At 58.5% G+C, this 57671-nt stretch carries 52 protein-coding genes (2 of these 52 cut by a window edge); 36 read left to right on the top strand and 16 right to left on the bottom strand.

From position 1 onward, the window contains the following. The 5 genes from CFT68_RS20750 to CFT68_RS20735 all read left to right on the top strand — a co-directional run. Positions 1-220, top strand: partial view of a reverse transcriptase domain-containing protein gene (locus tag CFT68_RS20750; protein WP_088845606.1) — the 3' portion only. 914 nt of this gene lie to the left of the window's left edge; the window shows 220 of its 1134 coding nt (coding positions 915-1134); the start codon falls outside the window, past its left edge; its stop codon occupies positions 218-220. Beyond that, a complete protein-coding gene (locus tag CFT68_RS21645) occupies positions 204-878 on the top strand; it encodes a hypothetical protein (RefSeq protein WP_141106655.1) in 675 nt (224 codons plus the stop codon). The genes CFT68_RS20750 and CFT68_RS21645 overlap by 17 nt, the downstream gene beginning before the upstream one ends. Positions 879-890: 12 nt before the next feature. Further along, the gene (locus CFT68_RS20740; RefSeq protein ID WP_088845604.1) at positions 891-3008 is read left to right on the top strand and encodes an ATP-dependent DNA helicase; all 2118 of its coding nucleotides are present in this window, start codon (positions 891-893) and stop codon (positions 3006-3008) included. 609 nt (positions 3009-3617) lie between these two features. Next, complete coding sequence (locus CFT68_RS21640; RefSeq protein WP_141106654.1) at positions 3618-4067, top strand: hypothetical protein; 450 nt, start codon at positions 3618-3620, stop codon at positions 4065-4067. Positions 4068-4309: 242 nt separating this feature from the next. Continuing rightward, positions 4310-5023, top strand: coding sequence for a hypothetical protein (locus CFT68_RS20735; RefSeq protein ID WP_088845603.1), 714 nt, complete (start codon positions 4310-4312; stop codon positions 5021-5023). A gap of 538 nt (positions 5024-5561) precedes the next feature. On the opposite strand, the gene CFT68_RS20730 is transcribed toward CFT68_RS20735, so the two are convergent. Next, positions 5562-6542: a tyrosine-type recombinase/integrase gene (locus tag CFT68_RS20730; protein ID WP_088845602.1), complete on the bottom strand. Its 981-nt coding sequence runs from the start codon at positions 6540-6542 to the stop codon at positions 5562-5564. A 160-nt stretch (positions 6543-6702) separates the two neighbouring features. Beyond that, positions 6703-7671, bottom strand: coding sequence for a tyrosine-type recombinase/integrase (locus CFT68_RS20725; protein ID WP_088845601.1), 969 nt, complete (start codon positions 7669-7671; stop codon positions 6703-6705). A 250-nt stretch (positions 7672-7921) separates the two neighbouring features. Here CFT68_RS20725 and CFT68_RS20720 point away from each other — a divergent pair, with 250 nt between their 5' ends. After that, a complete protein-coding gene (locus CFT68_RS20720; protein WP_088845600.1) occupies positions 7922-8290 on the top strand; it encodes a hypothetical protein in 369 nt (122 codons plus the stop codon). 211 nt (positions 8291-8501) lie between these two features. Here CFT68_RS20720 and CFT68_RS20715 read toward each other — a convergent pair whose 3' ends face one another. Together CFT68_RS20715 and CFT68_RS21875 are read right to left on the bottom strand one after the other, a co-directional pair. Then, on the bottom strand, positions 8502-9638 hold the full coding sequence (locus CFT68_RS20715) for a Fic family protein (RefSeq protein ID WP_212590453.1): 1137 nt from the start codon (positions 9636-9638) through the stop codon (positions 8502-8504). A 209-nt stretch (positions 9639-9847) separates the two neighbouring features. After that, a complete protein-coding gene (locus CFT68_RS21875; protein ID WP_170934882.1) occupies positions 9848-10117 on the bottom strand; it encodes a hypothetical protein in 270 nt (89 codons plus the stop codon). Here CFT68_RS21875 and CFT68_RS22460 point away from each other — a divergent pair. The 5 genes from CFT68_RS22460 to CFT68_RS20690 all read left to right on the top strand — a co-directional run bounded on the left by CFT68_RS22460 (position 10055) and on the right by CFT68_RS20690 (position 17182). Beyond that, positions 10055-10192 carry a hypothetical protein gene (locus CFT68_RS22460; RefSeq protein ID WP_394340124.1) on the top strand — a complete coding sequence of 46 codons (138 nt, stop codon included), beginning with the start codon at positions 10055-10057 and terminating at the stop codon, positions 10190-10192. The two genes, CFT68_RS21875 and CFT68_RS22460, sit on opposite strands and share 63 nt — an antisense overlap. A gap of 126 nt (positions 10193-10318) precedes the next feature. Next, positions 10319-13510, top strand: a complete 3192-nt coding sequence (locus CFT68_RS20705) for a SusC/RagA family TonB-linked outer membrane protein (RefSeq protein WP_245815467.1) — start codon at positions 10319-10321, stop codon at positions 13508-13510. A 16-nt stretch (positions 13511-13526) separates the two neighbouring features. Continuing rightward, complete coding sequence (locus CFT68_RS20700; RefSeq protein WP_088845597.1) at positions 13527-14975, top strand: SusD/RagB family nutrient-binding outer membrane lipoprotein; 1449 nt, start codon at positions 13527-13529, stop codon at positions 14973-14975. A gap of 10 nt (positions 14976-14985) precedes the next feature. Next, positions 14986-16341, top strand: a complete 1356-nt coding sequence (locus tag CFT68_RS20695; RefSeq protein WP_088845596.1) for a sodium:solute symporter family transporter — start codon at positions 14986-14988, stop codon at positions 16339-16341. Further along, on the top strand, positions 16334-17182 hold the full coding sequence (locus CFT68_RS20690; protein WP_088845595.1) for a metallophosphoesterase family protein: 849 nt from the start codon (positions 16334-16336) through the stop codon (positions 17180-17182). Before CFT68_RS20695 ends, CFT68_RS20690 begins: the two co-directional genes overlap by 8 nt. A 611-nt stretch (positions 17183-17793) precedes the next feature. Here CFT68_RS20690 and CFT68_RS20680 read toward each other — a convergent pair. Together CFT68_RS20680 and CFT68_RS20675 are read right to left on the bottom strand one after the other, a co-directional pair. Further along, positions 17794-18426 (bottom strand): DUF6134 family protein, encoded by a 633-nt coding sequence (locus tag CFT68_RS20680; protein ID WP_245815466.1) that lies wholly within the window; start codon positions 18424-18426, stop codon positions 17794-17796. After that, positions 18416-19222 (bottom strand): DUF547 domain-containing protein, encoded by an 807-nt coding sequence (locus CFT68_RS20675; RefSeq protein ID WP_245815465.1) that lies wholly within the window; start codon positions 19220-19222, stop codon positions 18416-18418. The genes CFT68_RS20680 and CFT68_RS20675 overlap by 11 nt, the downstream gene beginning before the upstream one ends. A gap of 90 nt (positions 19223-19312) precedes the next feature. Between CFT68_RS20675 and CFT68_RS20670 the strand changes: the two genes are divergently transcribed. The 9 genes from CFT68_RS20670 (at position 19313) to CFT68_RS20630 (ending at position 26895) form a co-directional block, all read left to right on the top strand. Then, positions 19313-20404 (top strand): BamA/TamA family outer membrane protein, encoded by a 1092-nt coding sequence (locus CFT68_RS20670; protein WP_088845592.1) that lies wholly within the window; start codon positions 19313-19315, stop codon positions 20402-20404. 52 nt (positions 20405-20456) lie between these two features. Beyond that, positions 20457-21149, top strand: a complete 693-nt coding sequence (locus tag CFT68_RS20665) for a TIGR04283 family arsenosugar biosynthesis glycosyltransferase (RefSeq protein ID WP_088845591.1) — start codon at positions 20457-20459, stop codon at positions 21147-21149. Beyond that, positions 21149-22150, top strand: a complete 1002-nt coding sequence (locus tag CFT68_RS20660; protein ID WP_088845590.1) for an NAD-dependent epimerase/dehydratase family protein — start codon at positions 21149-21151, stop codon at positions 22148-22150. The genes CFT68_RS20665 and CFT68_RS20660 overlap by 1 nt, the downstream gene beginning before the upstream one ends. Further along, positions 22143-23045, top strand: a complete 903-nt coding sequence (locus CFT68_RS20655; protein WP_088845589.1) for an SDR family oxidoreductase — start codon at positions 22143-22145, stop codon at positions 23043-23045. Before CFT68_RS20660 ends, CFT68_RS20655 begins: the two co-directional genes overlap by 8 nt. 131 nt (positions 23046-23176) lie before the next feature. Next, positions 23177-24223: an arsenosugar biosynthesis radical SAM (seleno)protein ArsS gene (arsS, locus tag CFT68_RS20650; protein ID WP_088845588.1), complete on the top strand. Its 1047-nt coding sequence runs from the start codon at positions 23177-23179 to the stop codon at positions 24221-24223. Between the two features lie 398 nt (positions 24224-24621). Continuing rightward, the gene (locus CFT68_RS20645) at positions 24622-25044 is read left to right on the top strand and encodes a hypothetical protein (RefSeq protein ID WP_088845587.1); all 423 of its coding nucleotides are present in this window, start codon (positions 24622-24624) and stop codon (positions 25042-25044) included. Between the two features lie 526 nt (positions 25045-25570). Then, positions 25571-25885, top strand: coding sequence for a VOC family protein (locus CFT68_RS20640; RefSeq protein WP_245815464.1), 315 nt, complete (start codon positions 25571-25573; stop codon positions 25883-25885). A 276-nt stretch (positions 25886-26161) separates the two neighbouring features. Further along, positions 26162-26500: a hypothetical protein gene (locus tag CFT68_RS20635; protein WP_088845586.1), complete on the top strand. Its 339-nt coding sequence runs from the start codon at positions 26162-26164 to the stop codon at positions 26498-26500. Positions 26501-26667: 167 nt separating this feature from the next. Further along, complete coding sequence (locus tag CFT68_RS20630; RefSeq protein WP_088845585.1) at positions 26668-26895, top strand: Kazal-type serine protease inhibitor domain-containing protein; 228 nt, start codon at positions 26668-26670, stop codon at positions 26893-26895. Here the strand turns inward: CFT68_RS20630 and CFT68_RS20625 are convergent, their stop codons facing one another. The 4 genes from CFT68_RS20625 to CFT68_RS20610 form a co-directional block, all read right to left on the bottom strand. Next, positions 26896-27411 carry a hypothetical protein gene (locus CFT68_RS20625; RefSeq protein ID WP_141106652.1) on the bottom strand — a complete coding sequence of 172 codons (516 nt, stop codon included), beginning with the start codon at positions 27409-27411 and terminating at the stop codon, positions 26896-26898. Between the two features lie 286 nt (positions 27412-27697). Beyond that, positions 27698-30055 (bottom strand): ABC transporter permease, encoded by a 2358-nt coding sequence (locus tag CFT68_RS20620; protein WP_088845583.1) that lies wholly within the window; start codon positions 30053-30055, stop codon positions 27698-27700. A 22-nt stretch (positions 30056-30077) separates the two neighbouring features. Continuing rightward, entirely contained in the window at positions 30078-30761 is a 684-nt protein-coding gene (locus CFT68_RS20615; protein ID WP_088845709.1) for an ABC transporter ATP-binding protein, read from the bottom strand. A gap of 39 nt (positions 30762-30800) precedes the next feature. After that, entirely contained in the window at positions 30801-32060 is a 1260-nt protein-coding gene (locus CFT68_RS20610; RefSeq protein ID WP_088845582.1) for an efflux RND transporter periplasmic adaptor subunit, read from the bottom strand. Positions 32061-32364: 304 nt separating this feature from the next. Here CFT68_RS20610 and CFT68_RS20605 point away from each other — a divergent pair, with 304 nt between their 5' ends. Further along, positions 32365-33750, top strand: coding sequence for a sigma-54-dependent transcriptional regulator (locus tag CFT68_RS20605; protein WP_088845581.1), 1386 nt, complete (start codon positions 32365-32367; stop codon positions 33748-33750). Next, complete coding sequence (locus CFT68_RS20600; RefSeq protein WP_088845580.1) at positions 33740-35095, top strand: sensor histidine kinase; 1356 nt, start codon at positions 33740-33742, stop codon at positions 35093-35095. Before CFT68_RS20605 ends, CFT68_RS20600 begins: the two co-directional genes overlap by 11 nt. A gap of 683 nt (positions 35096-35778) precedes the next feature. Here CFT68_RS20600 and CFT68_RS20595 read toward each other — a convergent pair. From CFT68_RS20595 to CFT68_RS20575, 5 genes are all read right to left on the bottom strand, one after another. Continuing rightward, positions 35779-36531, bottom strand: a complete 753-nt coding sequence (locus CFT68_RS20595) for a hypothetical protein (RefSeq protein ID WP_088845579.1) — start codon at positions 36529-36531, stop codon at positions 35779-35781. An 11-nt stretch (positions 36532-36542) separates the two neighbouring features. After that, positions 36543-37577 (bottom strand): hypothetical protein, encoded by a 1035-nt coding sequence (locus tag CFT68_RS20590; RefSeq protein ID WP_088845578.1) that lies wholly within the window; start codon positions 37575-37577, stop codon positions 36543-36545. 81 nt (positions 37578-37658) lie between these two features. Beyond that, positions 37659-39212: a helix-hairpin-helix domain-containing protein gene (locus tag CFT68_RS20585; RefSeq protein WP_212590452.1), complete on the bottom strand. Its 1554-nt coding sequence runs from the start codon at positions 39210-39212 to the stop codon at positions 37659-37661. A 66-nt stretch (positions 39213-39278) separates the two neighbouring features. Then, positions 39279-40664 (bottom strand): PP2C family serine/threonine-protein phosphatase, encoded by a 1386-nt coding sequence (locus CFT68_RS20580; protein ID WP_212590451.1) that lies wholly within the window; start codon positions 40662-40664, stop codon positions 39279-39281. Between the two features lie 219 nt (positions 40665-40883). Next, positions 40884-41522: a vWA domain-containing protein gene (locus tag CFT68_RS20575; RefSeq protein WP_088845707.1), complete on the bottom strand. Its 639-nt coding sequence runs from the start codon at positions 41520-41522 to the stop codon at positions 40884-40886. 233 nt (positions 41523-41755) lie between these two features. On the opposite strand from CFT68_RS20575, the gene CFT68_RS21870 reads away from it, so the two are divergent. Further along, positions 41756-41902, top strand: coding sequence for a hypothetical protein (locus CFT68_RS21870; protein WP_170934881.1), 147 nt, complete (start codon positions 41756-41758; stop codon positions 41900-41902). Continuing rightward, positions 41889-42050, top strand: coding sequence for a hypothetical protein (locus tag CFT68_RS21865; protein ID WP_170934880.1), 162 nt, complete (start codon positions 41889-41891; stop codon positions 42048-42050). Before CFT68_RS21870 ends, CFT68_RS21865 begins: the two co-directional genes overlap by 14 nt. A gap of 12 nt (positions 42051-42062) precedes the next feature. On the opposite strand, the gene CFT68_RS20565 is transcribed toward CFT68_RS21865, so the two are convergent. Then, entirely contained in the window at positions 42063-42359 is a 297-nt protein-coding gene (locus tag CFT68_RS20565) for a hypothetical protein (protein ID WP_141106651.1), read from the bottom strand. Between the two features lie 120 nt (positions 42360-42479). On the opposite strand from CFT68_RS20565, the gene CFT68_RS20560 reads away from it, so the two are divergent. From CFT68_RS20560 to CFT68_RS20495, 12 genes are all read left to right on the top strand, one after another. Further along, entirely contained in the window at positions 42480-42974 is a 495-nt protein-coding gene (locus tag CFT68_RS20560; protein ID WP_245815463.1) for a LexA family protein, read from the top strand. A gap of 2 nt (positions 42975-42976) precedes the next feature. Further along, positions 42977-44275 (top strand): Y-family DNA polymerase, encoded by a 1299-nt coding sequence (locus CFT68_RS20555; RefSeq protein WP_088845573.1) that lies wholly within the window; start codon positions 42977-42979, stop codon positions 44273-44275. Between the two features lie 1656 nt (positions 44276-45931). Next, positions 45932-46210 carry a DUF1294 domain-containing protein gene (locus tag CFT68_RS20540; protein ID WP_088845570.1) on the top strand — a complete coding sequence of 93 codons (279 nt, stop codon included), beginning with the start codon at positions 45932-45934 and terminating at the stop codon, positions 46208-46210. Positions 46211-46443: 233 nt separating this feature from the next. Next, on the top strand, positions 46444-48417 hold the full coding sequence (locus tag CFT68_RS20535) for a KUP/HAK/KT family potassium transporter (RefSeq protein ID WP_088845569.1): 1974 nt from the start codon (positions 46444-46446) through the stop codon (positions 48415-48417). A 47-nt stretch (positions 48418-48464) separates the two neighbouring features. Then, positions 48465-49826, top strand: a complete 1362-nt coding sequence (locus tag CFT68_RS20530; protein ID WP_088845568.1) for a sigma-54-dependent transcriptional regulator — start codon at positions 48465-48467, stop codon at positions 49824-49826. Positions 49827-50292: 466 nt separating this feature from the next. Then, positions 50293-50373, top strand: a complete 81-nt coding sequence (locus CFT68_RS22455) for a potassium-transporting ATPase subunit F (protein ID WP_088845567.1) — start codon at positions 50293-50295, stop codon at positions 50371-50373. Positions 50374-50397: 24 nt separating this feature from the next. After that, the gene (kdpA, locus tag CFT68_RS20520; protein ID WP_088845566.1) at positions 50398-52098 is read left to right on the top strand and encodes a potassium-transporting ATPase subunit KdpA; all 1701 of its coding nucleotides are present in this window, start codon (positions 50398-50400) and stop codon (positions 52096-52098) included. A 34-nt stretch (positions 52099-52132) separates the two neighbouring features. After that, positions 52133-54175, top strand: coding sequence for a potassium-transporting ATPase subunit KdpB (gene kdpB, locus CFT68_RS20515; RefSeq protein ID WP_088845565.1), 2043 nt, complete (start codon positions 52133-52135; stop codon positions 54173-54175). A gap of 29 nt (positions 54176-54204) precedes the next feature. After that, a complete protein-coding gene (kdpC, locus tag CFT68_RS20510) occupies positions 54205-54771 on the top strand; it encodes a potassium-transporting ATPase subunit KdpC (RefSeq protein WP_088845564.1) in 567 nt (188 codons plus the stop codon). A 72-nt stretch (positions 54772-54843) separates the two neighbouring features. Continuing rightward, a complete protein-coding gene (locus tag CFT68_RS20505; protein ID WP_088845563.1) occupies positions 54844-56025 on the top strand; it encodes a porin in 1182 nt (393 codons plus the stop codon). Between the two features lie 51 nt (positions 56026-56076). Continuing rightward, complete coding sequence (locus CFT68_RS20500; RefSeq protein WP_088845562.1) at positions 56077-57249, top strand: histidine kinase; 1173 nt, start codon at positions 56077-56079, stop codon at positions 57247-57249. A gap of 32 nt (positions 57250-57281) precedes the next feature. Then, positions 57282-57671: the 5' portion of a HAMP domain-containing sensor histidine kinase gene (locus CFT68_RS20495; RefSeq protein WP_088845561.1), read on the top strand. It continues 1389 nt past the right edge of the window; 390 of the gene's 1779 nt are visible here — the first part of the coding sequence; the start codon lies at positions 57282-57284; its stop codon lies beyond the right edge, outside the window.

The following is a 57671-nucleotide window of genomic DNA, read 5'->3' as shown; positions in this document are numbered from 1 at the left end:
GGGCTACGAAGCCGCCACATCTACTTTGCAGCAGCATTATGCCACTAGCAAGGCCCACGCTCGCCACCGGGGCAATGTGCCAAAGTTGGAGCGGGTTCTGGCGGGAAAAATTGCTTATTGGGGAATGGTGCGGGGATGGGAGGATGTAAATTATATTTCGAGCTTACTAAAGCTTAGAAAGTTGACTGACAAACAAAAACGTCATGAACGATATACTTGACAAATTTCGTGCTCGTCTAACGGGAGCCATTGCAGAGTTAACCTCCGTTCAATTAAGTTATGACTCCTTAATTCAGGGGGTTGTAGGCGTGCAAACAGATTACTTTTTCATTGATAATAAAGCTAAACGAACTGAATTAGAGGAGTTGTCTCGTCAAATGAATTTGCATCTTAATGGGGTATTTATTAATACACCCCGTGAAAGATTTGACATTATTTGTCGTCTTGCTCATAAGCAAATGGAAGGAACTTTAAAATTCTTTCTATTTAAACGGTTCAACGGCATTAAAGACTCAGAAAAAGCTCTTCAGGATTTTAAAGCAGCTTATAATCAGAAAATAGACGCGTATAACCAGCGGAATCCTCCAAAAGAGTGGAGTAAAATAAATCCTACTAATTGGAAAAACGTAACGTTTTTTCAATCCTATACTTTTTTAGGGATGTTAATTAATAATGAACAATGGTTAAAGGGTATAAAAATACTTAATGAATATCGGAACACTTTATCTCATTTCGGTTACTTTGAGGAAGTTGCTAAAGCAAGTTCGAGAGACAGTAATTTCAAAAGATTTGCTTCCGAAATGCCTGTTTTATTTGTCGTTGACTTATTGGAGGAGACCCTAATGCTTGCAGAATTACAGCTTTTAAAAAAGAGCTAATTAATTGTTTTCATGATTCTTACTGACGACCAGCGTAATGCTCTAGCTAATTTTAAAAGCTTTTTAGAACACCCGCAGGAACCGTTGTTTCTGTTACGGGGGTACGCAGGCACAGGTAAAACAACCTTACTCAAAAAGCTGCTGTCAGAATTAACGCAACCGGCCGTGCTACTTGCTCCAACCGGCCGGGCAGCGCGAGTGATGACGCAGCAAAGTGGCCAGGAGGCCAGCACCATCCACCGGGGTATTTACAACTTTGAGAGGCTGAAGCGTCTGCAAGCCGAGAATTCAGCGGACGATGCGAAAAAGTCATTCAAATACTTTTTCGACCTGGACGCAAATAATGCCCCCGTGGGCACGGTATTCGTTGTTGATGAAGCATCGATGGTGGGTGATGCCTTTAGCGAATCCGAATTTTTTCGCTTGGGTAGCGGGAAGCTGCTGAGCGACTTACTGCGCTATGTGCAACCCACGCCGGCTAATCGCTACAAGATATTGTTCGTAGGAGACCGGGCACAGCTGCCGCCCGTGGGAGATAAAGACTCGTGGGCGCTCGACAAGCACAGCCTGAGCACCCGCCTCGGTGGTGCAGCCGTCGGTGAATTCGAGTTGACCGAAGTAATACGCCAGCAGGCCCATAGCGGTATTCTGGCCAATGCTACTGCCGTACGTGAGTGCCTGCATCGACAAAACTTTGCCAGCCTACGTCTTAAGCGTGCCTCCGACGTGCGCGACGTAGCCCCGGGCCAGGCACTGTCTACCTACCTAGCGGCAGGCGGCGGGCCCAAGTCACTGCCCGACGAGGCCATCATCATTACCTATTCCAACAATCTGGCCCGCGGCTACAATCAGCTTGTGCGAGAGCATTTCTATCCGGGCCAGGAAACCGTAAGCGTGGGTGACCGCCTTATCATTACGCAGAACAATTACCTTGACCAAGCTAACTCCTTGTACAACGGCGAATTTGCGGAGGTCCTGGAAGTTCAAAATTTCTTTTCGCGCACCATCCGCATTTTCGTGAATGCCGAGGCTGTGCGAGTTCAGCTCGTATGGCGGTCAGTACGCCTCCGTATAATCCGGCCCGATGGTTCGACCCACGAGACCAATCGCCTCCTGCTCGATGACTTTCTGATGAGCCGTGACAACAGCCTGCGTTCGGAGCAAACCAAAGCCCTGTACGTAGACGCCATTCAGCGGTGGCGCGACAAAACCGGCCATGACGAGCACCATGCTGAATTTGGCGATTTTCTAAAGCAGGATATTTATTTTCACGCCATCCGAGCCAAGTATGGTTATGCCATTACCTGTCATAAGTCCCAAGGTGGTACCTGGCGCACCACTATGGTTGACTTCCAGGGGTTTTCAGGTCAGCGTCACGCTCATTATTTTCGGTGGGTTTACACTGCCATTACCCGGGCCAGTCAGCAGTTGTACTTGCTCAATGAAGGCGGTTTTGCTGCTTGGGATGGGATGAAGCTATTATTTGGACCAGGCAACACGCCTCCGTCCAGCCCGGTGCCACTTCCTCCTGCCGTTGTAGCGGCCCACACCGACAGTTACGATGAGCTGGAAGAGTTGGAACAACGGCTAAAACAACACACCCGCCCGCTTCCAATGCGGCGACTGCTGCGGCGTGTGGCAGGGCAGCTCAGCGACCATGCCACCGTAGTAGAGCAAGTACAGGGCTACCCTTATATGGAACGCTACACCATAAAGCGCGGAGACGAAACGGGACAGGTCGTGGTGGATTACGGCAAAGACGAATTATTCAAACAAGCCCGACTGCAAGGCCCCACCACTGCCCTGGCCCAGGAAGCCGTGACTTACCTGAATGCGCCACCACTCATAACTCTGGCTTTGCCTCCGATTGAGCTGGCTGCTGACACGCCACCCAGTCTTCAAAGCTTCATTGAGATGCTTAGCGAGCAATGCACAGCGGCCGAAATCATGGTCTTATCGATTGACATCAAGCCTTATGCCTATCACTACCATTTACAGGACAATAGTGGGCGGGCCGTACTGCTGATTAGCTTCAACATTCAGGGCCATGTGACCACCGTTCAACTGGCTCGACACAGCTCAGCAATACTGGTCGAAAAACTCCACCTCCTGCTCACGAATTTGGAATAATCTTTACGCTGTAGGCCGCTTCTGTGCTCTGTCAAGTTGGTGAATTAGAAGCTACTTACCGTTAGGACAAAGGCATCTTGGACGAGCAGCCGGCTTATTCACATGACCAGGCCGAAATGCACCTCGCGATGTTCTCTTGCATGCTAACATACGTGACCCAGCCTGATGCCCCTTACAAGGCACCGCCATTTTCAGTTCGACTAGAAAAAGTTAAACATAGATGGGTACTACAGTAAGCAGTGGCCATGGAGTTCAATAAGTAGATTATTGGACCCAATTAGGTGCTAAGGTGACCGGGGCAATGCGGCCCAGAGTCGGCTATATGCTAAGCCTCGCAAAGCATGCGGTTCCTATTGCTGCCCACTTGTGCAAATGGATACGCACTATCCCTTCTTTAAAAATTCGATCGCTTGCAGTCTACGGTTTCAGCTCAACGTCCTAACTGGCACGGTGGTGCCTTCGAACCCGGCGGGCGCCTAGTGGCCCTAGCTGTCGAACAAACCGCATACGGCTGCCAGTGGCTGATTGATGGAAAGCCAAAAGAGGAGAATGAATAGGCGGTGTTGAGTAAGTTAGTGTATAAATAAATCTACAATTAGACCCCAAACCATGCATTCCAACTTTGTAATGGCTGTCTACAGCACAGGTGAAGCTGTTAAACTAACGCTTGCCGAACGGCTGCCAGGAGCTGAGGTAATCGCATTTATCCATTGTGTTTATGATGCCCCCACACCTAGTGGAAAAAACCATTACTACTCTTATTCCTTATTTGATAAAAATTTCGAGCAAATTAATTCAAACTGCTTGGAATGGAATGGTTTTAAATGCCTTATAGCTAAGAAAGATAGTTGGTTGCCCCCTTTTCCAAGTTGGGGGAGTAATTATGAAATGAGGGTAAAAGTGACCATAGAAAAATCTGATGGCGACATTGAGATAATAAATTTAGTGCATACTAAATATTATGGAGATGCCTTTGTCAAGTTGTTTAAAATATTAAAAGCGGCAGATGAAAAGGGCAATTTAGCGGATGCAGTTAGGATCTTCAAAAAAGAAATCTGATTCACTAATGGCTCTCTCCTTCGACCGCCCGGCATATACTGAGATGTGCAGTCCCAGGACCGGATAACGGGTGTGTCTCTGTCATACTGTGATACTGTGTGCTTATTAAAGAGGGCCACGAATACTGCGTGCGAATGGTAATATGCATAAATTGAAGCGATGAGGCCAAGCATCGCCGTGACAATCCCAGAGCCCCTGCACCCTCTCTTTCCAGCTGGAGGGGTAGCGAAGCCGTAAATATTATGATGACCCTAGAAAAGCTTGTTAGAGATTTTCTCTACGAACCACATAAATTTTTCAAATACAAAGATCTTAACGGAAATGCTATATATAAAGAATTTGCATTTGATAATTATGAACATTATTTATTAGAGTATCTTGGATTTTTTAAAAGGATAAACACTTTAAAAGACGTTGTATCGTATGCCTGTTGTGGGGTTTTTGAAGTCACACGTGATAATCAAGTCTTTTTAATTAGGCACAATCATCAAGAGTATTTTATAGGGAACAATGGCAGTCATAGGGGCCTGCCTCTTGAGGATGGAAAAAGCGTTGTCAGAGTTGTACATACACGCTTAAGTGAAATTAAGGCTGTAGATAATTTTGAAAAATTATACAATATAATTAAAGAATGTAGTGAAACAAAATTGCAATTTGGTCAGCTGTCAATATATGATGCGGCAGTACGTATAGGGGCCTTCTTGGGTATAAAACCTGATTTTGTTTATATCCATACTGGAGTTAAAGCGGGTGTTACTGTGTTAGAAGAGTTGGGCTACACCAACGAGCAATTATCGAATAGATACTTTGCGCCTCTCAAAGAATTTCCTGTTGAAATGCATGAAATGACAGAAATTAGCGCAGAAAACTTTAGTTGCAAATCCAAAGACAAATTTAAAATGTTGCCGCGTAAGGGATGGATAGATAAACTGAATGAGTATCCCGCTGATTTATAGTTTAAACCAGCCAGCATAAGTATCTCTAGCATCAATGGCTACCGTAACACCTGCCGTTAACGTTTGCCTAATGGCACGTGGGTAGTCCAGTTAAAACGGACAGTAGGTTAAGGCAGGTTGATTTTGAAGTCGTGCTCAAATTGATTGGGCGACCGATTGTCGAGGACGGAATGGCGGCGGTCAAGGTAATAAGCGACTTCAAGTCGAGCAAGGGTTGCTACTGGGTAAGAATTCGGTTTTGAGCGTACTCCAGCCGGCCTCGGCCTGCGCTTTGTCGTAGGGGTGCCGGGTCGGCTGCAGCTGGGCACGGCCTGTTCTAGCGTCTAGCGTTGCCAGCGACCTAACTGAGCAGGCAAAATAACTTAGGCTACAGGCTACATCGGTTTGGCGCGCGCCGGCGGCTACCTGACGGACGCACTCAGCCTAAAAAAAGGGCGTATATATCTTGCGGGTGGTGAGTGGCCCCCCAGAATTCATTTTTTTAGTCATAGGCAATGTAAGGCTGTCCGTTTTAACTTGCTACTGTCAACCCTATCCTTTATAGCCCTAAATACTGAGCCGCATTAAACCGCTTGACATCATCTAGACGGGCATAGCGCTCAATCATGGCATCGGTCTTTTGCTTCGTCTGATTCTTAATGGCCTTATTAGACTGGCCCGCTTCCACGGCCACGGTCACAAAGGAAGCCCGCAGGGAGTGAGCCGAATACAACGGTCCCAGATGCCGTTGCACCAGATCATTCACACTTTGATCCGATAGTGGGGCGGTACCAGGCTGAGCTGCTCTGGACTTACTTCCCCGGTGCATACGCGTAAACAGCGGTCCAGTGGTGCGTCCCAGGCAAGCCGTCCATTCCTGCACGGCCCGTACAGGGCAGAAATCGGCGTTGGGTGCGTAAAACACGGCCTTGTCCTCTTCCTGTCCATACTGGTTTGTCTTGCTGCGGCGCAAATGGATCACGAGCGCATGGTGCGTGAGTTCTAAGTCCTCGACTTGAAGAGCCACCAGCTCTGATCGGCGAAAGGCGCCCGCAAACCCGAGCAGCAAGAGGGCCCGGTCCCGTAAGCCCGTCGGCGTCGTGATATCCATGGCCCGCACGGCCTGCTTGAGCTCCGCTACGGTAAAGGCGGGCGCTTGCTGTTGCCGTTTTCCCAGAATCCGGGCAATGCCATCCAGCACGATCTGCAGGGCCTCATGACCTGTGGGCGAAGGCTGACCCGCCAGCTGATGCAGCTTGGCGATGGCGGCCACGTGCCGGCGAATGGTCGCGAGTTTCATCCCACGGTCGGCCATCTGCGACACGTACCCCGCGACGGTCGTCACCTCGGCCGGCAGGTAGGTCACCTGGTGATGCTGACAATAATCCTCAAAGCTGCGCAGGTCGGCGGCGTACCCGCGCTTCGTATTCTGTGCTCCCTGCAGTCCTGCCTCGACATAGCGACTGACCGAAAAGGGAAGTTCGACCAGTGCATGGTTGCGGGTCGGAACCAGGACGGGTAACGAAGACTCATTTTCCATAAACTGCCGCTATTTCGGGAAAGTACTAGAATCTAGTAAAAGTAATAAGCATAGAATGTTAGTACCGATAATGCTCAATTGTCGGTACTAAGTTTACATCAAAAAACCGGCTTTTTGGCCGGATTTCCAACCTCGCTTTTTGCCGGTCGGATTTGCCCGGCTAGAGCCCGAGCTCCTTGGCCGAGTTGTGCTGGCGCACATTGTCGAGTCGGGTGTAGCGCCGGATCATCGCACTCGTCTTGTGCTTGGTCTGGTTCATCACCTTGGAGTCGTCGGCACCGTTGAGCTTGGACACCGTGACGAAGGAAGCCCGCAGCGAGTGCGCCGTGTACTGTGGACCCAGGTACTGTTGCACGATCAGGTTGGTGTACTTGGTCGTCATGCGCCGGGTCGTCACCTGGTTGTTACGCCGCATCGATACAAACACCGGACCTTCCGTGCGACCCAGCATCCGCAGCCAAGCCTGCAGCGACCGGATCGGACACAGCGCCGAATCCGGCGAATAGAAAATGGCTTTCTCCTCGGCTTGCCCCAGCTGGTTGGTTTTGCTGTGGGGCAGCGTTACCACCAGGCCGTCCTCGTCAAAGGCCAGGTCTTCGATGTTGAGCGCTTCGAGCTCTGAGCGGCGGAACGCGCCGGTGAAGCCGAGCAGCAGCAAGGCCCGGTTGCGCAAACCCGCGGGCACCGTGACATCGATGCTCTTGATGGTGCGCTTGAACGAATCGAGGGAAAACGCGGGCGCCTGCTTTTGGCGGGTCTTGATTTCGCGGGCAATGCCGCGCAACAGCACCTTGAGTTTCTTGTCGGCCGTGGGCGACTCCACGCCCGCCAGCTCGTGGGCCTTGGCAATGGCGGCGCCGTGCCGCTCGATGGTCGCGTACTTCTTGCCCGCGTCCGCGAGCTCGGTTAAGAATCCGACCAGTGCTTCTACCGAAGCCGGCAGCGCGGCGAGCTGGTGCAATGCACACCAAGTAGTGAAGCGCTTCCAGTCGCCGGCGTAGGCGCGCACCGTGTTGGGCGCCCCGCGCAGGCCGGACTCGACGTAGCGGTGGGTGGATTCCACCAGGTGGGCGGGCACCTGGGCGGCGGCCGGAGACTGAACGACGGGGAGCAGATTCTCAGTAGCCATATATATAAGGAGTAGCGCGCCGAAAAACGGAGTGAAATACGAATTTACGCTAAGGACCGATAAGAGAACCTTATCGGTCCTTATGTTTTTAACTTAAGCTGATAAGTGCACTCCTCAAGTGAGGATGGTAGTAGCACCTATGTTAAGAAAACCCTCAGTTCTTTTATATAGGCCAAGCCCCTTTGTAAAGAAAAATCAAGTTCCTTTACAAAGCTAGCTTGCCTCTGCTCCTGGCTAGTTCTCACTTTACATGCGAACCAACTGGCAACCCTCCGCGCTTCCGCCTACAATAGAACTGGAAACACGAGTGGTACTTAAAAAGCTACCTGCTGCCCACCTTGCTTTAGCAGAGCTGAAGGGCTTAGTCGCCGCGCACAGCGCCGTTTCGTTGCTGGAGCAGCTGGTGACCGAGCAGCTATACGTCTGGCCCGACGCGGAAAGCGACCAATGGGGTTGCGCCATTGAGCCCTTATACCCGCGCCTGGCGCAGGCGGCCAAGGCCGACGCACACCTTTATGAGTTGCTGGCCCTCGTCGACGCGTTGCGGTTGGGCCGCCCGCGCGAGCGGAAGCTGGCCGGAGATTTATTTAAAGTATTTATGTTGCCGGCCCATGTCTAACCCTGCCAACCTGGCCGTGCTGCAGGCTGTGGCCTGGGTGCTTGGCCCCCTGCGGGAACGGATCGTCTTCGTCGGGGGCAGCACCTCCTGACTATACAGCACGGCGGCCTTGCCCAACGCCTCCCAGCGGAACCTCCGATGAAGCAGCTGCTTACTTCTATAAGTAGGAGTTAGCGCTGGCTTTGCGCTTGCTCAAACGTCTCGCCCTTCCTTAATGGGCGTTGAACGAGCTATCATTTAATCCCCGAGCATCCGGCCACAGCAGGCAGTAGTTGGTACTGCGGCCGCCAGCGCTGTCCCGCTCCAGAATTCCTTTCGCTACCAGGTCGGCGATATCCCGGCCCGCCGTATCCTGGGAGCACTTGGCCATGCGCGCCCATTTCGAGGAAGTCAGCTTGCCTTCGAAGCCGTCGAGCAGGCGGATCAACAGCCGCCGCTGGCGCTCATTCAAGGTGGTCTGCTGATGTAATTCCCAGAAATGCGCCTTTGACAGCACCTGCGCCAGGGTGTGCCCGGCCGCCGTCAGCGCCCGCCCCATGCAGCCCAAAAACCAGGTCAGCCAGGGTGTCAGGTCCAGCGTACCACGCTGGCTGGTTTCCAGCAAGTCGTAGTACTGCTGTCGCTCGGCCTGAATCTGGGCGGACATGCTGTAGCAGCGCTGCCCGGTACCATCGGCCCGGGTCAGCTGCAGGTCGGCAATGGCGCGGGCAATACGCCCGTTGCCGTCGTCAAAGGGGTGAATTGTCACAAACCAGAAGTGCGCCAGGCCGGCCTTGAGCACCGGGTCCAGTTCAGGAGAGCCGTTGAACCAGTCCATAAACTGCTGCATCTGCTCTTGCAGCACCTCAGCTGGGGGAGCCTCATAATGGACCCGCTCCCGGCCCATCGGCCCGGAAACCACCTGCATCGGTCCCGTGCGCCAGGAGCCTACCTGCAGTGGGTTCAGGCCGCTGTAGCCTGTAGGAAATAAGGAATGGTGCCAGCCGTACAGGCGCTGGGCCGTCAGAGGCTGGCCCGCCTGTTGGGTGGCATCCAGCATCATGGCGACAACCCCTTCGACCCGGCGGTTAGTGGCCGGCAGTCCACCGCGTTCCAGTCCCAGCCGATGAGCCAGGGAGGAGCGAACCGACGCGGGCGGCAGCATCTCGCCTTCGATCTCACTGGATTTGAGCACATCCAGGGTGAGCGTACGCAAGGTTGCTTCACTGCGCAGTTCCACGCCCAGCGCTTCCAGCCGCCCCAGCAGGTGCCCCTGTTGGTAACGTACCTGCCCCAGGAGCTGCTCCAAGGCCGCGGGCTGCCAGTTAAAAGCAGGCCACGCGGGCTGTTGGTGGATATAAGCCGTCATTCTCCGCATCATGTGCGGTAAATATGCGGGATATTCTCCGCATTCACTTTAGCGCGTGTGGCCGAGTATTCTATTTAAGGTCAAAACCAGAGCTCATTCGTGCCGCGCACCACGGATTCGGACCCAGCCCCGCGCCGCTCCCAACCGCTTGCCCGGCCAGCCCGCTCCCACGGCCCCGATTCGGGGCTGGGTGGGCTTTCGTCACGTACTTACCCCGGCAAGGAGGCTGGCTCTACCTGGCCGTGTGGCTGGACCACTGCTCGCGTAAAATCGGGGGCTGGGGCGTGCGCGAGACCAGGCCGGAAGACCTGGTCAGCGAAGCCTTGCGCCGGGCGCTTGTGGTGCGAGGCCCCCCCGCCGAATCGTTGTAAAGCCGCTTCAAAGCCGAATTGCTCAATGGCGGCCGCTTCCCTGGCCTGGACGAGGCCATACTTGAAAACAGCCACCACATCGCCTACTACAACTCGGTACGCCAGCATTCCGCCCTCGGCTACCCCGCCCCCAACTATTTCGAAACCCAACTTAAAAACACGTCCCCATTGTGTCCGGCGTAGTTAGAATACCTTATCCCTTTTGCACCCACTCTAGTACATCCACTTCCCTCTCACATACCGTAGATTGCCAAAATTTCTTCCCTCGAATACTTCCCATAAATGCGACAACCATTACTACTTGTTGCCTTGCTTTCCTTATTATCCGTAACGGCAGTTGCCCAGAAACTCACCGGGCAGGTGGTAGACGCGGCCTTGTCACAACCGATACCGGGGGCCACCGTGCAGGTAAAACGCACGCAGGCGGGTACGCTCACGAATGCGACGGGAACGTTCACGCTGACCAATCTCCAGCCAGCCGACATACTTGTTTTTACCTACCTGGGCTATAAATCGCAGGAAATCCAGTACACGGGGCAAACCAACCTGACGGTTGAGCTGGTGGCGGGCGTTTCCCTCAATGAGGTAGTCGTAACGGCCCTGGGACTGGAGCGCAACGCCCAGAGCCTGGGCTACGCGGTGCAGAAAATCGATGGCCGACAGGTCAGCGAGGTAAAAGCTTCCAACTTCCTCGACAATCTGGCGGGTAAGGCAGCGGGCGTTATGGTCACGGGCGGCTCCACCGGGGTGGGAGCGTCGTCGCGCATTGTCATCCGGGGCGAATCGTCTTTCACCAACAATAATCCCCTCTTTGTGGTCGACGGCATTGTAATCAACAACGCCACGGTAGTCAACCGCGTCAACGACGATGCCAACGGGTTTCAGGAAATCGATTTCGGCAACGGGGCTGGGGAAATCAACCCCGACGACGTGGCGTCGGTGTCGGTCCTTAAAGGACCCAGCGCGGCGGCCCTCTACGGAACCCGGGCCTCCAATGGGGTCATCTTGATTACGACCAAAGACGGTTCGTCGGCGGGCAAAGGCATTGGCGTGAGCTTCAATAGCACCTTCTACGCCGAGCAGCCGTTCCAGCTGCCCAGGTTTCAGAACAGCTACGGGCAGGGCAACAGCGGCGCGTTCAAGTACAGCGACGGCCTGGGCGGGGGTGTCAACGACAACATCTCGTACAGCTACGGCCCCCGGCTGGACGCGGGCGTGTTGACCCAGCAGTACGACAGCCCCGTGACCCTGCCCGACGGCCGGGTGGTGCGCGGCGCCGATACGCGGCTCTACAGCGGACTCCCCATCACCCCGACGCCGTTTGTGTCACACCCCAACAACCTGCGCGATTTTTACCAGACCGGGCACACGTTCATCAACAACCTGGCGGTTGCGGGCGACTACGACAAGGGCAGCTACCGGCTTTCCTACACGGACCTCAACAGCCAGTCGATTATTCCGGGGGTGGACCTGAAGCGCAAAACCCTGGCCGCCCGGCTGCAGTTTGACCCAGTCAAATGGCTGAAAGTCAGCTCGTCGCTCAACTACATCAACAGCGGCAGCGACAACCGTCCCGCGACCAAGTACGGTTCGGAAAACACCAACTACGCCCTGAGTGCCTGGCTGGGCCGCCAAACCGACATCAACCCCATGAAGCAGTACTGGCAGCCGGGGCTGGAAGGGATTCAGCATTATTCCTACAACTACACCTACTTCGACAACCCGTATTTTACGCTCTACGAAAACCGGAATTCGTTTAACCGCGACCGGCTCATCGGCAATGTGGCCCTCACGGCCGAGCTGGCTAACAGCCTGACGCTGCTGGTGCGCAGTAGCATGGACTACTCCAATGAGAACCGCCAGTTTCGGCGGGCCTTTAGCAGCAACCGCTTCAAGAGCGGCGCTTACGCCGAGAACGGCGTTTTTTTCCGGGAAATCAACACCGACTTCCTGCTGAACTACACCCGCAGCCTGGGGCCGCTCTCGCTCGACGTATCGGCGGGAGGCAACCGGATGGACCAACAGACCTCGTTCGACCAATACCAGGCCCTGACGCTGGCCCAGCCGGGCGTGTTCAAGCTCAACAACGCTGCCTCGCCGGTGGAGGTATACCAGCAGAGTGGCCGTAAGCGCATCAACAGCCTGTATGCCCTGGCCAAGCTGGGTTTTAAAGACGTTTTGTTTGTCGACATTACCGGGCGCAACGACTGGTCAAGCGCCCTGGCAACGCCCACGTCTACGGCCAATACGGCTTTCTTCTACCCGTCGGTATCGGCCAGCTGGGTGCTGTCGAACCAGTTCCAGCTGCCCGCGGCCGTGTCGTTTGCCAAAGTACGGGCCAGCGCCGCCAACGTCGGCAACGACACCAGCCCCTATCAGACGGCGGGGGTATACAACGCCCGGAACCCGGTTTTTTCGCAGCCGGCGTTCAGCGACCAGAGCACCATTGCCAATACCAACCTGAAACCAGAGTCGATTACCTCCCTGGAAGTAGGGGCGGATGTCCGCTTCTTCAACGACCGGCTGGGTTTCGACCTGACCTACTACAAAGCCCGCACCCGCAACCAGATTCTGTCGCTGCCCATTGCCATCCCGACCGGCTACAGCGAGCGGGTCATCAACGGCGGGGAGGTGCAGTCGCGGGGCATCGAGGCCGTGGTGAACGCCACGCCCGTGCAGACAAACCGCTTCCGGTGGAACGCGAGCCTGAATTTCAGCCGGAACCGGACCAACGTGGTATCGCTGCCCGCAGAAGCTGGCACCCTGACCCTGGGCTACAACCGCATCTACGACAACGTGAACCAGACGGTCTGGTACCAGGTGCGGCAGGGCGACCGGATGGGCGATATGTGGGGAACGGGCTACCTGCGCACCGCGCAGGGCGAGTTCATTGTGGGCAGCAACGGGCAGTACATTGCCGACAACACCCTCAAGAAGCTGGGTAACTACAACCCCGACTTCATGGTGGGGCTGTCGAACCAGTTCAGCGTCGGCAGTTTTAATCTCGGCTTTCTACTCGACTGGCGGCAGGGCGGGATTCTGGTGTCGCGCACGCTGGCCCTGGCCGGCGTGGCGGGTCAGCTGATTGAAACGGCCGACCGGCCCGATGCAGGCATCGTGGCCAAAGGCGTGGTGAACACCGGTACGGCCGACAACCCGAACTACCAGCCCAATACCCTCGCTATTCCGGCCGAAACCTACTACCGGATGTACTACGACCGCAACAATGAGGAGAACAGCACCTACAATGCCTCCTATGTAAAGCTTCGGGAACTGACCATCGGTTACTCGGTGCCCCAAACGGCCTGGCTGACTAAGAAGCTGCGTACGCAGCAGCTGACCATTGCCCTGATAGGACGGAACCTGCTGGCCCTCTCGCACATCCCGCACTTCGACCCCGAGCAGACCTCGTTTCAGCAAAATCAACTGCAGACGGGCGTCGAGGACATGACTTACCCCACCACCCGCAACGTGGGCTTAAAGCTAAGCGCTAATTTCTAAGCCCTTCAACCAGCTAATGAAACGGAAATTAACTAGCATCCTGCTGCTGAGCGCACTGGTTGGCTTTCTGCCCGGCTGTACGGATAGATTCGAGGAAATCAACACGAACCCCAACGCGCCGGTTGATGTGCAACCCTCACTCCTGCTGCGCAAAATTGTCTTTGACTACGGCGAGCAGATGTCCTACGAATCCTTCGTGGCGGGCAACCTGCTGGGGCAGTACTTCACGGCCATCGACTTCAACCTGTTCGACCGGCACAGCCTGAGCGAGCCGCAGTACGGCGGTAACCCCTGGCCGATTATGTACAGCAATCTGCGGGACAACGAGATTCTGCTGCAAAAGGCGCGCTCGAATGCGGCTTTCGGGGTGTACGAAGGACCGGCCCTGATACTGAAAGCCTACATCGCCGCCATGCTGACGGACCTGTACGGCGACGTTCCCTACAGCCAGGCGCTACAGGGCAAAGCGGGAGTAATTACGCCGGCCTACGACAGCCAGGAATCCATCTATACGGCACCGGGCGGCATCCTCGACAACCTGGACAAGGGTATCGCCTCCATCAACAATTACAAAGGGCCTACGGCGCTCGAGGGTGACGTGCTCTACGGGGGCAACCGCAGTAAATGGATACTGTTTGCCAATTCGCTGAAAATTAAATGTCTGATGCGCATATCAGGCAAGGTGAACGTGCAAGCGGCCCTGCAAAAAATCGTGACCGAAGGCAATTACATCAAGGCCAATGCGGACAATGCCGCCTTCCGATTCTCGCTGGCCCAGCCCAACAATTTCCGCATGGCAACCGCCCGGATCGGGGATTTCAACCTGTTCATCATGTCCAAAACCAGCGAGGAGCTGCTGACGGGACTTAGCGACCCCCGGATAGCGACGTATTTTCGACCAACGGCGGCCAAGCCAGGTACCTACAAAGGCCTGTTGAACGGACCCGATGCCTCCAAGCTCTCCATCTCGCTGGCCGATTACTCGCTTACGGGGACCATCTTCCGGGAAAACTCGGACCGTTTATCGGCCAACTTCATAACCGCGGGCGAAACCAGTTTCTGGCTGGCCGAAGCCGCCCAGCGGGGGCTGGTGTCGGCATCGGCCAAGACCTTGTATGAGCAGGGCATTACCCAGTCGTTTGACTACTGGGGAACGGCGCTGCCCGGCAGCTACCTGACCAGCACCAAGGTGGCCTACGGCCAGAACGCCCAGAACCCCCTCGAGCAGATACTGACGCAGAAATGGCTGGGGAACATCAACAACGCCTACGAAGGCTGGACCGAGTACCGCCGGACGGGGTTTCCCCGCCTGAAAACGGTTTCGGCCAGCCTCAACAACGGGCTGATTCCCAAACGCATGCCCTACCCCGCCACGGAAAGTGCGCTTAACGCGGTGCAGTACCAGATAGCGGCCGACAACACTCAAAATAACAGTATCAACGCTCCCGTATGGTGGGCTCGCTGAATACCCCCGTATGAGTACAACCCTGTTGCAGTGGGCGTTGGTGCTGGTCTCCAGCGTCACGCTGTTTTTCGTGTCCCCGCTGTCGCGGACCGCGCCCGAATTTTTCCGGGGAGCCCGTAAAGAGCGTGCCCCCAATACTGTTTTCCTAACGAGCAGCCTGGTCATTTCCTGGCTGTTTGCCAAGTCGATTACCAACGCCGCCAACCTGGGCCAAAGCTTCGGGCTGGTGGGCGGGGTGGCCTACGCGGGGTATTACCTGTCGTTTCTGGTGGCCGGTTTCGTTATCGTCTCCATGCGCAACAAAGGGGGCTACCGCAGCATCCACCATTTTCTGGAATCGAAATATGGCGCGGGGGCGGTGGTCGTTTTTACCTTCCTGATTATCATTCGGCTGTACAACGAAATATGGTCCAACACCATCGTCATCGGCTCTTATTTTGGCCTGCAGGGCACGAGCAGTTACTACGTCGCCATTGTGGTGTTCACCCTGCTGACGCTGGCCTACACGCTCAAGGGCGGCATGAGCAGCTCGATTATGACCGACGTGATTCAGCTGTCGCTCTTTGTGGTGCTGCTCACGGTTATTCTCGGCTTTATCCTGCCGCAGTACGGGGGCAGCCTGATGCCCTTTCTGAGCAGTGGGGAATGGTCTTTGGGGCAGGGCGTCGATTTGCTGCTGGTGGCGGTGGTGCAGTGTTTCAGCTACCCCTTTCACGACCCGGTGCTCACCGACCGGGGATTTATCTCCGATACGCGCACCACGCTGAAGTCCTACCTCTGGGCGGGGGCTATCGGCTCGGGCTGCATCATTTTTTTCAGCTTCGTGGGCATCTTCGCCAACCTCAACGCCCTGACCGGTGAAGCCCCCGTGGCCGTGGCGCGGTACTTTGGGGTGCCCATGCTGTTGCTGATGAACCTGATCATGGTGACCTCCGCCTCCTCGACCCTCGATTCAGCCATGGCCTCGTTCTCCAAACTAATCAGTATTGACCTGAGCAAAGCGCCCGTGCCCAGCGTGTCGAGAGGGCGGTGGGCCATGGTGGTTCTCACGGTACTGGGCACGATACCGGTTTTTTTCAACCCCGCCATTCTGTCGGCTACCACAATCAGCGGCACGCTGGTGCTGGGGCTGGCCCCCGTGTTTTTGTTCTGGAATGTGCCCGTACCGCGCCTGGCCTTTCACCTGTCGGTGGTGGGTGGTCTGGTGCTGGGCGGTTTGCTAACGCTGTTTCCCCTGCCCGATGCCCTGCACTTGGGCGACGGCAAATACGGGGCGCTGCTCAGCACCAACCTGATTACGTCGGCCTTCTGTTTCGGGGTCTTCGGCCTCTGTACTCTTCTCCCCAAAAAGCCTCATCATGGATAGCCCACTCCCCCACGACCTCGGCACACGAAGCGGCCGGCTGCTCGTTTTCGGGGGACCCTACTCGAACCTCCAGGCCCTGGAAACGCTCAAAGGCATTGCCGACCAGCTGCAGATTCCAGCCGGCAACATCGTCTGCACCGGCGACATCGTGGGCTACTGCGCCCAACCCGAAGCCGCGGTGCAGTTTGTGAAAGACTGGGGGGTGCACGCCATTCAGGGCAATGTGGAACAGAATATCATCCGGGGCGAAGACGACTGCGGCTGCAACTTCGCCGAGGGCAGCCGGTGCGACCTGTTGTCCCGCGCCTGGTTTCCCTACGCGGTACGGAGCCTATCGGCCGGCTCGGTCGCCTGGCTGGGTACCCTGCCGCTCCAATTGTCTTTCCAGTATGCGGGCAAGGCGGTAGCCGTGCTGCACGGGGCGTCCACCGGCATCGCCGATTTCGTGTTCTCTTCAACCCCCTGGCCGGTGAAGGAAATCAGCTTTGCCGCTACCGGGGCCGAGGTGATACTGTCCGGCCACGCCGGCCTACCCTTTGCCGATGCGCGGGCCGGGCAATACTGGCTTAACGCGGGCGTGATTGGAATGCCTGCCAACGATGGTACCCCGCGGGTCTGGTATCTGCTGCTTGATGACACTAATGGCCGGTTTAGCTACACCTTTCACGCCTTTACCTATGACAATGGTAGGGCGCATCAGTTAATGCAAGCCAATGGGCTCCCCGATTCCTATGCGCACACGCTTCTAACGGGCATCTGGGATAACTGCGAAATTTTGCCAGCGGCCGAGAAGGCTTTACAGGGTCGGGCCATTACGCTGCAATATGAAGAAAACGAGTAGAACACGCTCCCTTTGCTATCCTCTTTTCGGACAAAGCTGAAATGGTTTTAATTCGTGCTAATCCGTACCGCTAATGCTTCCGCACTTAAATGAGTGGTAAGTATCAACCCTCACTATTGATTGAACACTCTGGATGCTCGCTGGCCCGCTTGTAGCAATGGGGAGATAAGTTGAACTGTGTTAAAAGTCAAGGGCGGCGGGCAAGTATTGAGCTAAATTCTGCTTGATCGGTAACCCCGGACTGGACGATGGCATGGAAGCTGAGCGGCAGGTGTAGATCACTTCCCGTGGTCGGAGGGCTGGGCACCAGGTGTGGTGCCCCCGACCCGAGTAGTTTCGCAGTGCTCCCCAAAGACAGCAGCATTAGCAAGCTGATGTGCACGACCATGTTCTGCTTAAATGGGCGAACCAATTGCGCGAGAGCAATGACGTTGCCCAAGAGAAGCCAGATCCCCACCACGACAAGCAGGTTGTAGCCCATGAGGGGCTACGTGAGTAACGCCCGGTGGTCGTCCTGTGGAAACCAAGAAAATAGGTTCACGACCCGCGCCAGCAATAAAACGGCGCCCAACAGGTAGCCCCATTGCTGCGCCCGGCTTGTTGGTGCCGGATCAGGGTAGCCGACGGACGATGAAGTTCTTGAGGGGATTCTTCTTGATGATGGTGGTCAGTTGGCCCGCGACATACCGATACTCATCCTCTCGTCCATCCCGGTGAGCATAAAACCCGTTGCGACCGCCGGAGACCAGGCCGAAGTAATCGCCGAAGTATTCGGAGTAAGCAGCCGTCCGACCCACGGGCTCGGCGAAAAACAGGTCGGTCATGGTCCAGGTAATCGGCTTGGTCTCGGTGCCGTGGTACTGATGCTTGTACTGCTTGGCGAGGATGTCGTAATGTCCCCCTTTCCACTCGGTGCGCGAGGCGAAGTCCCCTTGGTTGGTGTGGGCTTCTACCGTGGAGAGCAAGAGCTGCCCGTTGCGGACGTGATTGACCACCTTGTAGTAAACCTTAAGGTGATACACCAGGAAATTCACCTGTACGTCGCTTACGAGGGTGTAGAGCACATCGGTTCCGGCCTGCGGCTGGCGAGTGGCGGTCATCGTGCCCACCTGCAGGCCAGCTACTTCAATGGCATACCGATGAATTTCGGCGGCCGGCTTGGCCGATGTCTGCCCCTGCGCTAGCAAGGGTGCCAGCCCTACGCTGCCGAGCACCACCAGCCGTTGCAGGCGCTTACTGCTCATTCAGCTGCCAGTTGTAGTCCAGAAACGTGATCCTAGCGGTGCTGGCCATCTTCGTGGGGGAATACCGGTTGACCCACTGCGTGACGGACTGGCCGTGGTTGTTCCAGTCGCCCTTGTACCAGTCAAAGTACTTGGAGAGCTGGGCCGCATCCTTGCCCACTTTATTATTGCTGGCATCGCGGAGAAAATCCCGCCCCTGGTCATCGAGCTGCTGGTCGAGCTTGGCGGCGGTGTAGGCCTCGTTGCGCAGGCGGGGACACGAGAGGGAGGCACACACCAAGGCAAAGTGGATGCGCGGGTCCTCGTACTTCTTGCGGAGGGTTCCGTGCTCGATAGCATCGAGGCTCATCTTCTTCCCGCCAATGGTGAAAAACGCCGCTGCCCATGGCGTGGTCACAAACGGAATTTTGATTTTGGAGCCGATATCCTTGATGCTTTGCACTGGGTAGTGGTTTAGAATCAGCCGGATGGTGTAGGCATTGTAGGCGTTGATCCAGTACGCCATCTGCTCTGGCTTACTCCACGAGTCCGCGGGCGCATTTTTGCTTAGCGCCGCCAGGTACTGGTTGAACTCCTTTTCGTCGGCTTTAAAGCCTTTGTAGTTTACCAGCCCCTGGGCGTTGACGTGCTTTTTGAGCAGCCGGTCAAAGCCGCTATGATCAACTGGGGGGGCGGCTACCCGTTCGCTTGAGGAAGTACTTGAAGCAGCGACGGAAATGGGATAGCCAGCCAAAAGAGGGCTGGAGAGCAGCAGGATCAGCAGGGAGTGGCGCATGGCGAACGGATGAGTAGCCATATACGGCTACGAAGCGCAACAAAGATTGCTGACCCCTAAATCTATTCGTTGTGGCATTCTCGTAGAGTAGGCATATACCCTTTTGACCTCATGCTCCTGACCTCTGTCCTGCTGGGTTTAATGACCGTATTTCCCGCAGATAGTGTACCCAGGCGCCTTACCCTGTTGCCGTTGCCCTTGGTGTATTACACCCCGGAAACGCGCCTGGCCTACGGGGCTGCTCTCACTGCCACCCTGCGATTCCGACGGGACGCCGGCGACAGCACGGCCCGCCCTTCGCAGCTGACCGTGGGTGCGGCGTATACCCAGAACCGGCAGCTGCTCCTGTACGTGCCATTTCAGGTGTTTTACGACCACAACCGCTACTATACGTACGGCGAGGTCGGGTACTACCGCTACACCTACTACTTTTTTGGGGTGGGTGAGCAGGCCGTACCCCGGGAATTGTACGCGGTGCGCTTTCCTCGTGTGCGACTAAATGCGTTTCGGCGTATTCTGCCCACGCTGCCTTCCGGCAAGCTCTACGCCGGGCTTCGCTACCAGTTTGAGGATTACCACCTTACCCAGGTCGCCGCCGAGGGGCAACTCGCTACCGGAATCGTTACCGGCAGCCGGGGGAGTCGGTTGTCCGGCGGGGGCGGCGGCGTGTTCTTCGACTCCCGCGACCAGGTGTTTTTCCCGACCAAGGGAGTGGTCGCTGATGTCGGGTTCTGGCTGCGAAACCGGGCCACTGGAGCTGGCAGCAATGGCCAGACCACCCACTTCGACCGGTACGTAGCCGATGTTTCCTCTTACCATCGCTTGACCAGGCACGCAGTGCTGGCGATGAACTACTTCACCAGCTTCACGAGCGGAGAAGCACCTTTCAATGCCCTCTCCCTGCTTGGGGGCACCCGGCGAATGCGCGGCTACTACGAAGGGCGCTACCGGGACCAGAACGCGGCCCTGCTGCAATCGGAGCTGCGGGTGCCCCTCTACAAGCGTCTAGGTGCCGTCGCCTTTGGCTCCTTGGGCGTGCTGGGAAGCGAGGGGCAGCTGTTGCGTCTGGGTGCCCCGAAAGCGGCCTACGGAGCCGGGCTACGCTTCACCGTCAATCGCCGCGACCATCTGAACCTGCGGGTAGATTACGGGCTCGGCAATCGTTCCAGTGGCTTGTACCTCACCATCGGAGAGGCTTTTTAAAACTACGTATGACCAAAATAGGCATCTTGCGGTCTTCTCCTCTTCCCCGGCTATGACGCTTAGTGTTATCATTCCCACCTACAACGAGGCGGCCAACATCGGTCGCTTAGTCGCTCAACTGCGTCAATACGCCCAGCCAGAGACCATTGAAGTGCTGGTCGTGGATGCGGGCAGCGCGGATGATACCGCGCAGGTGGCCCGCCAAGCGGGAGCTACGGTCCTGCAGGCTCCTAAGCCTGGCCGCGCCGCGCAGATGAACTACGGGGCGCAACATGCCACGGGGGAGCTGCTTTACTTCGTGCACGCGGACGTTGGCATTCACCCGGACTACGTGGCCACGCTTCGCAGCGCCGTGCAGGACGGTTATGACGCCGGGTGCTACCGCTTCCGGTTTGATTCTGCTCACCCCATGCTCCGGCTGAACAGCTACGGCACCCGCTTTAAGGGCATTATGAGCCGCGGTGGGGACCAGACGCTGTTTATCACCCGGCACCTGTTCCAGGAACTGGGGGGATTCGATGAGTACTACTGCATCATGGAGGACTTTGACATCATCCGTCGGATTCGCAGGCAGACCCGTTTCCTGATTGTGCCCCAGGATGTGGTGGTCTCCGCTCGCAAGTATGAAACCAACAGCTGGCTGCGGGTGCAGCTGGCGAACCTGACGGCCTTCTCCCTGTTTTTTCTGAAGGTGCCGCCGCCGCGTATTGCCCGCACCTACAAGGCCCTACTCAACTACCGCTGATGGGACCAGTGTTAGTGACCGGTGCCGGCGGCTTCTTAGGGCGTCACCTCGTGCAGGAACTCCTGGGGCGAGGCTACCCCGTGCGGGCGCTCGTGCGGCCGGGTAGTAACAGTAAGCTCTGCCAGCTGCCCCCGCTGACTTCGTTGGGGGTGGAGGTTCGGGAGGGTGACTTGTGCCAGCCGGCTTCGGTGCAGGACTTGGCCCAAGGCTGCTCGGCTATCATTCACGCGGCGGCTCGGGCCGAGGTAAATCCGGCCCGTAATCCGGCCGTGTGGGAAGCCAATGTGGGCGGCACGGAAACCATCCTGGACCTGGCGCGGCAGGCCGCGGTCGAGCGCTTGGTCTTTGTTGGCACAGCCAACGTGTTTGGCTATGGGAGCCGTTTGCAGCCCGGCGACGAAACCCGTGCCTACGCTGGGATGCAGTATGGGCTCGACTACATGGATAGCAAGCGGGCCGCCACGGATCGGGTGCTGGAGGCAGTAGCCGACTGGCAGCTGCCGGCCGTGCTCGTGCACCCCACCTTTATGCTGGGGCCGGGGGACGCCAAGCCGACTTCCAACGCCCTGCTGCTGGAACTCTACCGGGGCAAGCTGCCGGGCTATCCGCCCGGGGGGAAGAATTACGTGCACGTGCGCGACGTCGCGGTGGCCACGGTCAATGCCCTGACGCAGGGCCGCATCGGAGAGTCCTACATCCTGGGTAATCAGAACCTGAGCTACCGGGAGGCCTTTGCGCTGATGGCGCGCGTGATGGGGGTGCGTCCTCCCACGCGACCCATCCCGGCGCTCCTGGCCCGGCTCTACGGGGCGGCGTGCGATGTCAAGGCGCTGGCCACGGGTCGGCCTGCTCAGGTGAACTCCGCCATGGTCGCCGTCGCCAACGACGGGCACTACTTCTCGGTACAGAAAGCGCGGGCCGAGTTGTCCCTTCCTCAGACCGATCTGGAGGAAGCCATCCGGGAGGCCTTCCACTGGTTTAAAGCACATCAGTATGTTTGATACAAAACTGGCTCCGGCAGTAGCTGGGTCTCAGCAAGACGCTCTGGCGGCTCGCCATCGGTCACCCGTCCCGCTCCCGGGCACGGGCTTCTTTGCCGGAAAGGTCGCCCTGGTCACCGGCTCGGAGTCCGGCATTGGCCGGGAAACCGCCCGCGCCCTTTGCCAGCAGGGAGCTGCGGTCGTGCTCAACGGACGGCAGGCGGACCGCCTGGAGCTCACGCGTCAGGCGTTGGCGGAAGCGGGCTACGTCGTGGCCAGCTGCGTGGCCGACGTAACGGATTATGCCGCCTGTGAGATGCTGGTGGCCACCGCCGTTCAGACGTTTGGCCGGTTGGACATTCTCGTCACCAATGCCAGCATTTCCCAGCGGGCGTACTTTGCGGATATGCAGCCCGAAGTATTTCGGCAGGTGCTCGACAGCAATGTGTACGGCACGGTGTACCCCCTCAAAGCCGCCCTGCCCCACCTGCTCAAGAGTCGGGGGAGCGTCACGTTCATTTCCTCCATCTCGGCCCTGAACGGGATGCCCAGTGGCTCGGCATACTGTGCGGGCAAGGCGGCAGTAGCCAACCTGGCGCATACCCTCCGGCTGGAACTTTCCGACACGGGCCTGCATGTGGGGGTAGTACACATTGGGTTCACCCAAAATGATCCCGACAAGCGGGTGCTCAGCGCGAGCGGCGCGCCCGTTCCCATTGCGCATCGTCCCCCGCGCTGGCAGAAAACCCAGGCCCAGGTAGCCGCCCGGATTGTGGAGCATATCCGCCGGCGGCGGCAACGTACGGTGCTCTCTGCCCTGGGGCGGCTCATTGTGCTGGTGCACACTTACCTGCCCCGGCTCGGCGACTGGATCGTACTCCGGACTATTCGGCGGCTCCGGCATTTCTACGAATAGGGATACCCCCCTAAACCGGGAGGGCTGATCCTCTCGTACGTTTGCCGGGCACGGGCAACCGCATCGCCTCTGCTGCCAGGGTTCTGCCCTGAGAGTCAGCTTGTCTCTTAGATTCTCTACGAACGCGTTTCATGAAATCACTCAAGGCCACGGGCCACCAACTGGCCGATTCGGCTTTTCAGTTAACCGTACTTCGGCAGGAGGAGGCGCAGACGCTGCACCTGCCCTCGTTTCGGGATAAGCTCGCTGAAGCGGGGCTCTTCCCCCTGCTCCCCGTTGCTCCCACCGTGTTGCAAATCAACGTGGGCAAGATGTGCAACCAGGTGTGTCGGCATTGCCACGTCGATGCCGGTCCGGACCGCAAGGAAATCATGACCCGCGAAACCATGCAGCTCTGCCTGGATGCGCTGGCCCAGACCGATATTGCGACGGTGGATTTAACGGGGGGAGCCCCCGAGATGAACCCTGACTTCCGGTGGTTTGTGGAGCAGATTAGCCTGCTGGGCCGCAAAGTGCTGGTGCGCTGCAACCTGACCATCATCGTGGCCAACAAGAAGTATCACGACCTGCCCGATTTCTTTAAGCTCCACAACGTGGAAGTGGTCAGCTCCCTGCCTTTCTACACGGCCAAAACCACCGACCGCCAGCGGGGGGATGGCGTATTCGAGGACTCCGTGCGGGCCCTGAAAATGCTCAACGCCGTCGGCTATGGGCACCCAGGGAGCGGCCTAGTCCTGAATCTGGTCTACAACCCCAATGGGGCCTTTCTGCCGGGCTCGCAGAAGGGCCTGCAGGAGCAGTTTAAGCGGGCTCTGCTCAAAGACTTCGGCATTGTGTTCAACGAACTTTATGCCATCACCAACCTGCCCGTCAGCCGCTACCTCGACTTCCTGATGGAGTCGGGCAACTACGCCGGCTATATGGAAAAGCTAGTCAATGCCTTCAACCCCGTGGCCGCCGCCGGCGTGATGTGCCGCAACACGATCTCCGTCAGTTGGGATGGGGGACTCTACGATTGCGATTTCAACCAGATGCTGGACCTCACTGTGGCCAGCCCCGTGCAGCATATCCGGGACTTTGATGTCGCGATGCTCAGCAAACGGACAGTGGTCATCAATCAGCATTGCTATGGTTGCACGGCGGGTAGTGGCTCTAGCTGCGGGGGGGCAACAGTGTAGTCGTAATGTGCATATTTTCCCTGGTTTCCTGTGCAATGTTACGATCACTAGCAATTAAAGGAAATGGCGCTAGCAGGGCGAAAATCAGTTCAGTAAACAGGTACAGGGAGCGAACTAGGGGATTTATAGTGGGTAATTTACCCCACGGCACAGGCACCTTTCGGACTTGATCTTGTGAAGGTGATTAGTATTATAGATGGATAATGCCTGACATAATTTTGGGTATCTTGTGCCTGAATCGCAGGTCCGCTTTCCATGCATAAGGGCAAGCCCTTCGCCCCCATGCCCCGAGCACCAGACTCAGGTTGGTTAATACGCTACCCCAAGCGCCAAGCGCATTATCCAGTTGCTGGAATGGTAGCTAAAGAAGTAAGCTTGCCTACCCCCCTCCCGCCCTCATGCCCCTTGAATTAACTAACCCCCTCGGTAACAAGTACCTCTCCACGAGGTACGATTCGGATAATCAGTGGGTCTACAACGACTGGATAGGCTATCAGACCTTCGACAGCGTGTTTGATGGGGCCGAGGCGTGCCTGCAACTACTCCAAAAGCATTCGTGCTCGTACTTGCTGAATGATAATCGTCGCGTCTTAGGCCGGTGGGACCACTCCATGCTGTGGGTCCTGACCGACTGGGTACCACGGGCCATCGAGGTGGGCCTGACCCACTTCGCCCACGTCGTGCAGCCGGATGCCATGGCGATGCTGTCCGCCGAGGCGTTGACCCGGGGTGTTGGCAAAGGCCTGCAGGTAGTGTTGTTTGATGATATGGAGAAAGCGAAATCGTGGCTACGTGAGGCACAGCAGGCCGCTGCCAGCTAAAGGCTAAGGTTAGGAATCTTCCCTGCATCCCCGAGTACTGTCCCTGCTGCTGTGCCTGATGCTGCTCACGGCCGCCTGCAGCCCTGTATTAGGGCCCGACGGCAATTAATTAATTGAAGGCCAGCGCATTGACCCAAGTAATTGCAGGTAGTTGCTCGGCGAGTCGTCGACACCGTACCCCGGCAATCGGGCAAGCTACAGCTGTTAACAGTTATGCCATGCGGCCTATTAACGGCCGGCCGATATCTCCTATTCCAATCTGACTGAGGGGCCTTGCTACCCACCCGCTAAATATTGCCCGCGCCCTGCAGCAGAAGGACTCAATGGACCGCCGCTACCGGCCCTTACTTTGCTAAGCGCCAGGTCAACCCCTGACCACTCCCTAAGGCAGCTTACAACGACATCTCAGACCGCCCCGCTTGCAAAAAACTTGTCGCAAAGGACCCCGCAAGTTGTCGCATTCCGTGCCCCTACCGGGCCGATGCAGCCGGTACTTTTGCCCTGTACCCACTAACCTACTACCCCCATGGCGACTACAATGTATCTCAACCTGCCCGTTAAGGATCTCAGCGCGTCGGTGGCGTTCTTTACTCAGCTGGGTTTTAGGTTCAACCCGCTGATGACCAACGAACAGGGCACCTGCCTGATTGTCAGCGACACCCTCTTCGTGATGCTGCTGGAAGAGTCGTTTTTCCAGTCGTTCACGGGTAAGCCCCTGGTCAACGCTCACCAGGCCAACGAATTCATTCTCTGCCTGTCAGCCGACAGCCGCGCCGAGGTGGACCGTATGGTTGACGCAGCACTGGCCGCCGGGGGGCAGCCCGTGCCCCAGCAGCCGTAAAACGAAATGGAATTTATGTACGACCGCAACTTCCAGGATCCCGACGGCCATATTTGGAATATTCTGTACATGGACCCCGCCTTCGCCGAGCAGCCGGCCACCACAGAAGCCGCCGCGCAGTAAACCGGGTCGAGCTCCGTGGCCATCAGGATGTGTTCAAGCTTCTACTACTTACAATCCGCCCTGGCCTGATGGTTGGGGCTGTTTGTTTTACAGGTCCTCCAGGTTACTTCCCACCACCTTCCGGAATAAAGGAGCCACTACCCCGTGGCCCCGATGAAAACCTTCACCTCCCTGCGTGAATTTCGCTACGCCCTGTTCCTGGCCCTGGCGTGCAGCGGGTGGATCCTGCTCTTCCACCAGTGGCAGGCGGAGCAGCAGCAGCAGACCAGACAGGGGTGGGAAGGGGAAGCCAGCTTTATCCTTCTGATTCCCGCCTTTTTCGTGTTTGTGTGTACAGGCTTGGCGGCCCTGGCCTACGTTTCTCACGCCTGGCAACGCTGGCGCAATCCCTTTTACCCGCGTGCCGGGGTGGGGTTCTTCGTGCTCTTGTTTATGCCGGCTGCGCTGATCTATCTGCGTATGGGGCTAACCTGGCTGATTGAACGATTTTAGTACTTTCGCTCTCCCTTCCTACCAGGAATGCTGAGCAAGGAATGCGGGTGTGCTTCGGCGCGCAGCGAGCGAACCTATGGGTGATCCTCGGGAGTTCGAATCCTCCTCCTGGTGCCACTTTCCGAAGAGAATACGGCGCTGCCCAGTAGAGAGCTCCATCTCTGACTATGCGTACCCGCCTACTGTCTTGTCTGCTGATTTTGTTGGCCCTGGGTGCCTCCTGCTCCAACCCGGCCGAGCCGGATAGCACCTGTGTTGATCCGGCCCCGGCCAAGTCCGGTCCCTGCCCGATGAACTACAACCCGGTCTGTGGCTGCAATGGCCGCACGTACGCCAACAGCTGCGAGGCCAGCAACGCCGGCGTGCTTTCCACTACGCCCGGGCCATGCCAGTAACTACGCGCCGGGCTTCAGCTTAAACGCCACAACCCACACCCACTCATTCCGGGCCCAGGCGGTTGGATAGATGGAATCAAGCAAGCGCCGAAACGCTTCCACGGGGCTGTTATACCAGTGGAAAGAGCCTGCCTCGTCACCTGTTGGCTCCACCCCACCCCAGGTTACCGGCCCGCCATGCACCACCACCGATTTAAGGCCTTCCGCCAGAACATCCGCTTCGGTAACGCAGCGCACCTGCTCGGCCCGGATGCTTAACACCACCAGGTGGAACGCTACGTCTTCCTGCACCCGTAGCACCTGACCTGCTTTGCCGAATGGGCACGGCACGGGGGGCAGTATGGTCCGCGTTTGCACATCCTCGAACAGGGCCCCTTCCTCGATCAGGCCCAGGTAGCGGTACCGGCTTGGTTCCTGCTGCATAGGCAGGTCCAGAGGAAGGCGCCGGCGAGTTTGCGTTTTGCGGCCGCCCAGGAGGGCGGTCAGCATCGCTGGATTAAAGGAAATGGGGGGCATGCGGCAAGGTAACACCTAGCTAGGGGCCGGACACTGAAGGGAGAACGATACCGGAATTACCAGATGTGCTCGAGCGGAAGCTGCTGGAGTTGATGTACTTCTTACGGGGCCGCTAATTTCTTACCCACTCTACGTAGCCAGCCCGAACTCCTCGAAGTGAATGGCTGCGCGCGGCACTCCGCCAGCAGGGTATGGCTGAGCCGTGGTGGCCGCTGGTTACAAGACCACGGCCGGCCGGTAGGTGGCCTACCCTCGGGCAATTCCGGGCGGCCCGCCTATTCGCTTATCAATCGGCCCGCAGGCTCAGCACGGGGCTGCGGCGGGCGGCCCGCCAGGCCAGTGCGCTTACGGTAAGGCCGGCAATGAGCAGGGCCCCCATGCCGGCGGCGGCGAAGTACCACCACTGCCACGCCACGCGGTAGGCAAAGCCTTCCAGCCACCGCTGCAGCAGCAGGTAGCTTAGGGGCAGCGCCAGCACGATGGCTACGACAACCAGCCAGGTCAGGCTGCTGGTCAACAACCACACAATGCTCAGTTCGCTCGCGCCCAGGGCCTTGCGGATGCCGATTTCCTTGCGCCGCCGCTCGGCCGTGAAGGCAGCTAGCCCTAGCAGGCCCAGAGCGGAAATGAGAATAGCCAGCCCGGCGAAGTAGCGGGCGAGCACCGCTACCCGCCGCTCGGCTACGTACTGGGCCTGGTAGTCGGCATCCAGAAACGTGTAGTCGAGCGTAAAGCCGGGGTTGTAGGCGGCGTACAGCTGCTGAAGCCGCGCAATAGTGGCCTGCTCCGCGCCCGGCTGGAGCTTCACTAGTACCGTGTTAATCTGGGGGTCAAGCTTGAGGAGCAGAGGTTTAATTTTTTCGTGCAGGGATTCGTAGTGGAAGTCGCGGACCACGCCCACGATGCGGCGCCCGTCGAGCTGTTGGCCCACGGGGTCCGGCATCCCCAGGCCCGCCACCAGGGCCTGGTTGACGAGGATGGCGGCGCTGTCGGCGCGATACTGCCGCGCAAAACTGCGGCCAGCTACCAAATGCATGCCCATTGTTTCCACTAGGTCATAGTTGACCAGCATCGTCCCTACGGGCAGGCGCTTACCTTGCCAGCTCATCTCCGCGACGTAGCGCCCCCCCAGGAAGCCGCCCAGGACGCTGGACGCCTGCACAACGCCGGGCAATTGCTTCACCTCGCTCAGAAAGGCCGCCTGCTCTCGCGCCGCCTTGCCACCCGTATCAAAGCGGAGCACGTGGGCTTTGTCGTAGCCCAGCGGGTGGCGCTGCACAAACGCCAGCTGCGCGTTGACGACCACCACGGCCACGATGAACAGCACCGAGAGCGTGAACTGCAGCACGACCAGTCCCTGCCGCGTCCACACGTCGCCGGCCCTGGTCGGTAGCTTGCCTTTCAGCACGGCCGCCGGCTGAAAACTTGACAGGTAGAACGCGGGGTAGCTGCCCGCCAGCAGCCCCGTACCGAGCGCCAGGGTCAGGCCGGCCCCCACCAGCGGCCACTCCCATCGCAAGGCCAGCGGCTTGCCCGTCAGCTCGCTGAACTGCGGGAGCACGAGCTGCACCAGCCCCACGGCCACGACCAGGGCCAGCAAGGCCATCACCACGGATTCGGTCAGGTACTGCCCCACCAGCACAGCGCGGCTCGCCCCCAGGGCCTTGCGGATGCCCACTTCCTTGACCCGCCGCGAGGCCTTGGCGGTGAACAGGTTCATGAAATTGATGCTGGCAATCACCAGAATGAGCCCGGCAATGAGGGCCAGCAGCCGCACGTAGGTAATGCGCCCCCCGGTGGCGACGCCGTTTTCGTAGGTGCCGTGCAGGTACGCCGCCGAGAACGGCCGCACGAACAGCGTGCGCCCCCGGGCCTGGGCCTGCGTGCTTTTGGTTTTCAGCAACCCCGCCAGCTTGGCTTGAAACTGCGCGGGGTCGGCCCCCTCCTTCAAGGCTAAGTAGGTGTTGAAGGGGCCGTCGTCGTCCCACTTGATGGTTTCGCCCATCTGCATCATGTCCCTGAACGAGGCAAATGGCAGCACGCAGTCAAACTGCTCGGACGAGTTGCGGGGCACCCCGGCAAACACCCCGGCCACCAGGCAGGTCTGCTTTCGGTCGGCCATTTGCCATTCCACGGCTTTGCCCAGGCTGTTCTGCGGCGTCTGGAAGAGCTTGGTTGCCAAGGCCTCGGAGAGCACAATGGCGTCTTTGTCTTGCAGCACAGTGGCGGGGGTGCCCACCAGCAGGGGGTAGGAAAACAGCTGAAAGAAGGCGGGGTCCGCGTATTTGGGGACGGCGGTTAGGTGCTGGCCGCCCGCCGCCAGCGTAAAAGCAGGGAAGAACGGGACCGGCGTGGTGGTGGCCACGAATTCAATCTCCGGCATTTCCCGCCGCAGGGCCTCCGCCAGCAGCGGTATGGTGCCGGTTTGGGTTTCGATGCCGGCGGCCGTGCGGCGGTTTTCCAGCACCTGATACAGACGCCCGTCCAGGGCGTGGTAGCGGTCGAAGCTGCGCTCGTCGCTTATCCACAGGTAGATGAGCAGCGCGCAGGCCAGGCCGGTCGAGAGGCCAATCAGGTTGATGAAGAACGTGCTTTTGAACCGCTTAAAGTTGCGGTAGAGGAGCAGCAAGGGGTAGGGAAGCATGAGCCGAAAGAAGAGGAATCGGTTAGAATTGGCTGCGGCTGCTTTCCAGCACCACCTGCCCGTCGAGCAGGCGGATGACGCGCCGGGCGTACCGGGCGTCGTGCTCGGAGTGCGTTACCATCAGCACGGTGGTGCCCGCCTCGTTCAGCTCTGTCAGCAGGCCCAGCACATCGTGGCCGCTGGCCGAGTCGAGGTTGCCGGTGGGCTCGTCGCAGAGCAGCAGCGGCGGGGCGTTCACCACGGCGCGGGCCACGGCCACGCGCTGCTGCTGCCCGCCCGAGAGTTGCAAGGGAAAGTGGTTGCGCCGGTGCAAGAGCTGCATCTTTTCCAACACCTGCTCCACCCGCTGCCGCCGCTCGCTGGCCCCCACGCCGAGGTAGCGCAGGGGCAGCTCCACGTTTTCAAATACCGTCAGCTCGTCAATCAGGTTGAAACTCTGAAACACGAAGCCCAAACTGCGCTTGCGCAGCTCGGCCCGCTGCCGCTCGGAGTAGCGGCTGGTTTCTGTGCCCAGCAGTTGCAGGCTGCCGCCGTCGGGCTCGTCGAGCAGCCCCAGCAGGTTGAGCAGCGTCGATTTGCCGCAGCCCGAGGGGCCCATGATGGCCACAAACTCCCCCTGCTCCACCGTCAGCGAGACGTGGTTAAGCGCCTTGGTTTGCACCTCTTCGGTGCGGTACACCTTTTCCAGGTTTTCGGTCTTAATCATGAGCATTAGCCTTTTGGGGCCGAGTAGTTAGTAAAAATCCTACGGCTGGTGGTTGTCCAGCACCAGTTCCTGTTGGTCGGCGTAGCCTTCGTAGCTGGAGGTTACGACCCGGTCGCCGGGCTGCAGGCCCGCCAGCACTTCGTAATAGTCGGGGTTCTGCCGCCCCAGCCGGATGGCCACCCGTTGGGCCTGGGTGCCGTCGGCCCCCAGCTTGAAGGCCCAGTTGCCCACGGTTTGCTGGTAAAAGCCGCCTTTGGGCAGCAGCACCGCCGGGGCCTTCGCACTCAGCGCCAGCCGGATGGGTAGGGTCTGGCCCCGCCGCAGTCCCGTTGGCGGCACGCCGGCAAAGGCCAGGTCGATTTGCAGGCCTTTGGCCACTTGAGTGAAGATTTTGGTCACGCGCAAGGCATACGCCTGGCCCTCCACCACCACTTCGCCCACCTGACCGGTCCCGACGCGGGCAATGTAAAATTCGTCCACGGCGGCGTGCAGCTTCACGCCCGCCAGGGCATCAATCTGCCCCAGGCGCTGGCCCCGGGTTTTGGCTTCGCCCACTTCCGCGGCCAGCGAGCTGAGCCGCCCGCCGACCGGGGCCCGCAACAGCAGGTCGTCCATTTTGCGCCGCATCAGGGCCAGGTTGCTGGTCATGCGCCGGACCGACTCCTGCATGGTGCCCAGCTGCTGCTGCATGGCCACTGAATCCTGGCGCAGGGTCTGCTGCGTCAGCTGCCGCCGGCGCAGCTGGTAACGGTAGGCGTTCTGGCTCTGGAGGTACTCCTGCCGCGCAATGACCTTTTGCTCGTAGAGCGTTCGGTTCATGTCAAACACCCGCCGGGCCTCGGTTAGCTGGTAGTCGATGTCCGCTAGCTGATTCTGGCGCAGAATGCGGTTTTGCAGTAGCTGGTTGCGAGTGTTGCGCAGGTTGTTGATCAGGTCATACACGGCCGTTTCGCGGTTCACCATTTCCAGCTGCAGGTCGGGATTGGCCAGCCGCAGCAACGGCTGGCCCGCCGTCAAGGTCGTGCCTTCTTCCACCAGAACCTGCTGCACCGTACCGGCCTCCGCCGCGTCCAGGTACACGGTGCGCAGGGGCTGCACTATCCCGTCAATGGCCGTGAATTCCTGAAAATGGCCCCGCGTGACGGGGCTGATGGTCAGCCGGCTGGCCGCGACGTGCTGCCGCTGGCCCGGCCTAGGCCAGTAGAATACGGCCGCGCCCGTGCCGGCCAGCGCCAGGATCCCCAGCCACCACCAGCGGGCAACAAACCACCACTTCTTCTTCGGTATCAGGACATCCATTAAGTTCGGCGCTGGCACTAGCCACAAAAAGCTATGAACCGGAGATGCCAAGAACGGTGCCTTTTTCATAAATAACTGATAATCAGCAGTATGCGCCTAATTATTGTTTGTCAGCTGTCGCCAAACGTCCGGTTTTGATACAGGTGACCGTTCGGTTCTGATACAGTTCAACTCCTTATAGTAGGTAAAAAACGGCCTAGCCGGCTCAAATCCAGTATTTTCAGAAGAATGCACGGTTTATGTGGCCTGGATTGGGACGGGGGCCAGTCAGCCCCGACTTTTACGTTTTACCTATCCTTACTTCATGATTTCTAAGCACGCCCGCATCCTGGTGGTAGACGACGAGCCCGACGTGCTGTTCGCCCTCAAGCTGCTGCTCAAAACTGAGGTGCGGGAAGTGGTGACGGAGAAAAATCCGGAGCTGCTGCTCTCCCTGCTCCGCCGGGAGCACTTCGACGCCATTCTTCTCGATATGAATTACCGCAGCGGCCAGGCGACGGGCAACGAGGGCTTCTACTGGCTGGGCCGCATCCGGGAGCACAACCCCACCACGGCCGTCATCCTCATTACGGCCTATGGCGACGTGCGCACGGCAGTGCGCGCCCTGAAAGCAGGCGCCACCGACTTCCTGCTCAAGCCCTGGCACAACGAACAGCTGCTGCAAACGCTGGCCGCCGCCCTCCAGCCTAAAACCGGCCGCAAAAGCGGGGGTAGCCCGAAAAAGATAGCCGGCCCGGGCGCTGCTGCTACCGCTCTTTTGGGCGAGTCAGCCGCCATGCAGGAAGTGCGCGCCATTATTGAAAAGGTCGCCCCGACCGAAGCCAACGTGCTGCTGCTCGGCGAGAACGGCACGGGCAAGGAGCTGGTCGCCAAGTCCCTGCACGAGCAGTCGCGCCGCGCTGCCCGGCCCTTCGTGGCCGCCGACGTAGCCGCGCTCAGTGAGGGGTTGTTTGAAAGCGAGCTGTTCGGTCACATCAAGGGTGCGTTCACGGATGCCCAGGCCAGCCGCGTAGGCCGGTTCGAGGCGGCCACCGGAGGAACCTTGTTTCTGGATGAGATTGGCAACATTGGCCTGCCGCAGCAAGCCAAGCTGCTCACGGCCCTGCAAAACCGCCAGGTAGTGCCCGTGGGGAGCAACGCGCCCGTACCGGTAGATATCCGGCTGTTGTCGGCCACCAACGCCCCGTTACACGCCCTAGTGGCCCGCGGTGCTTTCCGCCAGGACTTGATGTACCGCCTCAACACGGTCGAAATCACGCTGCCTCCCCTGCGCGAACGGGACAATGACGTGCCGCTGCTGGCCCAGCACTTCGCCCAGGTGTACGCCACCCGCAACCGGCAACCCGTGCCGGAATTCAGTGCCGCTGCCCTGCGCAAGCTCCGGGAGCACACCTGGCCCGGCAACGTGCGGGAACTGCAGCACGCCGTAGAGCGGGCCGTTATTCTGGGGACTGGCCCCGTGCTGCTTCCGGCCGATTTCTCATTTCGCAACCCCGAATCGGCCGCTGCTTCCGCGGGGGCAGCGCCGGCTGTGACTGCAGCTGAGAATCCGCTGCCGTTGCTGGAGGTAGAAAAGAACACCATCCAGCAGGCCATTGAGCGCCACCAGGGCAACCTCACCAAAGCGGCCAAGGAACTGGGTCTCACCCGCACCGCCCTCTACCGTCGGCTCGACAAGCATGATATATAATAGCCTGGATGCTCGCCTGCTGGGCCGCCTGGTCCTGCTGGTGGCCGCGTTAGCGGGGGGCGGGTACGCCGCGCTGCACCACGCTTACGGGCTAGCCCTGGGGACCCTGGGGCTGCTGTTCGTGCTGGTCCTGGACCTGGCCCGCTACCTGATGCGCGGGCAGCAGGCGCTGGCCGACTTTACCCTGGCCCTCAGGTACCGCGATTTTTCGCGGCAGTACCCAGTGCAGTCCGGGCCGGCGTCGCTGCGGCCCTTGCACGAGGCCTTCAACCAGGTCAACGCCATGTTTCAGGAGTTGCGGGCCGCGCAGGAAGGGCAGTTTCACTACCTGCAAACCATCCTGGCGCTGCTCGATACCGGCATCGTGTCCTACGACGCGGCGGGCAACGTGGCCTGGGTAAATGAGGCGTTCAAGCAGACGCTGCACCTGCCTTATCTTAAGAATATCCGGGCGCTGCAATCCCGGCTGCCGGTCCTGTATGAAGCTATTTGCCGGGCGGTGCCCGGCCAACCCGTGGTGGTGAAGCTGACGGTGGGTCTCCAAACGGTGCAGTTGCTGGTGTCGGCCACTCAGTTTAAACTACGAGGCGAAGCGTTTACCCTCCTAGCCTTCAAGAACGTGAGCCAGACCCTTGCGGATACCGAAACGGCCGCCTGGCAGCAACTGCTCCGGGTGATGACGCACGAAATCATGAACTCAGTTGCCCCCATTGCTTCGCTGGCTGATTCATTGGGCCGCCACATACAAAGTGCCCGGGAGCAGAAAGTTTCCAGTGAGTTGCTCAACGACGTGGGTACCGGCATTCGCATCATCCAGCAGCGCAGCGAAGGGCTACTGCGCTTCGCTCAGGTATATCGCGACTTTAGCACCCTAGCCTCGCCGCAGCGTACGACCCTTTACGTGCAGGAATTGCTCCAGGCCACCCGGCAGCTACTAGGGGAGCAACTGGCCGCGCAAGGCATAGAGGTCACTCTTAGCGTCCGGCCCGTCCACCTCACCCTACACGCCGACGGCCACCTGCTTGAGCAGGTGCTTATTAATCTGGTGCTTAATGCGGCGCAGGCACTCGCGCAAATCCCCGACCCCCGCCTTAGCCTGCTGGCCTGGCACGATGAGCAGGAACGAGTAATTATCGAGGTAAAAGACAATGGCAGCGGTATTCCGGCTGATGTGCTGGACAGCATCTTTATCCCTTTTTTCACTACCTACCCCAACGGCTCCGGCATCGGGTTGAGCCTGGCCAAGCAAATCATGCAGTTGCACCAGGGTAGCATTCAAGTCCATTCCGTGGCCGGAGCCGGCAGTGCGTTTCAATTGTGGTTTCCACCCTCAGTTACCTTCTAGGGATATGGGTATATTCTACGTTATCGGCCAGAAGTTGCTCCCCTACTGCCACCGGTAGCCTACTGTTCTGATTAGTTCAGGCAAAGCCCCAGCCAACTTGGCAGGGGCTTGCACGAAGCGTCAATAAGGCTCTTGCCTAGCTGGCTACAATATCCAGGTACACTTTATAGGAGGCGCCCTCCCCACTGAGCAGGGAAGATTCCAGCTGCCACTGAATCCCCCCACAAATCCTGGTGTGAGGCACGCGTGCTGGTTACAATCTGCATGGCGGAAATATACCAGCTGTAGGTCGCCAGCTTGTCGTCCTGGGTGTCCAGCAGCGAGTTCACGGCCTCCACTATTTCCGGACCCGCCGCTTTCAGCCCTGCCCCGGCTAGCTTGGCAATCGTGGGCCCGACCGCTGGGATGTGCTGCAGGCTAAAGTCAATACCTTCCCGAGGCTTTGTGTACTACTCCCCTGCTGCACCTGATCGCGGTACTTATTGGGGTTGTCAAAGTCGTTTTCCATCAGCAAGACCCCGAGCATCATTCCGCGGGGAGGTCCTTGATACAGGTTCAAGGTGTTGGGACGGGAGGTGCCGGCATCCATGTCCGCATATACTTATGAACGCGGCGTGGTAGCCAGCTCCGCATTGCACTAATGCTAGGACGTTTCTCCTTATTAGGTGATGGATAATTTAACTTTAAAAGTGTTGCGCTATTTTTCCTAGTTCCGTTTGAATCTCCTTTTGCTTGTTTTCACCAGCCAGTAAAAAGGAGTTTTTAGTGGTGTTCATTTTATCTTTCTGGAGGTTGATCTCCTGGGATATCTGGTTGATTTCAGCTTTTAGGGTAGTTAAGCGCTGGGTAAGGGTTTGCAGCTCCTGCGCTTTCTGCTGGAGCAGTTCTTCCTTATGCCCCACCTCTTTCCGGTACTGCTGCGCGTGGGCACTCTGAAAGGCATTTAAATCCCGCCCAATCAGGTTCAGGTACTCCTGTCCGGTGGAAAGGAGCTTTTCCTTGGTGAGGCCGGTGCTTTTTAGCACGTTGTAAGCGGTCTGGTACTTAATGGCTTCGTCCTGAATGTCGTCGATGTCCAGTTTGCTGTCCACGAACTCTTTGTAATCAGGGCCCTGGAACAAGGGGTTGCGGGCGTTCGCTTCATCAATCAGCCGTTCAAAGTACTGTTCGTGTTCTGGCAACGGCCCCGTGATGGTGCCTCCGGCCGAATAAGTGGGAACATGGTCCGGAATAGTGATGGGAGCGGCGGGGCCATTAATCAACGGATGCTGGGCGTTCTCAGGGACCGCAGGCGCTGCCGGGGGTAAAAAGGAAGGCGCGGAAGGCGAGGCAGGTGCCGCCGGAGCAGTGACCGGTGGATTCAGTTTGGCCGGTTCTGGCTTGGCCTCGTTTTCAAACTCCACAAATGGATTCAGCAACTGCTTTAAGAAACTCATCGGAAGATAACTTATTGGTTGAGGCTCAGCAGAAACCCGATGGTAAAGTTGGCATCCCAGTCAAACACAAAGGTGTCGGTGCCGGTCGCCTCCGCCAGGCCTTTGTAAATAATCAAGCCCGAGCCCATTTTCTTGTCGGCGGCCTTGTACGCCCCAGGAGCCTTCAGTACAGTATATCTTTCTTCTCCCCTGCGATGTTGCTTGGCCAGGGTGAAGGGCACCCCACCCAGGATGAAGCCTACATTTCGCTTGCTCGCCGGTATTTTAGCCACGAGCGTTTTCACCTGGTTGTACACCTGCTCATCGGCGATTCCTTTTTCGTAGTACTTGGCGCCGGGCAGCTCAATGGATTGCAGGCGGCCATTCTCCTGCCAGGAGATCTTGGTATTCCCGGATCCAATGTCGACCAGGAAGGAATTGTCGGCGAAGGCGGGCGGAACGGTGGCCGTGAAGCCCATTTTGCCTTCCTGCTCGGCGGTGACATTGTTCACCACATACCCCATCTTCTTCAGCTCATTGCTGATGATGGCGGTTTTGGGTTCTTTCTGGGCGCCCGAGGAAATCACGAAGTGCATGTTTCTATTCGCTACGCCTTTGTCAAACATAGCCGCCAGGTATTTTTTAAGACCGGCTCGGATGTCTTCGGTAGTAGCCAGCCCTTCGTAGGTCAGGGATTCGCCAAAATCTTTGGAGACAATCTCCCAGCGCTTCTGGCGATCCATGTTGATGACAAAGGAGTTAAAGCCCGTGGCCCCGACTTCCACTACTCCCCGTAGCGTGCCGTTCTGCGGTTTCTCGGGCGAGTAGTTGAATTCCCGGGTATCCTCGCTCGTGCCGGCCGCAGGGGTAGTCGTGGTGGTAGTTGATGCTGCCGGTTCATCCGCAGTGTTGCCCGTGGTCCGGTTGCTGCCGGGAATGCTGGGCGAGGTAGTAGAGGTGTCAGCGCTGCCTTGATTGCCCCCAGATAAGCGGGGGCTGATGGCGAAATAGGCCAGTGCCCCAATGATCAGAAGAACAACAAGTACTCCTAGTGGCTTTATTTTCATCTCGGTAAGTGTTAGTGAGCTGTAAGGTTATTTCCCTCTCCACTTCTCTTTGCTTTCTAGTCTTTTGAGACCCTAGCGGCTTTACTTATTGGCCATGGTAATCACCACTACCCGGCCGCCATCTTCACTGGACAGCAAGAGCTTCTTGCCGTCGGTGAGGTCTACCATGGTGTTCACGGGGATCTCTTTGTCTTCGGTGAGGTCTTTCAACGAGGTGAGCTTCTGGTTGACAAATACCCACTTATTGTGGTGGAAGGTGAAATACCCCACTGGGATCTTTTGCTCGGCGGTCAGTTTTTCATTTCTGACCACGTGCCGGTTCACGTGCCACTGGAACAGGTACTGGTTGTTGTACACCATGAGGCGGTGATTTTCGGGGCGCCAGACGGTGGGCTTGAACTCAAAGTACAGGTCCAGCACGGGCAGCGGGCCTTTCACCGGCGTGCCGCAGAACGGACACCGGGGCGAGGTGGTATTATCAAACACAAACCACTTCTGCTGGCAGGTAGGGTTGCTGCAGGGCTGCATCAGATCCGTGGTCTTGAGCAGGGCCTGCTCCCACTGGTCCGCGTTAGGCCGCTGGTTAGGGTCGTGCAGGCCGGTGACAAAGGCCTGATCAAATAAGGCCTTCAGGTAGGGGCCGGTGATGGTGTAGGGTAGCTTGGCAACATCCGCCCAGGGCAGCGTCCACTTGGACACCTGATCCAGTTTAGGTCGGTTGGAGTGGTCCGTCGGGTGCTCAATAAACAGGGCCTTTTCCCCCATGGAAAGCAGGTCATCCTGCTCCGTATCCAGGGAGTTGACCTTCCCTCCTTTCAGCGGGTGCCGGTAAAGCAGGTACAGGTAAATCATGACCGGCAGGGCGTGCAGGTCGGTGGTACGGTTGGCATGCTTGCGGAGAGGGTCGCGCAGTTCCAGGTGTTTAGTAGCCAGTACCTCCGGGGCAATAAAGTCAGCGGTGCCAATAACATCCGGGGGGTACAATCCGGGTACTACCAGCCCGTCAATGTCAATGATGGTGGCCGATTTACTGACCGGATCAATCAGGACGTTTTTATAGGATAAATCGGAGTGGGCCAGCCCGGCGGCGTGCAGGCGCTTCACCCCCCGGGCAATTTTAACGCAGATCTGGAAATAGCTGAGCCAGTTGCCTAACTCGCTTTCATCCAGCCGCAAGGAAAACTGCGGGTGCCGGAACTTGGCCGAGGCAAACCACAACCCTTGCTTTTCTTTTCCTTTAATGCCCTCGCTGGTGGCGTAGCCTTTCTGGAAAAAGAAGTTCTTGTTGTAGGTAGGCACCACCAACCCCACTTTTCCGTCGGTGGTTTCCACCATGTCGGTAGGCCAGCAGTACAGCTCCTTGTAGTACTCGCCGCCTTCGCGGTTGAAGAAGCTGTCGTAGTACTGGGTCACCAGTTTCTTTAGCCGTTCCCGGGAGTTGTAATCCTGCTTGTCGCGGTAAAAGGCAATAACGTACGATTTATCGGGCCCGAAATAAACGTCTTTCATGCCGCCCCGCATGGGCTCGCCATTATCTACGTACGGGTAGGTTTTACCAGGCGTGATAATGGACGGCACCGACTTCACAGGTTTACCGGGCTCATTGAAAAAGGTGATGGAACTGCTTTGGCTCACAGGATAAATTCTATAAGTAAGTGCTCTGCTTCCGGGGTCGTTTTCTGGTTGTCTGCCCGGCCAGGGCTAGAAAACAATGGCTAAGGTTCGGTCGTCATGGTTGCCGGGACTCCAGAAATCCATCCATCTGGAGAGCTGCGCTTCAATGTCGGGGTTGGTGGTGCTCAGCTCCACCACGGCCTTATCCTCATTCTGCCCCTTTAAATCAGCCAGAAACTCCTGCCACTTGGCAATGTCCGGCAGGCTGGCCTCCACCACGAACTTCGGGTCATAGATGCCATCCGACATCATGAACAGGTACGAGAAGTCATCCAGCAGTTTAAACCCAAAGCGGGTGGAGAACTTTTCATTCTGGAAAATCTCGGGCATGGTAATAAACCGGGTCCCCCCCCCGAACTCGCCCACGTCAATCCAGTTCATGAGAGTCACCTCGGTCACGTCTTTGCTGAGCACGGCAATGGGGCAATCGCCTACGCCAAAGGAAAGCAAGGCGTAGCCTACGTCGTACTTCTTGAACAGGGTAAAGATGAGCGTACTGCTCAAATCTTTCAACGTGATGTCCTGCGCCTTGGCGAAGCTTTCCAGTTGCTTATGCACCTGAAAAGCCGCTTTGCCCAGGTTGTTGTAGACGAAATGGTTGAGGTTTTTCAGGGTGTCTTCGCCGGTCTGGCTCGCGTGCTGTTGTACTAAGTCGTCAAACTCGGCCATGCTTTCTACGGCGGCGGGCTCCTGAAAATAGTTGACCACGCCGGCACAGGCCAGCGCAGAGCCTTTTCGGGCCAGCTTTGCACTCCCGGCCCCATCTGACACCACCACAACGTTCCAGCCATTGGGCAGCTCCTTGAACGCAAAGTCATCTTCGCGGAACGAGCCCACATTGGCATGGGAGCGACCGCGCTTGGAGGATACCAGCAGGTGCCGGTCGCCTAGGGGAGAAAACAAGGTAACCTCGTCTTCCTTCCAGTAGGGGTCGTTTTTGTCGCTCTCCAGGTTTTTCCAGAGGCTCTTCGGATCGGGGTTGATGATGAGCAGCAAGTCTTTTTGGTGGAAGGGCGCGTCCTCCGGCTGTCCTTCCACTTTGAAGTAAACCGAAAACTCGAGGTCGCCGCTTTGGGTGGGAACCCCGGTAATCTGGTTGTTTTCGGCGCTATAGGCTAGCCCCAGAGCTTCAAGACCTTCTATTCGGAAGGCGATAAGGTCGTTCCAACCATACTGCTCGAAGTCAAAGGGAGCCGCATAGGGCTTACCCACGGTAGCATTTGGAATACGAATGGGCTGGTGCAGGATCTCAGCTATTCTCTCTTCGGTTTTCCAATTAGCCATGAGTTGTTCCTGGTTTTTGCTGAGTTGGTAGAGAATGGCAAGGTTCTGTTCTTCCTGTAAAAAGTGGTCGAACAACTTCATCCGGTGCTCTGGAATGAGTATGCCGTTGCTTTTGAAAAGATCAGTCACCAGTTGTTTTGCATCGGCCATTCCTACTGTTGTGCTTACTGTTTTTAAACTCTTTTTCGGGGTACTCCCGCGTAGTCCCCCTTTTGGCGCTCCAGCTTGCCGGGTAGTCTTGAGCTGCCTGATCGGGTTTTATCGCTGGGCAATGTGCTTCAGAAAACAAGGAAGAGGCTGATGAAGATGTCTTCCAGCCTCTTCCTTGCCAAGTGAGGTGCGAATGGCTTACGTAACTATGTTCAGCTCCGCCGGAGGCGGGGGTAGCTCTCCCATACCGGTCACTTCCTGGCCGCCATCCTCGACTTTAGTTGAGGAAACGCCGATGGAGGCACTTACCCAGGTAAAGAACTTGGCAATGCTTTGGCTGTCGGCGGTATCCAAGCTGACGACATTTTCCGTGATCTGCTTTAACAACGCCGAATCGGCGGCGCTACCCGCAGCGCAGGCCACGGTAAAGGCGGTTTTCCGCTTTCTGAATTCTTCCAGACCTAGCTGCCAGTCATCGGTGGGAATACCATCCGTCATGATGAACACCAGGGGTTTCCAGTCGCCTTTTTGCTCCGCCGTGGTTTTAGTAACCTCATTGTCCATGCAGGTGGAAACCAACTTCAGGGCCTCCCCTAGGCTGGTAGTGCCGGTAGCGCGGATGTCCACCATCTGAAACGAGGCCAGGTCGGTTAACGGCACGACTTGTTTGGCCTCACTGTCAAAGGTGATGATGCTGATGAAGGCAGTCTCAATAGCCTGCGGATTCTGCCGCAACGAACTGATCATGACCTGAACCCCATTTTTAACTGCTTCAATGGGCTCTCCGGTCATGGAACCAGAGGTGTCCAATAATAAATAGACGGGTAGTCTCCTCATCGTTTTAAGGTTTGAAATGTTTTTGGTGATAAACTCAGCAATAGTAGCGGCTTGCACAAGACAGAAACATCAGTCAGTTCTCCTTAAGTAAATGTCTCTTACACTACCTGCTTTATTACAAGCGTCATTTTTGAGAAACATCTATGAAACGCTATTCTCAAAAAATTGGCAATTGAAATCTTTAACGCAGGCCCTTGGGCAAGGTTTGGGAGCTGCCCTTGCCTACGCAGTACTTGGCCAAACCCTCTATTCTCAAGCACCCGACTTCTCGCCTGGGCCTGCTGCTGCCCGGCACTGCCCCTAGCTTGACCAGTCTGGGCGATAAGTGGCTATGGGCCGTGGCCGACCAGCACCCGTATCATTGCCGTGGATACGCCTAACGATAATACGGTTAGCGCCAGTTGGGACCAATATCTCACCAGCGTAGACGCCCTGGAGGCGTCTACCGGTCTGGATCTGCTCTCGGCCGTAGCACCAGCCGTGCAGGCCACGGTGGAAGCAAGGGTGGATACCGGGCCGACAAACTAGCGCTCGGGCCGCTTAGGCGGCCACCGGGCCGGGCGCCGCTCCCCCGCGCTCCAGAGCATAACGCACGCAGAAGTGAACCAGGCCACGGCCCACCCGCTCTGGCTCCGCGGGGTGCTCCAGCAGGTAGCGGTCCACCACGTAGTCCACGGCCTGGGTCGGGCCCAGCAGCTGCCAGGCATGGCGGGAGATGGCAATCGGCGCCGGATGTGTACCCGCCTGATCGCGCTGAAAAACGAAAACCAGCGGGTCGGCACTCGCATCCAGCAAGTGCACGCCCAGCAGAGGACGGGAGGAAGAAACAACAGGCACTAGAACGGGGCGTTAGGTGAACCGCCTTCCCAAGGAAAGCCTGGGGAGGGCGGCAGACAGGCAACAAGCGGCTAATAAAATTAGTTATTTATTGCCTAATAAAATTAGCAGTCCGTATACTTGCGGGTCCGCCCTCGTCTGCCTCCTATGCGCAACATTGATTTAATCCCCGTTCACGACTCCGATACCTTATTTTTCCTGCCGCTCTTCAGCTGCGCGGTATCGGCAGGCTTTCCCTCCCCGGCCTCGGATCATACCGATGAGTTGTTTGATCTTAACCGCCTGCTGCTGCGCCACCCGGACGCCACCTACCTGGTACGCGTGAGCGGGGAGAGCATGCGAGATGCCGAGATTCACGAGGGGGACCTGCTGGCGGTGGACAAGCAATTAGAGGCCGACCATAACCATATCGTGGTGGCCGTGGTGGAAGGCGAATGCACCGTTAAACGCCTGGTGTGCGAGCACGGCACCTGGTGGCTGAAGCCCGAGAACCCCGACTACCAGCCCTGGGAGATCCGCGATGCGGGGGACGTGCGCATCTGGGGGGTGGTCACGCACGTGCTGCACGAGCTAGTGCCCGGCAAGCTCACGGCCCTACTGCGCACCCGCGACTAGCCATGTTTGCCTTAGTGGACTGCAACAACTTCTACGTGAGCTGCGAGCGGGTTTTCCAACCCCGGCTCGAAGACCGGCCCGTGGTCGTGCTCAGCAACAATGACGGCTGCCTGATTTCCCGCAGCAGCGAAGCCAAGGCGCTGGGCCTGCAGATGGGCGACCCGTATTTTCAGGTCAAGCCCCTGTTGGAGCAGCACCAGGTGGCCGTCTTTTCCAGCAACTACGCCCTGTACGGGGATATGTCGCGCCGGGTGATGTGGTACCTGAGCCAGGTAGCGCCCGCGGTGGAAATCTACTCGATCGATGAGGCCTTTCTGGATTTGCACGGCATGGAGCGCTTCGTGGTGAGCAGCCTGGACAGTTTCGCTCGCGATGTCCGGGCCAACGTGCTGGCCCGCACGGGCATCCCCACCTGCGTGGGCATCGCGCCCACCAAGACCCTCGCCAAGCTGGCCAACCGCCTGGCGAAGAAAAGCCCGGACATGGGGGGAGTCTGCCACCTGGATACGGATGAGCGCCGCCGCTGGGCCTTGGAGCAGGTGGCCGTGGAAGATGTCTGGGGCATTGGCCGGCAGTACGCCCAGAAGCTCTACGCGGCGGGCATCACGACCGCGGCCGGGCTGGCTGGCTGCTCGGAAGCTTTTGCCCGCAAGCACCTGGGTGGGGTCGTGGGTGCCCGGCTGGTGCGCGAGCTGCAGGGTACTCCCTGCCAGGGCCTGGCCCCGAGCGAAGACGGCACGCTTTCGCGCCGTAGTTTGTGCTGCTCGCGTACCTTCGGCCGGCCCCTGACCGAGTTCCCCGATGTCACGGCCGCCATCAGCGCGTTTGCTTCGCGCGCGGCCGAGAAGCTGCGCCGGCAGGGCGACGCGGCCCACCTGCTCACCGTATTCCTAAGCAAGAGCCGCTACGGGCTGGAAGCTCCGCCCTACTCGGCCTCCGCGGTGCTCACCCTGCCGATGGCCACCAACGATACCGTGGAATTAGTCCGTCACGCCCGGGCGGCGCTCAAGAAGCTTTGGCGACCGGGCACCCGCTACACCAAAGCGGGCGTAATACTCGACGGCCTGGAGCCGGAAGGGCAAATCCAGCTCACCCTATTCGAAGCCGCCCCAGCATCGGAGAAGCGGGCAAAGCTCATGGCCGAGCTCGACTCCCTGAACCGCCGCTTTGGCAAAGGCACTGTCAAGCTGGCCTCCCTGGTGCTACCGCCGGGCCAGCTAAGGGCACCATGGGAAGGGCAGGCGCAGTGGCGCACGCCGCATTACACCACCCGGCTGGAGGATTTGTTGCTGGTCGGCTAAGCCGGCAACCGTCTAGCGCCTCAAGTTCGCAGGTACTCTTTGCTGCTACTTTGTCAAGTAGCGTTATTAAGCCATCTAGGGCAGATTTTGGGTATCCATCCCGACACCTGTGTGGATCCAAAGGATAGAAATGGTAAGTCAACTCGCCGGATGGTATCCCTCTACTGGCTTTAGGTTGCCCGCAATGGAAAGCCTAAATTCTTCTCAGCCGATATTTTCTGGTTGTATTTCATCGCCACATGATAGGGCCATAATCAGCGGGGTTTGCCCAAGTTCCTTAGCGCCTGTCGTTCTTACTTGCACTAGTGCCTTAAAGGCGCACTTGTCTTTAAGGCGCCTTATGGGGTAAAGTAAAAAGTACGCAAGGAAAGTAGAGGTACAGGCTTTGTAGTAGTACAGGATAGGTATTGGACTTATAAAACCTTTCCTTTTGGCTGATGAAAGAGTAGCGCAAACCTGACTCAAAATTCTCGGCTGGCTTATAAAACCTTTCCTTTCGGATCGTGAAAGGTTAGTCAGAAGCTCGCAATGGACTTATAATATCTTTCCTTTCCCTGTTGCGACGTCTATACCGCTCGCTTTGGGAGTATTTGGCAGCTGGTCGCGGAGGTTGTGGAAATAGATAAGCTGACTTATAAAACCTTTCCTTTCCCGATTAGGGGCTTTTCGGCCCACTAGAGTTAGAGGGTACGGATCAGTTATGCAGAGTAGTTGGGCTATTAGCAGCTGGCGCGGCAGCAACTCGCGGAGCTCGATATTCGCGACGCCCGCCTCGTCGAGCAAATTCGGAGTGAAGCCCGCATGGTGGATTAGCTGTTTTCCTTTTGCTACAAGTTCAAGCCCCAGTCGGGTGGGGATATAAAGCAATAGTATATCAGGATGGCGGGGGTATATAATACTGCCAGAAGGAGGATATTGGGAGTCTAAAAAAGCACAAAAACTATATTTTGCAAATCCCTTTTTAGACCAATATATACCGCTTGTTTAGGCGCTTAATTGGTCCTTATACCGTCTATTCCATCATTGATAGCCCAAAAATACAAAGTATTATTTTAGCTGGATAATACAAGTTATAAAAGAAGGTAATAAGCCTTGGTAACCAATATCAAAACTAAGGATTTAGTAGTAGGCCCTCTGCTTTTACCGTAGTAAATATAGGCTCATCATGAAGGGCTGCCTATTTCACAGCCGTCGGTTCTTTATAAATAGCCAAGTCTCCAGCAGCAGCTCCTCCCCTTCCAGGACGGTGTTGAAAGGAAAAGCAGCGCTGGGCCCTCCAGAACCTGGAGAAGCTCAAAATCCGGGACCCCAACTTATCAGCCAGCTTCTTGGGGACGCCAAAAAGCACAATATCCTATTCTCCTTTACCTACAAGCACAAAACCGGCAGAGTGAAGGCTGATAAGAATCCGAAGGTGTTTTTGGAAATGGTGAGTCAGCGCTAATCAGCCAAACAGCTGAAACGATTAGTGAGCCCCTTTGCATTACCCGCGGCTCCTTAACTTGCGGCTCCGCGGGTGTATTCTTCCTCTGCCACCCACGGGTAGCGTATCTCCCTCGCCCTTTTTGAACCCGCCAAAACGGTTTGGACTCGGGCCGCAACCACTCGAGGCCAAAGTCCCGAACCGCCTATTCAGAAAGGCCCGCCTCCTGCAGCATGAAACTACTTTTGATTTGCCTGTTATTCTTTAATCTGCTGTGTTTCCTGCTCTTCGCCTGGGATAAACGCAAAGCCCAACGCAGCCAGCGGCGCATTGCCGAAAAAACGCTGCACCTGGCGACTCTGCCGGGCGCGGCGCCAGGTGCGTGGGCGGCTATTCTGCTACTGCACCATAAAAACCGTAAAGCCGCTTTCTGGGGCATTACCCTGGGGCTGACGCTGCTGCAAGGGGCGGTGCTCTATTTCACGTGGCCCTATTTTCAGGATCCGTTTTAACCTATTGAAACGGCGGCAGGCGGAAAGCTGAGCACCAAGCTAACCACCAAGCCGCTCGGTTCGGCAGGCTCTTACACGAACGGGGCACACCCTGCAGTCGGGTAAGCACGTGGATGCTTTATTTGCCTTCGTCTACAAGCTAAAAACCCGATTGATCGTAACACCCCCGGTCCCCTCCTTTCTCATATACTTGCCGGCCGCTTTCGCGTAAGCAGCACGACACCTCATCAATTATGGCCCACCTCGACGCTCCTCCCAGCACCAGCAACCATTCACACACCGCTATTTCCGGGGCCGGTCTGCTCATTGCCCTGGGCATTATCTACGGCGACATCGGCACCTCGCCCTTGTACGTGATGTCGGCCATTCTCAAGAGCGCACGGGTGCCGGGCCTGATTGAGCCGGCCCTGATTCTGGGGGCCATCTCCTGCGTCATCTGGACGCTGACGCTGCAAACGACCCTCAAGTATGTCATCGTCACCCTCAACGCGGACAACAACGGGGAAGGGGGCATTTTCTCCCTGTACGCCCTGGTACGCCGCCGCGGGGCCTGGCTCTCGGCCATTGCTATCATCGGCGGGGCGGCCCTGCTGGCCGACGGGGTGATTACGCCGCCCATCTCCGTGTCATCAGCCATCGAAGGCTTGCGGCAGGTGTACCCCGATATTCCCACCGTGCCCATTGTGATCGGCATCATCGCCGGCCTTTTTCTGCTGCAGAGCTTCGGCACCCAGATCGTCGGCAAGGCCTTCGGACCCATCATGCTGCTGTGGTTTGCCATGCTGGGCGTGCTGGGGGGAAGCTGGATTGCGCAGAACCCCACGATTATCAAAGCTTTTAATCCTTACTACGCTTACGAGCTGCTGGTGGAGTACCCTGGCGGGTTCTGGCTCCTGGGCTCAGTATTTCTGTGCACCACCGGCGCCGAGGCGCTGTATTCCGACCTGGGTCACTGCGGCAAGGGTAACATCCGCATCAGCTGGGTGTTTGTCAAGACCACGCTGGTACTCAACTACCTGGGCCAGGGCGCCTGGCTGCTCGCCCACCAGGGCCAGAACCTGGACGGGCGTAACCCCTTCTATGCGTTGATGCCGCCGTGGTTTCTGCTCATCGGCATTGGCGTGGCCACGGTTGCCGCCATTATTGCCTCCCAGGCGTTGATTACCGGCTCGTTTACCTTGGTGGCGGAGGCCATCCGCCTCAACATGTGGCCCAAGGTAAAGCTTAACTACCCCACCGACGTGAAAGGCCAGCTGTTCGTGCCAAGCATGAACCGGCTGCTGCTGCTGGGCTGCATCGGGGTGGTGCTCTACTTCCGTGAGTCGAGCAACATGGAAGCGGCCTACGGCCTGGCCATCACCATCACCATGCTCATGACCACCATCCTCCTTACGATGTGGCTAAGGCTCAAAAAGGTGCACCCGGCATTGATTTCCCTGTTCGTGGTGGTGTATGGGGCCATTGAAGGGGCCTTCCTGCTGGCCAACCTCATCAAGTTTCCGCACGGCGGCTGGGTGTCGCTGGCCATCGGCCTCTCGCTCATGGCCGTGATGTACGTGTGGCTGCGGGCCCACTTTATCAAGCGCCGCCTGACGGATATGGTCAAGCTAGCACCTTACTCGGAAAAGCTTATTGCCCTGAGCAATGACGAAAGCGTGCCCAAGTACGCTACCCACCTGGTCTTTCTGAGCGGGGCCGACAGAGCCTCTGAAATCGAGCAGAAAATCATCTACTCTATCTTTCAGAAGCGCCCGAAGCGGGCCGACATCTACTGGTTTGTGCACGTGAGCACCACCGATGAGCCGTACACCATGGAGTACAAGGTGACAGAAATTGCGCCCAACGACGTGCTGCGCATCACCTTCCGCCTGGGCTTCCGGGTGGAGCAGCGCATCAACCTGTACTTTCGCAAAGTCATCGAGGAGCTGGTGCGCAACGGAGAAGTGGACATCACCTCCCGCTACGAGTCGCTGAGCAAGCAGCACGTCACCGGCGACTTCCGCTTCGTGGTGCTGGAAAAATTCCTTTCCGTCGAAAACGAACTACCCTGGGTGGAAAAGATAGTCATGCAGGCCTACTTCTACATCAAGCAGTTTATTGCCTCGGAAGTCCAGTACTTTGGCCTGGATACGAGTTCGGTAAAGGTGGAGAAGGTGCCCCTGATTATTTCCGCCCCGCAGGACATCTCCCTCAAGCGCATTTACTAGCCTGCGGAAATCCCGGTTACTCCGGCCGTCTACTTTCTAGCCTACCTATGCCCACCGGCACGATTTTGCTTATCGACGACGAGGCCATGCTGCGTCAGGCTGTGGCCCGCACCCTGGAACTGGAAGGCTACACTGTGCTGCAGGCCTCCAACGCCCACCGCGGCCTGCAGACCCTGCGCGAGCAGGCCGACGGTATCGGCGTCGTCCTCTCCGACGTGAAGCTGCCCGACGGCCGGGGCCTGGACTTGCTGCCCCGCTACAAGGCCCTGGCCCCGCTGGCCGAAGTCATTTTGATGACGGCCTATGGCACCATTCCCGACGGGGTGCGGGCCATGAAGGAAGGGGCATTCGACTACCTGACCAAGGGCGACTCCGACGACCAGCTGCTGGTGGTGGTGGAGCGGGCCATGGACCGCGCCCGCCTCCAGCAGCGCGTGGCGCTGCTGGAGCGCAAGGTTGACACCCAATACAGCTTCGAGAGCATGGTAGGCCACTCCCCGGCGCTGGAAAAAGCCAAAGCCATAGCCCGGCAGGTGGCGCCCACCGACGCCACCGTGCTGCTGGAAGGCCCCACCGGGGCTGGCAAGGAGCTCTTTGCCCAGGCCATTCACTACGGTAGTGAGCGGCGGCGCAAGCCCTTCGTGGCCGTGAACTGCTCGGCCTTCCCACGCGAGCTGATGGAGTCCGAGTTGTTTGGCTACAAGAAAGGAGCCTTTACCGGGGCCCAGGCCGATAAGAAAGGCCTGTTCGAGGAGGCCCACGGCGGCACACTCTTTCTCGATGAAATCGGCGAGTTGGAGCCCGGCGTGCAGGCCAAGCTGCTGCGCGTGCTCGAAGCCCAGGAATTCACCAAAATCGGCGACACCCGGCCCACCCGCGCCAACGTGCGCATCGTGGCCGCCACCAACCGCAACCTTCGCCAGGAAGCGGATCAGGGGCACTTCCGGCCGGACCTGTACTACCGCCTATCGGTAGTCGTGGTGCCCGTGCCGGCCCTACATGCCCGCCGCGCCGACGTGGCCCCCCTGACCGAGCACTTCCTGCAGCACTTCGCCGTGAAGCTGCGCCAGCGCCCGCTCACGGTTACGCCGGAGGCCCTGCGCGTGCTGGAACACTACTCCTGGCCGGGCAATGTGCGCGAGTTGAAAAATGTATTGGAGCGGGCTTCCATCCTCACCCCTGCCGACCAACCCCTGACCGTGGACGGGCTGCCCCTGGAGCTGCAGCTGTTTGCCCAGGTCGGCTCACCAGCCTCTTCCCCGGAAGATGAGCGCAGCCTGCGCAGCGCCGAAAAGCAGCACATCCAGCGCATCTTGCTCGAAACGGGCGGCAACAAAACCGAAACGGCCAAGGTGCTGGGTGTGGCCCTCACCACCCTCTACCGCAAAATCCAGGAGTACGGGCTGTAGGGAAGAAACCCCGTGCTCGACGAACTTTTGAAGGCCCTAGCAAAACGCTAGGGCCTTTTTGTTGGCGGTAAGCTCAGTTAAGTGCTGAGTACGGCGCGGGCACACGCCCATGCCCGGTGCTTCGCTGCACGGCCAGCTGAAAACGAGCCTGACCTGCCCCGTTCCCTAGCATTCTGAAAAACACCCTAGCGTTTCGCTAGGGTCTCCTCACCTCCCCAAGAGGTAGAGGCGAAGCTTTGTAAAAAGTAATCACCTCACAGACAGAGAATTAGCTAAGCCCCTCTGCCTGGTGGAAAGCTTGGGGTCAGCGATTGCTCAGTGATTCCCGGCATCGAAACGCCCACACCCTCCTACCACCATGGCCCCTGCTCTGATGATACCTCTGCTTACCGCCACCGGCCTGGCCGGCTTCTGGCTCTTCTATAAATCGGTCGATTTTTTCGACCACATCTAGCCCCGCTTCGCCATGATGACTGCCCTTTTTCTTTTGTCGCTAGCCGTGTTCAGCTACCTGGTGTACGTGCTGCTAAAGCCCGAGCGCTTCTAAGACCCTGCTTTTCCCATCCGAATTATGAACACTGAACTACTCGGCATCGCGGGCCTGTACCTGCTCACGCTGCTGCTGGCCCTGCCGTTGGGCCGCTACCTGGCCCGGGTCTTCCGGGGTGAGACCAACCTGCTCGACTTTATGGCCCCCGTTGAGCGCGGGATATTCCGTCTGTCCGGCATCGACGAGCGGCGCGAGATGAGCTGGCAACAGCATATGGTGGCCCTGCTCACCGTCAACCTGGTGTGGTTTGGCCTGGCCATGGGCATCCTCTGCAGCCAGGGCCGCCTGCCGCTCAACCCCGATGGCAACCCCTCGATGGCGCCGGATCTGGCTTTCAACACGGCCATTTCCTTTCTGGTGAACTGCAACCTGCAGCACTACTCCGGCGAATCGGGCCTCAGCTACCTCTCGCAGCTGGTGGTCATCACCTTTCTACAGTTCGTGAGCGCGGCCACGGGCATCGCAGCGGCCGTTGTCGTCTTCAACGCCCTGCAAAACCGCACCACCGAGAAGCTGGGTAACTTCTACCACTACTTCGTCAAGAGCCTCACCCGGCTGCTACTCCCGGGCTCTATCATGCTGGCCCTGATTCTGGTATTCAACGGCTCGCCGATGACCCTGCAGGGCCAGCAGTCCCTCGTGACGCTGCAGGGCGACTCAGTGCAGGTGAGCCGCGGGCCGGTTGCGGCCATGGTGGCCATCAAGGAGCTGGGCACCAACGGGGGAGGATTCTTTGGCGCCAACTCGGCCCACCCGCTCGAAAACCCCAACTACCTGACCAACGCGGCCGAGAACATCGCGCTGACCCTCATCCCCATGGCCATGGTGTTTGCGCTGGGCTTTTACCTGAAGCGACCGCGGCTTTCCTACATGATTTTCGGCGTGATGACCGTGGGCTTCCTGGCCCTGCTGGCCCCAGCGGTGTACTACGAGATGCACGGTAACCCCGCCATCGCCCACATGGGCGTTGACCAAAGCCTGGGGGCCATGGAGGGCAAGGAAGTGCGCTTCGGGGCCGCCGCCTCGGCGTATTGGTCCATCACCAATACTGTCATCAGCTGCGGCTCGGTGAACTCCATGCACGACTCCTTTATGCCCCTTTCCGGCCTGAGCCAGCTGCTGGGCATGATGACCAATGCCTTCTACGGGGGCTGCGGCGTGGGTTTGCTCAACTTCTTCGCCTACCTGGTTATCGCCGTGTTCATCGCCGGCCTGATGGTGGGGCGCACGCCGGAGTTTCTGGGCAAGAAAATCGAGGGCCGCGAGATGAAGATTGCCATCCTCGTGACGCTGCTGCACCCGCTGCTCATTCTGGCCGGCACGGCCCTGGCGGCGCACACCTACACCGGCCACCCCGCCGAGTACGCCGGCTGGCTGGCCAACCCTGGCTTCCACGGCTTCTCGGAGATGCTCTATGAGTTCACCTCCGCGGCCGCCAACAACGGCTCGGGCTTCGAGGGACTAGGTGACAACACGCCGTTCTGGAACATCGGCACGGGCATCGTACTGCTGCTCTCCCGCTTTCTGCCCCTCATCGGGCCGGTAGCAATTGCCGGCCTGCTGGCCCGCAAAAAGTACATCCCCGAGGGCGCCGGCACCCTGCCCGCCGACACGGCCACCTTCGGGGTGATGGTGCTGGCCGTCATCGTCATCATTGCCGCGCTGGCCTTTTTCCCCGCCCTGGCCCTGGGTCCCATCGCCGAGCACTTCACGCTCTACTAGGCCCGCTCTGTCTCGCAATTCCTCGTTCCTACTTATGGCACAGTCCACTTCTTTGTTTCAACCTGCGCTGGTCGCCGAAGCCGTCAAGCAGGCCTTCGTCAAGCTCGACCCGCGCATCATGTTCCGCAACCCGGTGATGTTCACCGTGGAGCTGGGCACGGTGGTGATGCTCTTGGTCACCCTCGGCCTGCTGGTGCATCCCGACCCGGCCCAGGGCTCGTTCGGCTACAACTTCACCGTTTTTTTGGTGCTGTTGCTGACTCTGCTCTTTGCCAACTTCGCCGAGGCCATTGCCGAGGCGCGGGGCAAGGCCCAGGCCGACTCCCTGCGCAAAACCCGCCAGGATACGCCGGCCAACGTGCGCCTGGAAACCGGTGAAATTCAAGTCGTCAGCTCGGCCCAACTGCAGAAAGGCCAGGTATTCGTGGTCGTGGCCGGCGAAATCATTCCCACTGACGGCGAGATTATCGAAGGGCTGGCCACCATCGACGAGTCGGCCATCACGGGCGAGTCGGCCCCGGTGATTCGGGAGGCGGGCGGCGACAAGTCCAGCGTGACGGGTGGCACCAAGGTGCTGTCTGACCGCATCGTGGTGCAGGTGACCACCGCTCCCGGCGAGTCGTTTCTGGATAAGATGATTGCGCTGGTGGAAGGCGCCTCGCGGCAGAAAACGCCCAACGAAATTGCCCTCACCATCCTGCTGGCGGGCTTTACGCTAGTTTTTGTCATTGTCTGCGTGACGCTGCAGCCCTTCGCGGAGTACTCGAAGACGCCCATTGCCATTGCTTCCTTTATTGCCTTGTTCGTGTGTTTGATTCCGACCACGATTGGCGGGCTGCTCTCGGCCATCGGCATCGCGGGCATGGACCGCGCCCTGCGCGCCAACGTCATCACCAAGAGCGGCAAGGCGGTGGAAACGGCCGGCGACATCGACGTGCTGCTGCTGGATAAAACCGGCACCATTACCATCGGCAACCGCAAGGCCACCCACTTCTGGCCCGCACCCGGCGTGCCCATCACGCAGTTCGTGGAATACGCCACGCTCAGCTCGCTCACCGATGAAACACCCGAAGGCAAAAGCATCGTGGAGTTGGCCCGCGACAACCAGGTGGACTTCGTCCAGCTGCAAGCCTGCCTTGCAGGGGCCGAGCTTATCAAGTTCACGGCCGAAACGCGCAGCAGCGGCGTGACGCTGGCCGACGGTACCCGCATCCGCAAAGGCGCCGCGGATGCCATTCGCCGCCTGGCCGAAGCGGCTAGCCAACTGTACCCCAGCGAAGTGGCTGAGCGCGTGCAGGCGGTGGCCAGTAACGGCGGCACCCCGCTGGTGCTCAGCGAAAACGACCGGGTGCTGGGCGTGGTCGAGCTGCAGGACATCATCAAGCCCGGCATTCAGGAGCGGTTCGAACGCCTGCGGGCCATGGGCATCAAAACGGTGATGGTGACCGGTGACAACCCGCTCACGGCCCGGTTCATCGCCGAAAAGGCCGGTGTGGACGACTTTATTGCCGAGGCCAAGCCCGAGGACAAGATGCTCTACATTCGCCGCGAGCAGCAGGCCGGCAAGCTGGTAGCCATGATGGGCGACGGCACCAACGACGCCCCCGCCCTGGCCCAGGCCGACGTGGGGGTAGCCATGAACTCGGGCACCCAGGCCGCCAAGGAAGCCGGCAACATGGTCGACCTCGACAACGACCCCACCAAGCTGATTGAAGTAGTGGAAATTGGCAAGCAGCTGCTCATGACCCGCGGCACGCTCACCACGTTTTCCATTGCCAACGACGTAGCCAAGTATTTTGCCATCGTGCCGGCGCTGTTCATGGTGGGCATTCCGGCCCTGGGCGCGCTCAACATCATGGGCCTGAAGTCGCCGCAGTCGGCCATCCTCTCGGCCGTCATTTTCAACGCCCTCATCATTCCGCTACTCGTGCCCCTGGCCCTGAAAGGTGTGCCCTATCAGGCCATCGGCGCCTCGGCCCTGCTGCGCCGCAACCTATTGATTTATGGCCTGGGCGGCGTGATAGTACCCTTCATCGGCATTAAGGTCCTTGACCTGCTCGTCGGCCTGTTTCTGTAGTTCTAGTATCTGATTACTGCTCACTCAACATGAAAAACAACCTCCTTCCCGCCTTTCGCCTCACGCTGGTGCTGCTCGTACTTTGCGCCGGGGTATACCCGGCCCTCATCTGGGCTGGCGCGCAACTAGCTCCGGGCGCTGGACAGGGCGTCACGCTCCGCCAGAACGGCCGCGTGGTGGGCTTTGCCAACGTGGGCCAGAAATTCGACCAGCCGCAGTATTTCAACGGGCGCCCCTCGGCCGTAGACTACAACGCAGCGAGCTCCGCCGGCTCCAACAAAGGGCCGACCAACCCAGAGTACCTGGCCTTGGTACAACAGCGACTCGACACGCTGCTGCAGCAAAACCCGGGGGTAACCAAAAACCAGGTATCCGCCGAGTTGATTACGGCCTCCGGCTCAGGCCTGGACCCGGACCTCTCCCCTGAGGCGGCGGCTGTTCAGGTAGCGCGCATTGCCAAAGCCCGCCACCTGGACGCGGCCACCGTGCAAGCTTTAGTGACCCAGCACACGGTAACCGGGCTGCTGGCTCCTGCCCGCGTCAACGTGCTGCAACTGAATCTTGCCATGGACGCCCTGGCGCCGACGCGCCGCTAATCACGTAACTCCACGGAGGAGCTTTTACCGAAAGGGCCATAAGCTCCCTGCCTTTACCTGCCTTTACTTCCCATGACCCACGCTTCCCATCTCACCGGTCTGAAAATCCGAATCGCCGCTCTGCTGCTGGCGGTGGGCGGCACGTCGCCCGTGCTAGCCCAACCCACGCCCACGACCGACCCGGCCCTGGCTGTGCCCCCGCCGGCCCCCGTACAGGCCACGCCCACGCCGGCCAACCCGCTGACTTTTTACGGCTTTGCCGATGCCTACTACGGCTACGATTTCCGGAACGACAACACCCAGAACCGGCCCGGCTTTCTCTATTCCCACGACCGGCAGAACGAGTTTACCGTCAACAACGTCATCCTGGGCATGCGCTACCAGGACGACAACGTGCGCGGGGCCCTGGGTTTGCACGCCGGCTCGTACGTGACGGCCAACTATGCGGCCGAAGACCCAGTGTTCAGGCACATCTACGAGGCCTACGCCGGCTTCCGGCCCTTCTCAAAAGCCTGGCTCGATGTGGGCATCTTCAGCTCCCACATCGGGTTTGAGTCGGCCATCAGCAAGGACAACTGGACGCTAACCCGCTCGCTTATGGCCGAGAACTCGCCCTATTACCAGGCCGGCGCCCGCCTCACTTACGAAGTGGGACCCAAGCTCACGCTCACCGGCTTGGTGCTCAACGGCTGGCAGAACCTGCGTGAGAACAACCAAGCTAAAGCATTGGGCACCCAGATTCAATGGAAGCCTACTGACAAACTGCTCCTCAACTCCAGCACCTTCTATGGCCAGGAGCAGCCCCAGGACTCGACTGGCCGGCGTCGCTACTTCCACGATTTCTACGTGAGCTACGCCGCCACCGACCGCCTCTCGCTGGCCCTGGTCTTCGACGTGGGCAAGCAGCAGGCCCCGCGCCCCGCCAATAGTACGGGGGAGAAGTACGACACTTGGCACGCTGGTTCGGCTTTCGTGCGCTACCAGCTGGCCGACAAGTGGACCACCGCCCTGCGCGGCGAATATTACCAGGCCGAGCGCGGCGTCATCATCAACTCCTACACTCCCGCCGTGGATGCCCCCAACGCCATTATTCGCGGTGGCTCGCTGGGCCTGGACTACGCGCCCACCGACAACGTGCTCGTGCGCCTGGAAGGGTGGGTGCTCAACGCCGGCGACAAGGTCTTCGGCGAGGATGGCGGCGCTGCCCGCAGTACCTACGCCAACCTGACTTCCAGCGTCGCCATTTCCTTTTAACGCCGGTTTTTCCCAGCTTTCCCTGGTTTCATCCCGCCCGCTGCCCCGCCCATGAGCCCTCCCGATGACGATACCCTGCGCGATGCTTCCGCCGAGCGGTTCCTGCGCCTGGTGCAGGCCAAGCGGCGCGGCACGCTCAAGGTGTACCTGGGCCTGGCCGCCGGCGTGGGCAAAACCTACCGCATGCTGCAGGAAGCCCAAGATCTGCACCAGCACGGCGTGCACGTGCTGCTGGGTTACGTGGAAACTCACCACCGGGCTGAAACGGTGGCCCAGCTGGGGCCCGTGCCCTTGCTGCCGCGCAAGCACATCTTCTACAAGGGCCGGGCCCTGGAGGAGATGGATATGGAAGGCATCGAGCAGCAGCGCCCCCAAGTGGTCATTGTCGACGAGCTGGCCCATTCCAACGTACCCGGATCCCGCCACGAGAAGCGCTGGCAGGACGTGGAGTACCTCGTGCAGCAGGGCATTTCGGTGATTACGGCCGTCAACGTGCAGCATCTGGAAAGCCTGCACGACCAGGTACTCAAAATCACGGGCACCGACGTGACGGAGCGCGTACCTGACCGCCTGCTTCAGCTGGCCGACGAGGTGGTGAACGTGGATTTAACCGTAGGCGAGCTGCGCCGCCGGCTGGAGGAAGGCAAAATTTACGATCCGGGCAAGGTGCCCACCGCGCTGGCCAACTTTTTCCAGGCCGAAAACCTATTGCAGCTGCGGCGACTGGCCGTGCGCGAAGTCGCCCAGCTGCTGGGCCGGCAGGTGGAAACCGGCGCCGGCGGTGCCCCGGCCGTGCTGGCGGCGCGTTGCAACGACGACCGGCTGCTGGCCTGCATCAACTCCAATGACCGGGCGGCCAAGGAAATCATCCGCAAAACCTCGCGGCTGGCTGACCGGTTCTCCGCCGCGGCCTGGTACGTGCTCTACGTGCAGACTGGCCCGGAAACCGCCGACCGCATCGGGCTGGCTACCCAGCGCCACCTGCTGCGCAACCTGCAGCTGGCCACCGAGTTGGGCGCCCAGATTCTGCGGGTCAAGGACGACGACATCGTGGGGGCCATCACGCGGGTGGCGGCCGAGAAAAACGCCACTCTGCTCGTGTGCGGCATCACCAGCGACAAGGGGCTGTGGGGCCAGATTAGCCGCCGCGGCGTCACCAACGACCTGCTGCGGGCCGTGGCCCGCAGCAACCAGGACCTGGACATTTATCTGGTCACGTACTAACGCCTCGTCGCCAGCTTCCGACCCCTTATCTCATGAGTATTAAAACGAAAATCACCCTCGGCCTGCTGGCCATGCTCGCTCTGGTGAGTGTGCTCGGGGGGTACGCCTTCTACACCGTACAGCGCCTGGACCGCGGCTCGCGCAACATTCTGCAGGACAACTTCTATTCCGTGGAGCTGGGCCAGAACATGCTGCAGGCCCTGGACCGGGTAGAAGCCGCGCCCGCCCAGCTGGACGTGTTTCGCCGCCACCTGACACGCGAGGCCGGCAACATCACCGAGCCGGGCGAGCGGGAAGTGGTGGACAGCCTTACCCAGAACCTGGCTGTCTACCAGGGCCTGCTCGATGCCGGCGCGCCCGTGGTCGAGCGCCAAGCAGCATTGAGCCTGCTGAGGGACCAGACCCACCGCATGGTCAAGCTC

The organism is Hymenobacter gelipurpurascens, from assembly GCF_900187375.1.
Classification (GTDB): Bacteria; Bacteroidota; Bacteroidia; order Cytophagales; family Hymenobacteraceae; genus Hymenobacter; species Hymenobacter gelipurpurascens.
Note: the sequence above shows the minus strand (reverse complement) of the source record. Positions and strands in the feature narration are given on the sequence as shown.

Excerpts from the sequence above, each read along its gene's own strand:
- CFT68_RS21645 (WP_141106655.1), top strand. The coding sequence starts at position 204 with ATGAACGATATACTTGACAAATTTCGTGCTCGTCTAACGGGAGCCATT.
- CFT68_RS20740 (WP_088845604.1), top strand. The coding sequence starts at position 891 with ATGATTCTTACTGACGACCAGCGTAATGCTCTAGCTAATTTTAAAAGC.
- CFT68_RS21640 (WP_141106654.1), top strand. The coding sequence starts at position 3,618 with ATGCATTCCAACTTTGTAATGGCTGTCTACAGCACAGGTGAAGCTGTT.
- CFT68_RS20735 (WP_088845603.1), top strand. The coding sequence starts at position 4,310 with ATGATGACCCTAGAAAAGCTTGTTAGAGATTTTCTCTACGAACCACAT.
- CFT68_RS20730 (WP_088845602.1), bottom strand. The coding sequence starts at position 6,542 with ATGGAAAATGAGTCTTCGTTACCCGTCCTGGTTCCGACCCGCAACCAT.
- CFT68_RS20725 (WP_088845601.1), bottom strand. The coding sequence starts at position 7,671 with ATGGCTACTGAGAATCTGCTCCCCGTCGTTCAGTCTCCGGCCGCCGCC.
- CFT68_RS20720 (WP_088845600.1), top strand. The coding sequence starts at position 7,922 with ATGCGAACCAACTGGCAACCCTCCGCGCTTCCGCCTACAATAGAACTG.
- CFT68_RS20715 (WP_212590453.1), bottom strand. The coding sequence starts at position 9,638 with ATGACGGCTTATATCCACCAACAGCCCGCGTGGCCTGCTTTTAACTGG.
- CFT68_RS21875 (WP_170934882.1), bottom strand. The coding sequence starts at position 10,117 with ATGCTGGCGTACCGAGTTGTAGTAGGCGATGTGGTGGCTGTTTTCAAG.
- CFT68_RS20700 (WP_088845597.1), top strand. The coding sequence starts at position 13,527 with ATGAAACGGAAATTAACTAGCATCCTGCTGCTGAGCGCACTGGTTGGC.
- CFT68_RS20695 (WP_088845596.1), top strand. The coding sequence starts at position 14,986 with ATGAGTACAACCCTGTTGCAGTGGGCGTTGGTGCTGGTCTCCAGCGTC.
- CFT68_RS20690 (WP_088845595.1), top strand. The coding sequence starts at position 16,334 with ATGGATAGCCCACTCCCCCACGACCTCGGCACACGAAGCGGCCGGCTG.
- CFT68_RS20680 (WP_245815466.1), bottom strand. The coding sequence starts at position 18,426 with ATGAGCAGTAAGCGCCTGCAACGGCTGGTGGTGCTCGGCAGCGTAGGG.
- CFT68_RS20675 (WP_245815465.1), bottom strand. The coding sequence starts at position 19,222 with ATGGCTACTCATCCGTTCGCCATGCGCCACTCCCTGCTGATCCTGCTG.
- CFT68_RS20670 (WP_088845592.1), top strand. The coding sequence starts at position 19,313 with ATGCTCCTGACCTCTGTCCTGCTGGGTTTAATGACCGTATTTCCCGCA.
- CFT68_RS20665 (WP_088845591.1), top strand. The coding sequence starts at position 20,457 with ATGACGCTTAGTGTTATCATTCCCACCTACAACGAGGCGGCCAACATC.
- CFT68_RS20660 (WP_088845590.1), top strand. The coding sequence starts at position 21,149 with ATGGGACCAGTGTTAGTGACCGGTGCCGGCGGCTTCTTAGGGCGTCAC.
- CFT68_RS20655 (WP_088845589.1), top strand. The coding sequence starts at position 22,143 with ATGTTTGATACAAAACTGGCTCCGGCAGTAGCTGGGTCTCAGCAAGAC.
- arsS (WP_088845588.1), top strand. The coding sequence starts at position 23,177 with ATGAAATCACTCAAGGCCACGGGCCACCAACTGGCCGATTCGGCTTTT.
- CFT68_RS20645 (WP_088845587.1), top strand. The coding sequence starts at position 24,622 with ATGCCCCTTGAATTAACTAACCCCCTCGGTAACAAGTACCTCTCCACG.
- CFT68_RS20640 (WP_245815464.1), top strand. The coding sequence starts at position 25,571 with ATGGCGACTACAATGTATCTCAACCTGCCCGTTAAGGATCTCAGCGCG.
- CFT68_RS20635 (WP_088845586.1), top strand. The coding sequence starts at position 26,162 with ATGAAAACCTTCACCTCCCTGCGTGAATTTCGCTACGCCCTGTTCCTG.
- CFT68_RS20630 (WP_088845585.1), top strand. The coding sequence starts at position 26,668 with ATGCGTACCCGCCTACTGTCTTGTCTGCTGATTTTGTTGGCCCTGGGT.
- CFT68_RS20625 (WP_141106652.1), bottom strand. The coding sequence starts at position 27,411 with ATGCCCCCCATTTCCTTTAATCCAGCGATGCTGACCGCCCTCCTGGGC.
- CFT68_RS20620 (WP_088845583.1), bottom strand. The coding sequence starts at position 30,055 with ATGCTTCCCTACCCCTTGCTGCTCCTCTACCGCAACTTTAAGCGGTTC.
- CFT68_RS20615 (WP_088845709.1), bottom strand. The coding sequence starts at position 30,761 with ATGATTAAGACCGAAAACCTGGAAAAGGTGTACCGCACCGAAGAGGTG.
- CFT68_RS20610 (WP_088845582.1), bottom strand. The coding sequence starts at position 32,060 with ATGGATGTCCTGATACCGAAGAAGAAGTGGTGGTTTGTTGCCCGCTGG.
- CFT68_RS20605 (WP_088845581.1), top strand. The coding sequence starts at position 32,365 with ATGATTTCTAAGCACGCCCGCATCCTGGTGGTAGACGACGAGCCCGAC.
- CFT68_RS20600 (WP_088845580.1), top strand. The coding sequence starts at position 33,740 with ATGATATATAATAGCCTGGATGCTCGCCTGCTGGGCCGCCTGGTCCTG.
- CFT68_RS20595 (WP_088845579.1), bottom strand. The coding sequence starts at position 36,531 with ATGAGTTTCTTAAAGCAGTTGCTGAATCCATTTGTGGAGTTTGAAAAC.
- CFT68_RS20590 (WP_088845578.1), bottom strand. The coding sequence starts at position 37,577 with ATGAAAATAAAGCCACTAGGAGTACTTGTTGTTCTTCTGATCATTGGG.
- CFT68_RS20575 (WP_088845707.1), bottom strand. The coding sequence starts at position 41,522 with ATGAGGAGACTACCCGTCTATTTATTATTGGACACCTCTGGTTCCATG.
- CFT68_RS20555 (WP_088845573.1), top strand. The coding sequence starts at position 42,977 with ATGTTTGCCTTAGTGGACTGCAACAACTTCTACGTGAGCTGCGAGCGG.
- CFT68_RS20540 (WP_088845570.1), top strand. The coding sequence starts at position 45,932 with ATGAAACTACTTTTGATTTGCCTGTTATTCTTTAATCTGCTGTGTTTC.
- CFT68_RS20535 (WP_088845569.1), top strand. The coding sequence starts at position 46,444 with ATGGCCCACCTCGACGCTCCTCCCAGCACCAGCAACCATTCACACACC.
- CFT68_RS20530 (WP_088845568.1), top strand. The coding sequence starts at position 48,465 with ATGCCCACCGGCACGATTTTGCTTATCGACGACGAGGCCATGCTGCGT.
- CFT68_RS22455 (WP_088845567.1), top strand. The coding sequence starts at position 50,293 with ATGATGACTGCCCTTTTTCTTTTGTCGCTAGCCGTGTTCAGCTACCTG.
- kdpA (WP_088845566.1), top strand. The coding sequence starts at position 50,398 with ATGAACACTGAACTACTCGGCATCGCGGGCCTGTACCTGCTCACGCTG.
- kdpB (WP_088845565.1), top strand. The coding sequence starts at position 52,133 with ATGGCACAGTCCACTTCTTTGTTTCAACCTGCGCTGGTCGCCGAAGCC.
- kdpC (WP_088845564.1), top strand. The coding sequence starts at position 54,205 with ATGAAAAACAACCTCCTTCCCGCCTTTCGCCTCACGCTGGTGCTGCTC.
- CFT68_RS20505 (WP_088845563.1), top strand. The coding sequence starts at position 54,844 with ATGACCCACGCTTCCCATCTCACCGGTCTGAAAATCCGAATCGCCGCT.
- CFT68_RS20500 (WP_088845562.1), top strand. The coding sequence starts at position 56,077 with ATGAGCCCTCCCGATGACGATACCCTGCGCGATGCTTCCGCCGAGCGG.